The organism is Azorhizobium doebereinerae UFLA1-100 (genome assembly GCF_000473085.1).
Taxonomy (GTDB): domain Bacteria; phylum Pseudomonadota; class Alphaproteobacteria; order Rhizobiales; family Xanthobacteraceae; genus Azorhizobium; species Azorhizobium doebereinerae.
The window spans coordinates 56,185-99,870 of record NZ_AXBA01000026.1 but is presented as its reverse complement, the minus strand read 5'-3'; the positions used below and the strand labels follow the sequence as shown (position 1 = coordinate 99,870).

General features: G+C 68.2%; 43 protein-coding genes (1 of these 43 only partly in view). 20 read left to right on the top strand and 23 right to left on the bottom strand.

Features of this window, described 5'->3' with window-relative positions; translation table 11 throughout:
- Together YU1_RS0118295 and YU1_RS30090 are read left to right on the top strand one after the other, a co-directional pair.
- Positions 1 to 275 (top strand): IS5/IS1182 family transposase (locus tag YU1_RS0118295; protein ID WP_029004079.1); only part of this gene is annotated, 275 nt, incomplete at its 5' end.
- Positions 193 to 837 (top strand): DUF1028 domain-containing protein, encoded by a 645-nt coding sequence (locus tag YU1_RS30090; RefSeq protein ID WP_035715825.1) that lies wholly within the window; start codon positions 193 to 195, stop codon positions 835 to 837. The genes YU1_RS0118295 and YU1_RS30090, both read left to right, overlap by 83 nt.
- A 38-nt stretch (positions 838 to 875) precedes the next feature.
- Here the strand turns inward: YU1_RS30090 and YU1_RS0118285 are convergent, their stop codons facing one another.
- The 7 genes from YU1_RS0118285 to YU1_RS0118255 form a co-directional block, all read right to left on the bottom strand.
- Positions 876 to 2,009: an ABC transporter ATP-binding protein gene (locus YU1_RS0118285; protein WP_035715823.1), complete on the bottom strand. Its 1,134-nt coding sequence runs from the start codon at positions 2,007 to 2,009 to the stop codon at positions 876 to 878.
- Positions 1,999 to 2,817, bottom strand: a complete 819-nt coding sequence (locus YU1_RS0118280; protein WP_029005320.1) for an ABC transporter permease — start codon at positions 2,815 to 2,817, stop codon at positions 1,999 to 2,001. The genes YU1_RS0118285 and YU1_RS0118280 overlap by 11 nt, the downstream gene beginning before the upstream one ends.
- On the bottom strand, positions 2,817 to 3,668 hold the full coding sequence (locus tag YU1_RS0118275) for an ABC transporter permease (RefSeq protein WP_029005319.1): 852 nt from the start codon (positions 3,666 to 3,668) through the stop codon (positions 2,817 to 2,819). Before YU1_RS0118275 ends, YU1_RS0118280 begins: the two co-directional genes overlap by 1 nt.
- A gap of 164 nt (positions 3,669 to 3,832) precedes the next feature.
- Complete coding sequence (locus tag YU1_RS0118270; protein WP_029005318.1) at positions 3,833 to 4,861, bottom strand: ABC transporter substrate-binding protein; 1,029 nt, start codon at positions 4,859 to 4,861, stop codon at positions 3,833 to 3,835.
- 299 nt (positions 4,862 to 5,160) lie between these two features.
- Complete coding sequence (locus YU1_RS0118265; RefSeq protein WP_029005317.1) at positions 5,161 to 5,580, bottom strand: RidA family protein; 420 nt, start codon at positions 5,578 to 5,580, stop codon at positions 5,161 to 5,163.
- Between the two features lie 50 nt (positions 5,581 to 5,630).
- Positions 5,631 to 6,131: a flavin reductase family protein gene (locus YU1_RS0118260; protein ID WP_029005316.1), complete on the bottom strand. Its 501-nt coding sequence runs from the start codon at positions 6,129 to 6,131 to the stop codon at positions 5,631 to 5,633.
- A complete protein-coding gene (locus tag YU1_RS0118255) occupies positions 6,128 to 7,582 on the bottom strand; it encodes a 4-hydroxyphenylacetate 3-hydroxylase family protein (RefSeq protein WP_029005315.1) in 1,455 nt (484 codons plus the stop codon). Before YU1_RS0118255 ends, YU1_RS0118260 begins: the two co-directional genes overlap by 4 nt.
- A 208-nt stretch (positions 7,583 to 7,790) precedes the next feature.
- Here YU1_RS0118255 and YU1_RS0118250 point away from each other — a divergent pair, with 208 nt between their 5' ends.
- The gene (locus YU1_RS0118250; RefSeq protein ID WP_029005314.1) at positions 7,791 to 8,753 is read left to right on the top strand and encodes a LysR family transcriptional regulator; all 963 of its coding nucleotides are present in this window, start codon (positions 7,791 to 7,793) and stop codon (positions 8,751 to 8,753) included.
- Here the strand turns inward: YU1_RS0118250 and YU1_RS0118245 are convergent.
- Together YU1_RS0118245 and YU1_RS0118240 are read right to left on the bottom strand one after the other, a co-directional pair.
- On the bottom strand, positions 8,706 to 9,650 hold the full coding sequence (locus tag YU1_RS0118245) for a 2-hydroxyacid dehydrogenase (protein WP_245263374.1): 945 nt from the start codon (positions 9,648 to 9,650) through the stop codon (positions 8,706 to 8,708). The genes YU1_RS0118250 and YU1_RS0118245 overlap by 48 nt on opposite strands.
- Position 9,651: 1 nt before the next feature.
- Positions 9,652 to 10,101: a type II 3-dehydroquinate dehydratase gene (locus YU1_RS0118240; protein ID WP_029005312.1), complete on the bottom strand. Its 450-nt coding sequence runs from the start codon at positions 10,099 to 10,101 to the stop codon at positions 9,652 to 9,654.
- 214 nt (positions 10,102 to 10,315) lie between these two features.
- Here YU1_RS0118240 and YU1_RS30085 point away from each other — a divergent pair, with 214 nt between their 5' ends.
- Positions 10,316 to 12,541, top strand: a complete 2,226-nt coding sequence (locus YU1_RS30085) for an O-linked N-acetylglucosamine transferase family protein (RefSeq protein ID WP_051357008.1) — start codon at positions 10,316 to 10,318, stop codon at positions 12,539 to 12,541.
- Between the two features lie 77 nt (positions 12,542 to 12,618).
- Positions 12,619 to 12,897, top strand: coding sequence for a type II toxin-antitoxin system ParD family antitoxin (locus tag YU1_RS0118230; RefSeq protein WP_029005311.1), 279 nt, complete (start codon positions 12,619 to 12,621; stop codon positions 12,895 to 12,897).
- A 166-nt stretch (positions 12,898 to 13,063) separates the two neighbouring features.
- Here the strand turns inward: YU1_RS0118230 and YU1_RS33560 are convergent, their stop codons facing one another.
- Genes YU1_RS33560 through YU1_RS0118220 form a run of 3 tightly spaced genes read right to left on the bottom strand, consistent with a single transcriptional unit; the run spans position 13,064 to position 15,909 of the window.
- Positions 13,064 to 13,933, bottom strand: a complete 870-nt coding sequence (locus tag YU1_RS33560; protein WP_156922237.1) for an SMEK domain-containing protein — start codon at positions 13,931 to 13,933, stop codon at positions 13,064 to 13,066.
- Positions 13,934 to 13,957: 24 nt separating this feature from the next.
- The gene (locus YU1_RS0118225) at positions 13,958 to 14,683 is read right to left on the bottom strand and encodes an FkbM family methyltransferase (protein WP_029005310.1); all 726 of its coding nucleotides are present in this window, start codon (positions 14,681 to 14,683) and stop codon (positions 13,958 to 13,960) included.
- The gene (locus YU1_RS0118220) at positions 14,680 to 15,909 is read right to left on the bottom strand and encodes an FkbM family methyltransferase (protein ID WP_029005309.1); all 1,230 of its coding nucleotides are present in this window, start codon (positions 15,907 to 15,909) and stop codon (positions 14,680 to 14,682) included. Before YU1_RS0118220 ends, YU1_RS0118225 begins: the two co-directional genes overlap by 4 nt.
- Positions 15,910 to 16,308: 399 nt before the next feature.
- Between YU1_RS0118220 and YU1_RS0118215 the strand changes: the two genes are divergently transcribed.
- The 7 genes from YU1_RS0118215 (at position 16,309) to YU1_RS0118185 (ending at position 22,933) form a co-directional block, all read left to right on the top strand.
- Positions 16,309 to 17,580: a glycosyltransferase gene (locus YU1_RS0118215; RefSeq protein WP_029005308.1), complete on the top strand. Its 1,272-nt coding sequence runs from the start codon at positions 16,309 to 16,311 to the stop codon at positions 17,578 to 17,580.
- Between the two features lie 102 nt (positions 17,581 to 17,682).
- Positions 17,683 to 18,855, top strand: a complete 1,173-nt coding sequence (locus tag YU1_RS0118210; protein ID WP_051357007.1) for a DegT/DnrJ/EryC1/StrS family aminotransferase — start codon at positions 17,683 to 17,685, stop codon at positions 18,853 to 18,855.
- A 65-nt stretch (positions 18,856 to 18,920) separates the two neighbouring features.
- The gene (locus tag YU1_RS0118205; RefSeq protein WP_029005306.1) at positions 18,921 to 19,670 is read left to right on the top strand and encodes a cephalosporin hydroxylase family protein; all 750 of its coding nucleotides are present in this window, start codon (positions 18,921 to 18,923) and stop codon (positions 19,668 to 19,670) included.
- On the top strand, positions 19,655 to 20,212 hold the full coding sequence (locus YU1_RS0118200; RefSeq protein WP_029005305.1) for a GNAT family N-acetyltransferase: 558 nt from the start codon (positions 19,655 to 19,657) through the stop codon (positions 20,210 to 20,212). The genes YU1_RS0118205 and YU1_RS0118200 overlap by 16 nt, the downstream gene beginning before the upstream one ends.
- Positions 20,209 to 20,934 carry a WbqC family protein gene (locus tag YU1_RS0118195; RefSeq protein ID WP_029005304.1) on the top strand — a complete coding sequence of 242 codons (726 nt, stop codon included), beginning with the start codon at positions 20,209 to 20,211 and terminating at the stop codon, positions 20,932 to 20,934. Before YU1_RS0118200 ends, YU1_RS0118195 begins: the two co-directional genes overlap by 4 nt.
- Positions 20,931 to 21,788 (top strand): phytanoyl-CoA dioxygenase family protein, encoded by an 858-nt coding sequence (locus YU1_RS0118190; protein ID WP_029005303.1) that lies wholly within the window; start codon positions 20,931 to 20,933, stop codon positions 21,786 to 21,788. Before YU1_RS0118195 ends, YU1_RS0118190 begins: the two co-directional genes overlap by 4 nt.
- Positions 21,785 to 22,933, top strand: coding sequence for a class I SAM-dependent methyltransferase (locus YU1_RS0118185; protein WP_029005302.1), 1,149 nt, complete (start codon positions 21,785 to 21,787; stop codon positions 22,931 to 22,933). The genes YU1_RS0118190 and YU1_RS0118185 overlap by 4 nt, the downstream gene beginning before the upstream one ends.
- Before the next feature lie 279 nt (positions 22,934 to 23,212).
- Here the strand turns inward: YU1_RS0118185 and YU1_RS0118180 are convergent, their stop codons facing one another.
- Genes YU1_RS0118180 through rfbF form a run of 5 tightly spaced genes read right to left on the bottom strand, consistent with a single transcriptional unit; the run spans position 23,213 to position 28,115 of the window.
- Complete coding sequence (locus YU1_RS0118180) at positions 23,213 to 24,523, bottom strand: glycosyltransferase family A protein (protein ID WP_051357006.1); 1,311 nt, start codon at positions 24,521 to 24,523, stop codon at positions 23,213 to 23,215.
- The gene (gene rfbC / locus YU1_RS0118175; RefSeq protein WP_029005300.1) at positions 24,520 to 25,050 is read right to left on the bottom strand and encodes a dTDP-4-dehydrorhamnose 3,5-epimerase; all 531 of its coding nucleotides are present in this window, start codon (positions 25,048 to 25,050) and stop codon (positions 24,520 to 24,522) included. Before rfbC ends, YU1_RS0118180 begins: the two co-directional genes overlap by 4 nt.
- Positions 25,051 to 25,060: 10 nt before the next feature.
- The gene (locus YU1_RS0118170) at positions 25,061 to 26,293 is read right to left on the bottom strand and encodes a class I SAM-dependent methyltransferase (RefSeq protein ID WP_029005299.1); all 1,233 of its coding nucleotides are present in this window, start codon (positions 26,291 to 26,293) and stop codon (positions 25,061 to 25,063) included.
- The gene (rfbG, locus tag YU1_RS0118165) at positions 26,290 to 27,351 is read right to left on the bottom strand and encodes a CDP-glucose 4,6-dehydratase (protein WP_029005298.1); all 1,062 of its coding nucleotides are present in this window, start codon (positions 27,349 to 27,351) and stop codon (positions 26,290 to 26,292) included. The genes YU1_RS0118170 and rfbG overlap by 4 nt, the downstream gene beginning before the upstream one ends.
- Positions 27,342 to 28,115 (bottom strand): glucose-1-phosphate cytidylyltransferase, encoded by a 774-nt coding sequence (rfbF, locus tag YU1_RS0118160; protein ID WP_029005297.1) that lies wholly within the window; start codon positions 28,113 to 28,115, stop codon positions 27,342 to 27,344. Before rfbF ends, rfbG begins: the two co-directional genes overlap by 10 nt.
- A 287-nt stretch (positions 28,116 to 28,402) precedes the next feature.
- Between rfbF and YU1_RS0118155 the strand changes: the two genes are divergently transcribed.
- The 5 genes from YU1_RS0118155 (at position 28,403) to YU1_RS0118135 (ending at position 33,306) form a co-directional block, all read left to right on the top strand.
- The gene (locus YU1_RS0118155; RefSeq protein WP_029005296.1) at positions 28,403 to 28,801 is read left to right on the top strand and encodes a MarR family winged helix-turn-helix transcriptional regulator; all 399 of its coding nucleotides are present in this window, start codon (positions 28,403 to 28,405) and stop codon (positions 28,799 to 28,801) included.
- Positions 28,802 to 28,845: 44 nt separating this feature from the next.
- On the top strand, positions 28,846 to 30,144 hold the full coding sequence (locus tag YU1_RS0118150) for an MFS transporter (protein WP_035715819.1): 1,299 nt from the start codon (positions 28,846 to 28,848) through the stop codon (positions 30,142 to 30,144).
- A 48-nt stretch (positions 30,145 to 30,192) separates the two neighbouring features.
- Positions 30,193 to 31,377: a thiolase family protein gene (locus tag YU1_RS0118145; protein WP_029005294.1), complete on the top strand. Its 1,185-nt coding sequence runs from the start codon at positions 30,193 to 30,195 to the stop codon at positions 31,375 to 31,377.
- 19 nt (positions 31,378 to 31,396) lie between these two features.
- On the top strand, positions 31,397 to 32,785 hold the full coding sequence (locus tag YU1_RS0118140; RefSeq protein ID WP_051357005.1) for an MATE family efflux transporter: 1,389 nt from the start codon (positions 31,397 to 31,399) through the stop codon (positions 32,783 to 32,785).
- A 65-nt stretch (positions 32,786 to 32,850) separates the two neighbouring features.
- Positions 32,851 to 33,306, top strand: coding sequence for a MarR family winged helix-turn-helix transcriptional regulator (locus YU1_RS0118135; RefSeq protein ID WP_029005292.1), 456 nt, complete (start codon positions 32,851 to 32,853; stop codon positions 33,304 to 33,306).
- Positions 33,307 to 33,480: 174 nt separating this feature from the next.
- Here the strand turns inward: YU1_RS0118135 and YU1_RS0118130 are convergent, their stop codons facing one another.
- Positions 33,481 to 34,107, bottom strand: coding sequence for a TetR/AcrR family transcriptional regulator (locus YU1_RS0118130; protein ID WP_029005291.1), 627 nt, complete (start codon positions 34,105 to 34,107; stop codon positions 33,481 to 33,483).
- A gap of 177 nt (positions 34,108 to 34,284) precedes the next feature.
- On the opposite strand from YU1_RS0118130, the gene YU1_RS0118125 reads away from it, so the two are divergent.
- The 3 genes from YU1_RS0118125 to YU1_RS0118115 all read left to right on the top strand — a co-directional run bounded on the left by YU1_RS0118125 (position 34,285) and on the right by YU1_RS0118115 (position 40,134).
- Complete coding sequence (locus tag YU1_RS0118125) at positions 34,285 to 35,790, top strand: efflux transporter outer membrane subunit (protein WP_035715816.1); 1,506 nt, start codon at positions 34,285 to 34,287, stop codon at positions 35,788 to 35,790.
- Between the two features lie 111 nt (positions 35,791 to 35,901).
- Positions 35,902 to 37,023 carry an efflux RND transporter periplasmic adaptor subunit gene (locus tag YU1_RS0118120; protein WP_029005289.1) on the top strand — a complete coding sequence of 374 codons (1,122 nt, stop codon included), beginning with the start codon at positions 35,902 to 35,904 and terminating at the stop codon, positions 37,021 to 37,023.
- Between the two features lie 12 nt (positions 37,024 to 37,035).
- On the top strand, positions 37,036 to 40,134 hold the full coding sequence (locus YU1_RS0118115; RefSeq protein WP_029005288.1) for an efflux RND transporter permease subunit: 3,099 nt from the start codon (positions 37,036 to 37,038) through the stop codon (positions 40,132 to 40,134).
- Positions 40,135 to 40,251: 117 nt separating this feature from the next.
- On the opposite strand, the gene YU1_RS0118110 is transcribed toward YU1_RS0118115, so the two are convergent.
- The 5 genes in view from YU1_RS0118110 to YU1_RS0118090 are tightly spaced (at most 43 nt apart) and all read right to left on the bottom strand, a layout consistent with a single transcriptional unit that may run on beyond the window.
- On the bottom strand, positions 40,252 to 40,947 hold the full coding sequence (locus YU1_RS0118110; RefSeq protein WP_245263372.1) for an ABC transporter ATP-binding protein: 696 nt from the start codon (positions 40,945 to 40,947) through the stop codon (positions 40,252 to 40,254).
- Between the two features lie 25 nt (positions 40,948 to 40,972).
- The gene (locus YU1_RS0118105) at positions 40,973 to 41,773 is read right to left on the bottom strand and encodes an ABC transporter ATP-binding protein (RefSeq protein ID WP_051357003.1); all 801 of its coding nucleotides are present in this window, start codon (positions 41,771 to 41,773) and stop codon (positions 40,973 to 40,975) included.
- 1 nt (position 41,774) lies between these two features.
- The gene (locus tag YU1_RS30080) at positions 41,775 to 42,698 is read right to left on the bottom strand and encodes a branched-chain amino acid ABC transporter permease (RefSeq protein WP_245263371.1); all 924 of its coding nucleotides are present in this window, start codon (positions 42,696 to 42,698) and stop codon (positions 41,775 to 41,777) included.
- Positions 42,699 to 42,741: 43 nt separating this feature from the next.
- Complete coding sequence (locus YU1_RS0118095; protein ID WP_029005285.1) at positions 42,742 to 43,641, bottom strand: branched-chain amino acid ABC transporter permease; 900 nt, start codon at positions 43,639 to 43,641, stop codon at positions 42,742 to 42,744.
- Positions 43,638 to 43,686 carry the final stretch of an NAD(P)-dependent oxidoreductase gene (locus tag YU1_RS0118090; RefSeq protein ID WP_029005284.1) on the bottom strand. 863 nt of this gene lie beyond the right edge of the window, so the window shows 49 of its 912 coding nt (coding positions 864–912); its start codon lies beyond the right edge, outside the window; its stop codon occupies positions 43,638 to 43,640. Before YU1_RS0118090 ends, YU1_RS0118095 begins: the two co-directional genes overlap by 4 nt.

Genomic DNA, 43,686 nt, shown 5'->3' with positions numbered 1-43,686 from the left:
TGCCCGCCCAGGCCGTCATGGCCGATACCGCCTATGACAGCGACGCCCTGCGCGCCACAATCGCGGCAAGGAACGCGCAGGCGGTCATCCCGTCCAATCCATCCCGCGCCAGGAAGCATAGCCTCGACAGGCACCTCTACGCTCAGCGCCACCTGATCGAATGCTGCTTCTCCAAGCTCAAGCAGTTCAGGCGTGTCGCGACCCGCTTCGAGAAGACCGCGCGAAACTACCTCGCCATCGTCACAATCGCTGCCATCGTCCTGTGGATCAGGTAACTGTCCACACCACCTAGGCCTCGTGACCACACAGAACGTCACCGATCCTGCCCTGGGCCCCGCCGGGCAGGCCCTGTTGCGCCAGGGCCTCGGGGCGAAGGCGGTGCTCGACACCCTTCTCGCCGGCACGGCCGATCCCGCCTATCGCCAGGCCAGCGTGATCGACCGCTACGGCCAGGTGGCCTGGCACTCCGGAGCGCAGGCGCTGCCGCTGGCAGCGGTCGCCGCGGGTCCCGCCTGCCTCGCGCTCGGTAACCTGCTGGCCGACGAAGGCGTGCCGCAGGCCATGCTGGACGCCTTCCTGGGCGATGCCGCCCTGCCCCTCGCGGAGCGGCTGCTGCGCGGCCTGGAAGCCGGCCTTGCGGCGGGTGGCGAGACGGACGACGAGCACGCGGCGGGCCTCCATGTGGCGCAGACCTACGACTGGCCGGTGGTGGATCTCAGGGTGGACTGGCACGAGGCCCCCATCACCGAATTGCGCAGGCTATGGACCCTCTACGCCCCGCAGCAGGCGGCCTATGAGAGCCGTGCCCGCACCCCCGCCGAGGCGCCCGCCTTCTGAAGCCACCGAGGTCTGGCGGCCTTGCATTCCGAGGCCGCTCAAGCGGCCTCGGGGGGAAAGGCGACGCCGCCCGCCGTGGGGCCGATGCCCACAACGCGGCCCACGGGCCAAAGGCCTGGGGCCTCGGTGCCCGGCACCCGCACCAGCAGGCGGCCGCCCGCTGCGGCGGGGCAGTCCACCACCATGTCCACATGCGAGCCCTGGTAGACGTGCGCGGCGATGGTGCCCGGCACGCCGCCGCCGGCCTCGCCGATGGCCAGCGCGTCCGGCCGAACGAACAGGTCCACCGCTGCGCCCGGCGCCAGCCCCTCGATCGTCTCCGCCGGCACCTGAGCCCGCACGCCGCCCACCAGCACGCTGGCCTGATCGCCCTGGCGGCGCTCCAGCCGGGCCGGCAGCACGTTCACGTCGCCCACGAAGGCAGCGACGAAGCGGTCGGTCGGGCGGCGGTAGATCTCGTCCGGCGTGCCCACCTGGCGGATGCGCCCGGCCGACATCACCGCGATGCGGTCCGACATGGACAGCGCCTCGCTCTGGTCATGGGTAACGAAGATGGTGGTGACGCCCAGCCGGCGCTGGATCTCCTTGATCTCCACCTGCATAGAGCCGCGCAGGTTCTTGTCCAGCGCCGAGAACGGCTCGTCCAGCAGCAGCAGCTTCGGCCGGATGACGAGGGCGCGGGCCAGCGCCACCCGCTGCTGCTGCCCGCCGGACAATTCCTTCGGCTTGCGGTGGCCGAAATCCGCCAGCTTCACCAGCGCCAGCATCTCGTCGACCCGCTGGGCGATCTCCCGCTTCGGCACGCCCCGGGCCGCGAGGCCGTAGCCCACGTTCCTGGCGACATTCATGTGCGGGAACAACGCGTAGTTCTGAAAGACCACGCCGATTTCCCGCGCATAGGGCGGGGTCTCGGTCATCAGCTGGCCGTCGACGAAGATCTCGCCCCCGTCCGCCTCCAGGAAGCCGGCCAGCAGGTTGAGCAGCGTGGTCTTGCCGCAGCCGGAGGGGCCGAGCAGGGTCATGAAGGTGCCCTGCTCGATCTTGAGCCACGCCTCGTGCAGCGCGGTGAAGGCGCCGAAGCGCTTGGTCACGCCGTCGATCTGGACGCCGATGCGGCGGGCGGCAGCGGCGGCGGGAGCATCGCTCCCCGGGGGGATGCGTTCAGCGGGCATGCTCAACGTTCAGCACCTTTCCGAGGCCGAGGAAGCGGTTGGCGATGGTCAAAAGCGTCGCCGTCACAACGATGTAGACGACGGACAGCGCGGCCAGCGTGGGGTCGGCATATTCGCGGACGTAATTGTACATGGCCACCGGCAGGGTCTGGGTCGCCTGGGCGGTCACGAACAGCGAGGCGGTGAATTCGTTGAACGACAGGATGGCGGCGAACAGCCAGCCCGAGACGAGGCCCGGCAGGAGCAGCGGCAGCGTCACCGTCACCAGTGCCCGGCCGGGCCGCGCGCCGAGGCTGGCGGCGGCCTGCTCCAGCCTGGCATCGAGATTGCGCAGCGAGACGTAGACCGAGCGCATCACGAACGGCAGCACCAGCACCACATGGGTGGCGATCACCAGCGCAAAGGTCCGCGCCGCCTGGATTTGTGCCGCCAGGATGAGGAAGCCGAGGCCGATGGTGAAGTGCGGGATCACCAGGGGCGAGACCAGGATCGCCTCCAGGGTCCGCTTGCCGCGGAAGCTGTAGCGGTCGAGCGCGAAGGCGAAGCCGGTGCCGACCAGCAGCGCGAGGGTGGAGGCGAAGGCGGTGATGATCAGCCCGTTGCGGAAGCCGGTGGCGAAATCCTTGTAGGAGAAGGCCCGGGCGAACCAGCGCAGCGAATAGCCGGTGGGCGGGAAGCTCATGATCGCCTTGTCGTTGAAGGCGGAGAGGGTGACCACCACCGCCGGCAGCAGGATGAAGGCCACCACCAGCGCCACGGCGAGGCGGCCGGCGAGGCCCAGCAGGCGGTGGGAGAGCGGGCGGCGCATCAGTGGGCTCCCAGGCGTTCGAGCGGCGCCAGCGCGGCCTTCGCCAGCGCCAGCACGGCGACGGTGAGCGCGAGGCCGGTGACCGAGAGCGCCGCCGCGAACGGGAAGTTGAAGGACGAAAAGCCCAGTTGATAGATGAGGGTAGACACCATTGGCACACGCCCGCCGCCGATCATCTGCGGGGTGGCGAAGGCCGAGAAGGTCCAGGCGAAGGCGGTGGTGACGCCGGCCACGATGCCGGGCATGGACAGCGGCAGGGTCACGGTCAGGAAGGCGCGAACCGGCCCCGCGCCAAGGCTGGTGGCGGCCTTCTCATAGTCCAGGTCCACGTGGGACAGGGCGGCGGCAAGCATGATGACCATCACCGGGAGGGTCACATGCACCAAGGCCACCACCACGCCGAAGGTGGTGAACATGAGTTGCACCGGCCTGTTAACCACACCTATTGCGAGCAAAATGGAATTGATGAACCCGGAATTCCCCAAAACAATGATCCATGAGTAAGTCCGCACGACTTCGCCAAGGAACATTGGGGTCAATGCGGTAATGAGCAGGAAGGATTTCAAGGCGATAGAGCGGGATCGCACAATGGCGTAGGCGAGTGGATAGGCAACAATCAACGTTGCCAGCGCCGTCATGAGACATATTGCGACAGTCTGTAAGAAAACGTCCGCATAGAGCGGGCGCAGCAGAGCGGCGAAATTGGCGAGCGTCAGCCCGCCCGGCTCCATGGAACCCGGCACGAAGGCGCGGAAGGCGAACTGCAGGATGGCCGCCAGCGCCGCCACCAGCGCCAGCGCCGCCAGCGCCGCCGGGGAGACGAACAGGGCAAGGAAGGGGCGGGTCTTCATGGCTCGGCCTGCGGAGGAGAGAACCTGTGGGGAGAGAACCCGCGGGGAGCGGGCCTGTTGGGGAGCGGGCCTGCGGGGCCGCGCGGCCGGGGGAAGCCGGCCTGCGGCGCCGCGGGACTGCCCGGCCGGATCGCCGGCCGGGCCGGTCTGGGCTGTTCAACGGCTCACTTGCCCATCATGTTCTCGGCGAACCACTTGCGCCACTCGGCGGTCTTCTCGGCGCGCAGCTTGGGGTCGATGACGATCTGCTTCGACCACTGCTCGGCCGTGGTCAGCACGCCGGGCAGCTTGGCCACCTCCGGGTCCACCTTGGCGTTGGTCACCGTGGGGGAGCCCTTCTTCAACTTGGCGATCTCGCCCTGCACCGCCGGGTCGAGGGCCATGTTGATGAACTTGTAGGCCAGGTCCTGCTGCTTCGAGCCGGCCATGATGGCGACCGTGTCCACGCCCAGCACGCCGCCCTCCTTCGGAGTGGCCACCGTGATCGGAACGCCCTGCCCGATCATGTAATAGGCGTTCATGGACAGCATGATCTGCACCGGGGTCTCGCCGGTGGCGATCAGCTGCTGGGAGTTGGCGTCATTGGTGTAGAAGGCCTTGAAGTTGGGCTTCAGCTCCAGCAGCTTCTTCTCGCCCTTCTGCCAATCCGCCGGGCTGCCGCCGGAGAGCAGCGCCGCCACGCTGATGATGTGGCTGGGGTCGAAGTCGGGCGCCGCCAGCATGCCCTTCAGCTCGGGATTCCACAGGTCGGCCCAGCTGTCGAACTTGATGCCCTTCGGCGTCAGGTCGGCGCGGTAGCCGATGGTGTAGACATAGCCCCAGGTGCCCAAATGATAGGGGCTGACCTTGGCCTCGGCCACCAGATTGGCGGCGTTGGGGATCTTGGCGAGATCCAGCTTCTCGAACAGGCCGTCGCCGGAATACAGGAAGCCCACGTGCGAGGTGGTGAAGGTGATGTCGCTCTCCGGCGACCCCTTGGCCAGCTTCGCCTTGTTCAGGCGATCAATGGTACCGCCGGTGATGTACTCGACCTCGACGCCGGTCTCGGCGGTGAACTTCTTGCCGATGGTGTCGGCGATCAGGTCGCGGAAGCTGCCGCCCCACGTGCTCACCACCAGCTTGTCCGCCGCCTGGGCGGGCGCGGACAGCAGCGCCGCCATCACCGCGCCGACGGCTATCAAAGAGGTCTTCATGTCCCGTTCTCCTCTGGAACCGCCTTTTCGGCAGCATTGTATGGGATAGAGATAAGCAGAACGACATGCTGCGACGCAAGGTCACAATTGATGTATCGCAAATATTTTTCGTGTTTCGAGGCAATATGAACGCGGATAGTCTCCGGATCACGGATGATCCGGAGACTGATATATTTATGTGAGCAACAAAATTACGAATTAAGTCCCGTAATTACTTACACCTCGCGCTCAACAGGCTCCCTCTCCCGCTTGCGGGGGAGGGCTTTTCCCCGGCGCCCCGCGCACCTGCCCGCCTCGCCTCACGCGCGCTCGGCGGGGATCTCGGCGATGATGTCGATCTCCATCAGATATTCCGGCTTGGCGAGGCCCTGGACGATGATGCCGGTGGAGACCGGGAACACGCCCTTCAGCCATTTGCCCACCACCCGGTACACCGGCTCGCGATAGGCCCGGTCGGTGATGTAGATGACGATCTTGACGACGTCCTCCAGCCGGGCGCCGGCCTCCTCCAGCAGCACCTTGGCGCAGCTCATGGCGTTCTCGGCCTGGGCCGCCGCGTCGCCGACGCCGACGATGGAGCCGTCCAGCGCCATGGCGGTCTGGCCGCGCAGGTAGACGGTGTTGCCGGCGCGCACCGCCATGCACACGTCATTGTCGAGGCTCTGCTCGGGATAGGCCTGCTTGGTGTTGAACGGGCGGATGCGGGTATGTGTGGGCACGGCTGTCCTCAAGCAATTGCATTCAGGCGGTTGTCGTCAAGCGGCGGTCATCAAGCAACTTGGAGCCGCCGGTAGGCGCGGTTGGCATAGATCAGCGGCTCGGCGGCGCCCGTCCCGGCGGGAGCGAGCGCCAGCACCTCGCCGGCGACGATGTGATGGGTGCCGAAGGCGAAGGTCGCCGCCAGCTTGCAGTCGAAGGTGATGAGCGCGCCGCGCAGCGCCGGGGCGCCGGTGGCCAGCGCCTCCCATTCGGCGCAGGCGAACTTGTCCGCCTTGAAGGCCGGCACCTGCCCGGCGAAGGCATCGGCCACGCCCGACTGGTCGTGCGCCAGCACATTGGCGGTGAACACGCCATTGGCCAGCAGCGCCGGCAAGGCGGTGGAATTGGCGTGCACGCACAGCACCACCGATGGCGGCTCCATGGAGAGCGAGGAGAGCGAGGACACGGTGAGCCCGGCCCGGCCCGCCGGGCCGTCGGTGGCGATCACCGCCACGCTGGAGGCCATGTTGCGCATGGCCTCCTTGAACAGGGCCGGGTCCAGCGGGCTCATTTCAGGGCGCCCAGCACGGTGTCGGAGAGGCCGGCGGTCTTGCGCACGAAGTCGAGCGGGCCGGAAAAGTCGAAGTTCTTGTAGACCGCCGCCAGGTGGTTGAAGTGCGGCGCCTGCGCGAACTGCACGAAGGCGAGGCGGTGGCCCGCATAGTCCGACGAGACGAGGTCGCGGGCGAAGGCCAGCAGCTTGCGCCGGTCCTCGGACTGCCAGTTGTCGTTCAGCGTATAGAACTTCTTCAGCCAGTCCTTGCTGCCCGCCGCCTCGAACGCCTCGGCGTTCGGCGTCACGCAGATCTGGCCGCCGATCAGCTCGCGGGTGGCGTGCATCATGGCGGGCAGCTGCGAGCAGGCCAGCACCCGCCCCGCATAGAGGATGGACTGGTTGGGCATCAGCAGGCCGGCGGGGCTCTTCTCGGCCAGCGCGATGGAGGCGACGAGATGGGCGTTGATGCCCTCGCGATAGACCGCGAGGTCCGCCAGCTTCTCCTGCACCGATTGCAGCTTGTCGAGGCCGGTCTGCTTGGCGTTCCACAGCGCCGCGCCGATCATCATGTCGGCGTTGTAGAGCAGCCGCAGCACATAAGGGAAAGCCGAGTAGCGGTGCAGCGTGCCGCGCACGAACTGCGCCGCCTTGGTGTAGCGGTAGAAGAAGACATCCTCCCAGGGGATGAGCACGTCGTCGAACACCACCAGCGTGTCCACCTCGTCATAGCGGTTGGCGAGGGGGTAGTCGCGCGGGTCGGTGCGGCCGGCGAAGCCGGCGCGGCAGATGTGCTTCACGCCCGGCGCGCCCATCTTCACGATGCAGCCCAGCGCGTAGTCGCTTTCCTTCTCGTCCGTCCAGGCCCCGACCGTGGGCTTCAGATAGGCCTGGTCGGCATAGGCGGCGGCGGTCTCGTACTTGGCGCCGCGGATGATGATGCCGGCGTCGGTCTCCTTGGTGACATGCACCATCATGTCCGGGTCGCGCTCGGAGATGTGGCGGGAGCGGTCGCCCTTCGGGTCGGTGTTGGCGGAGACGTGGAACGGATCCTCCTCCACTACACGCCTGATGTGGTTGTCGATATTGGCGGCGAAGCGCGGGTCGATCTCCGCCAGCATGTCGCGGCCGTCCTGGAGCGACCACATCTCGCCGATGGTCTCGTCGCCGACGCGGGTGACGACGCCGCCCACGTCCTTCAAGAGGATGTCCACGCCCTTCCACTTGTCGTGCCAGTGCTGCTGGGTGCGCGGGGGCTGGTGGAAGATGGAATGGACCGCATTGTCCTCCACATAGGTCAGCGCGGCCTTGTGCGCTTCCTCGTGGTGCAGGTCGTACATGCACGCCTTGATGTCCACGATGGGCTTGAAGGCGGGATGGGTGGTCACGTCGGTGACGCGCTCGCCATCCATCCAGATCTCACGGCCATCGCGAATGCCGTCCTTGTAGGCGGCGCCGGTCCTGATCATGTCCCGCATGCTCCCAAACTGGTCATGCTCAATCTTGTGGCAGAACGATAAATCGGTAAAATACTTAAAACCGGGGGATAAGATCGGGTTTCTTGATGCAGATCAAAGCGGGCGACCGCCATATGTTCAGAATGGCAAATTCACCTTTGATTTCGGGCCGCTTCCGCCCTTGCCCCGCACCGCCGCGCACGCCGCCTGGAACCGGCCGGTGAACCTGTCCCTGCGCGCCCTGCGCTATGTCGTGGCCACCGCCGACAGCGGCAACGTCACCGAGGCAGCCCGGCGGCTCAACGTCTCCCAGCCCTCCGTCTCCGCCGCCATCGCCCAGAGCGAGGCGGCGGTCGGCACCGCCCTGTTCGTGCGCCACCATGCCCGCGGCATGACGCTGACCGCCGCCGGCCAGCGCTATGTGAACGAGGCGCGCCACCTGCTCGCCCATGCCCGCGACTTCTCCCAGAGCGCCCGGGCGCTGGGCGAGAGCCTGAAGGGGGAGATCGCGCTCGGCTGCTTCCTCACCCTCGCCCCGCGCTTCATGCCCGGCCTGCTCGCCGCCTTCGCCGAGGCGCAGCCCGGCATCACGGTGCGGCTGGAGGAAGGCGACCAGCAGGAGATCATCGAGGGCGTGCTGTCCGGGCGAATCGAGCTGGCCGTCTCCTATGGCTATGCGGTGCCGGAAGAAGTGGTGGGCGAGCGCCTGATCGACCTGCCGCCTTTGCTGGTGGTGAGCGCCGACCATCCGCTCGCCGGGCGCGCCTCCGCCTCGCTGGCGGAGATCGCCGACGAGCCGTTCCTGCTCTACGACCTGCCGCACTCGCGGGACTATTTCTTCTCGCTGTTCGCCCAGCTCGGGCTGGAGCCGCGCATCGCCTTCCGCTCCCGCTCCTATGAGCTGATCCGCGGGCTGGTAGGCCAGAAGCGCGGCTACACCATCCACAATGCGGCGCCGCGCACCACCATGGCCTATGACGGCTCGCAGGTGGCGGTGATCCCGCTCTCCGAGCCGCTGCCGCCGACGCGGGTGATGCGCCTCAGCCTGCGCCGCCAGGCGCTGCGCCCGGCGGTGGAGGTGTTCGCGGCCTTCCTGTCGGAGGCCTTCGCGGACGGGGGGCTGTTCGCGCCCGGCTCAATAGCCCCGGCCGGGATCGACCCGGTTCAGCACCGGCTCGCCTGAGCGGATGCGGCGGATGTTCTCCGCGATCTGCGCCGCCGCCGACTTCGGCAGGGCGATGGAGGCGAGGTGCGGGGTGATGAGCACGTTGTCCATGGCCCACAGCGGGCTGTCCGGCGACAGCGGCTCATGCTCGAACACGTCGAGGGACGCCTCGGAAATATGGCCGGACTGGAGCGCCGCGATCAGCGCCGGCTCGTCCACGATGGGCCCGCGCGCCACGTTGACGAACTTGGCGCCCTTGGGCAGCAGCGCGAGCCGCTCGGCGTTCAGCAGGTGCCGCGTCTCACCCGTCAGCGGCAGCATCACCACCAGGATGTCGCTCTCGGACAGGAATTGCGGCAGCGTCTCCAGGCCGTGGCGGCAGTCGATGCCCGGCAGGCTCTTGGGGCTGCGCGACCAGCCGTGCACCGGATAGCCGAAGCGGGCGATCTCATGCGCCGCCGTGGCGCCCAGTTCGCCGAGGCCGAGCACGCCGACGCGGACCTTGTCCGGCGTGGTGGGATGGATGTAGCGCCAGCGGCCCTCGCGCTGGGCGCGCTCGAAGGGGACGATGTCGCGCGCGTGGCGCAGCACGCACATCAGCACGAAGCCGGCCATCATCTTCGACATCTCGGGGTCCGAGAGGCGGGTGATGGGCACGTCCGGCAGGTCGTCGCGCGCCACCAGCGCATCGACGCCGGCGCCCAGGTTGACCACCAGCTTGAGGTTCACGAACGGCCTGAAGAAGCCGTGCGGCGCCTTCCAGACCACCGCATATTGCACGTCTTCCGGCGGGCAGGGCGGCGGCCCGTCGATGGCGGTGTGCATGGCGAGATCGGGCAGTTCCCGGCCCAATGCCGAGAGCCACGCCTCGGCCACGTCCGCCTTGCTGTAGAAAACCAGTGCCTCGCTCAACACGTCACCCCTTCGCCCGTTCGTCAGCCAGCGTCTTGGCCGCAGTGATGGCCAGTTCATAACCGAGCGCGCCCAGCCCCGCCACGATGCCGCTCGCCGCCTTGGACACGTAGGAGTGGTGGCGGAAGGGCTCGCGCTTGTAGATGTTGCTCATGTGGGTCTCGATGATCGGCCCCTCGAACGCCAGCAGCGCGTCGAGGATGGCGATCGAGGTGTAGGTAAGGCCCGCCGCGTTGATGACGATGGCGTCCGCCTTGCCCCGCGCCTCCTGGATCCAGTCCACGATCACGCCCTCATGGTTGGACTGGCGGAAATCCAGGCCGACGCCGAGCGTCTTGGCGTGCGCTTCGCAGCGCGCCTGGAGCTGCGGGAAGCTCTCGCGGCCATAGGTGCCGGAGGGGTCGAGGCCGTAGAGATTGGCGTTCGGCCCGTTGATGAAGAAGATCGTGGCCACGGGGCGCTCCGGAGGGGCGGTTCGGGAGGGGGAGCGCCAGAATGCGGTGCAGCACCGCCCTGTGCCAATCGGAAAGGGGGATCGACTGCATCGGCTTTTCCGATGCCGCGCCCGCCCCCGGCCCGGCCGCACAAGCCTCAAGCAAGTGAAGCCGCAGAAGGTGCCGGCTGAAACACTCCGGGTCGCGCCCGGGGCGGACGGCATGGAGGGGGTCATGAGCAAGCGGCATCCGGCGACGGCGGCCTTCGGCACGCCGGCAGGCGGGCAGATGAAGTCCGCGCAGGACGCGCTGCGCGCGGGCAGCCTGCACCAGGCCGGCGATCATGCCGGCGCCGCCAAGCTCTATGCCTCTTCGCTGAAGCGCGATCCCCGCAATGCCGGCGTCCAGCACATGCACGGCCTGTGCCTGCGCCAGCTCGGCCGCCTGCCCGAGGCGAAGGCCAGCCTGCGCGCCGCCGCGACCCTGCGCCCGCAGGACGCCGCCATCCAGGCCGACCTCGGCACCGTCCTGCTCCAGATGGGCGACACCGCCGCCGCCCAGGCCGCCTTCGAGCAGGCGCTGAAGCTCCAGCCCGGCCATGCCGCCGCCCAGGTGGGCCTCGCCCGCCTCGCCGCCCATGACGGTACGCTGGACGCCCTGCGCCTCGCCGTCGCCCAGCAGCCGGCCAATGGCGAGGCCGCGCTCGAACTCGGCTGCGCCATCCTCGCCAATGACGGCGATCCCGATGCCGCCGCCGAGGTCTGGGCCCAGGCCTTCCAGCGCGGCGCCCTCTCCGCCGAGCGCATGGGCCTTGCCGGCGTCAACGCCTATGAGCAGGGCCGCGACCGCGAATCCATGGCGCTGCTGAAGGTTGCCTCCTCGCTCCGCCCCGACATCGCCGCTTTGCACGCCAATCTCGGCCTGCTGCTGCTGGACAAGCGCCGCCACAAGGAGGCGGTCGAGGTGCTGGGCAAGGCGCTGGCCATCGACCCCAACCATGTGGGCGCGCTGCTCAACCTCGGCAGCGTGTTCGTGGACGGCAAGCGCTTTGCCGAGGCGCTGACCTATTATCGCCGCGCCATCGCGGCGGAGCCGGACAACGTGGTCGCCCGCCTCGGCGCCGCCAATGCCGGCCGCCAGATCTGCCAGTGGCGCAACGTGGAGGCCGACGAGGCCGAGCTCGGCCGCCTGCTGGCCGCCACCGACATGCGCATCGGCCCGTTCATCCTGCTGTCCTCGCACGTCTCCACCGCCGTGCACCTGCACGCCGCCCGCGTCTGGGCCAGGGGCGTGCGGCTGGAGCAGAAGGACAAGCTGCCCCCCGCCCCGCCGGCCGACCCCGCCCGGCGCATCCGCATCGGCTATCTCTCCAGCGACTTCCATCACCACGCCACGGCGTTCCTCGCCGTGGAGATGTTCGAGCGGCACGACCGGGCGAAATTCGAGGTGTTCGCCTATTCCCACAGCCCGGACGACAAGTCCGCCATGCGCCAGCGCGTGATCGAGGCCTTCGACCATTTCGTCGAGGTGGGCGACATGACCAATGCGGAGGCCGCCCGCCGCATCCGCGCCGACGGCATCGACATATTGGTGGACCTGAAGGGCTATACGCTCGGCTGCCGCACTGAGATCATGGCCCTGCGCCCGGCCCCGGTGCAGGTGAACTATCTCGGCTACCCCGGCACCATGGGCGCCGACTTCATCGATTATATCATCGGCGACCGGGTGGTGACGCCGCTCGACCATGCCGGCGACTATGACGAGAAGATCGTCCAGTTGCCCGGCGCCTACCAGCCCAACGACAGCCGCCGCGCCATCGCCGAGAGCGTGCCGGACCGCGCCGCCTGCGGCCTGCCGGAGAGCGGCTTCGTCTTCTGCTGCTTCAACAACACCTACAAGATCACTCCCGCCGTGTTCGCGGTGTGGATGCGCCTGCTGGAGGCCGTGCCCGGCTCCGTGCTGTGGCTGTTCGAGGCCAATGCCACCGCCCGCGACAACCTCGCCTATGAGGCGGCCAGCGCCGGGCTCGACCCCGAGCGCATCATCTTCGCGCCCAAGCTGGACCTGGCCGACCATCTGGCCCGCCACGCGCATGCCGACCTGTTCCTCGATACCCTGCCCTACAACGCCCACACCACCGCCAGCGACGCGCTGTGGGCGGGCGTGCCGGTGGTGACCTGCGCCGGCGAGAGTTTCGCCTCCCGCGTCGCTGCCAGCCTGCTCACCGCGGTGGGCCTGCCGGAGCTTGTGACCACCTCCCTCGCCGATTACGAGGCCCTCGCCCTCGCCCTCGCGCAGGACCCGGCGCGCCTCGCCGCGCTGAAGGCCCGCCTCGCCGCCGCCCGCGCCACCGCGCCGCTGTTCGATGCCGCCGCCTATACGGCCGGGATCGAGACTGCCTATGAGCGTATGCACGCGCTGCGCAGCGCCGGCAAGGCGCCGGAAGCCATCGTGGTGTGAGGCGCGGCCGGCGGACGGCTCTGTTGCCTCGGGTAAGCGAAGCGCATACCCCGAGACCGACATAGGAACGCATCCGCATGGCCGAGGTCGAGAAGATCACCGTTGCACTGACGCTGGAAATGGCCAGTTTCGTGCGCCGCGCCGTCGCTTCCGGCGCCTACGCCTCCACCAGCGAGGCGATCCGCGAAGCCGTGCGCGGATGGCAGGAACGGCGCGACCTGCTGGGGTTTACGGTGGATGACCTGCGCGCCTTGGCGCGGGAAGGCATCGACCGCGGCCCGAGTCCCCGCCCCGGCATGGCCGAGGTGAAGGCCGAGGCCCGTCGCCGCCTGGACACCTCTCGACGCGGCGGCTGAGCGTGCCGCCGATCCTTCGCACGGACCACGCCGACGAAGACCTGATCGACATCTGGCCCCGCATCGCCACCGACAGCCGGCTTAAAGCGCCATCGCTACAAAGCGAATAAATGAGCACAAATCTAAACATTGCACACGTAATGTAAATTTACATCAGATCGCAATTCTACATAGACTCACGAAACTCATTCATTTTATCATCAAGCTTTTTAAACTCACGATGAGCATCACCCCATACATGATAGTTTCTTTGCATATTAATTACCGGGGCCTCAGAAAATACCCTCAACCTATCGATAGCAAAATCCGCCTGTAATAAAAATTCTTGTATCAACTTTCGCTGAATTTGCGAAACAAAGAACTCTATATCACAAAACCCAGACCGCATTCGATCAAGGATATCATAAGACAAAATCAACTGCTGACACGGATCAAATTCACGAATTCCAATAGGATCTGGAACCACCCCACGATTCACATGCAAAACAAACTCCGACATATCTCTTAAAAAATCAAACTTGTCGGCATATTTTTTTTCATTGATATATGGTACATACTTATCAATGATAAGTGAAATAATCTTCAATCTATCTATCATCAAACTTCCAATCCAACTAGAAATATCGTATAAATTTATTATATAATTATTACAAAAATATATCTCACCTTTGCTATTCTTTATATTTACGTCTCTATTGTAATTTTTTCTAGCTGGATCAAGTATGAAAAAATAGCATTTCTTATACTTTAAATTGTCATTATTCTGTATTTTTGACACAAATGAATCTAATTTTGTCATTGAACCATCAAAAGTTACCTGTATTGCAATACAAGCCTCATCGTCCGCTAAATCAAATATCGGTCCCTGCTTTAAACTACGTAAATTACATTCGAACATAACATTCGCGATATCACAAATGAGCAACTCCGCATTTACGGCCCTATCCATTCGATTGGCTGCAGCTAACGTCTTAGTCGCATAACAATAACTGACCAATCTATCAACACACGACCTATACATCTCGTCATAATTCATAATTTATCCTATAAATTTAAGACATCACAGCTTCACCGCATGGATGTCCCACCAGTGGGTGCGCGGGGCGACGCGGGTGCCGGCGCGGTCGCGCACGGTGTGGGAATAGAGCTTCTCGAACTCCTTGCGGTCCAGCCAGTGGCCCGGCAGCGCCTCGCCGAACGGGCCGGACGAGCCCTCGGAGAAACGATAGGCCACCTTCGGGTCGCGCATGCTGGAAACCTGCGACTGGTCCACCAGCTTGAAGCCGTCATAGCCCGCATCCGCCAGCGCCGCGATGAACTCATAGCCGAAGCGGCAGTCCTCCACGCTCACGTAGAGCGGCTTGATGATCTGCGAGCGCAACTGCTTCAGCACCATCTCGTCCACGCCCTGCACGTCCACCTTGAGATAGAGCGGCGTGCCGAAGCGGTCGAACAGGTCGCCCAGCGTCACCGCCGTCACCTCCACCGCATGGGCGGGCGTGCCGTCGTGGCTGGCCCAGTTGAGATTGACGCTGCTGCGGTGGTTGTTCACCTCGTTCACATAGAACGGGACGGTGCCGGCCTTGGACCACACCGCCGCCTCCACGATGTTGAGGCGCTTGGCGGCGATCTCCTTGGCGAAGCGCGTGCGCGCCGCCTCCACCAGGGCCGGGTTGGCCTCCAGCGCCACCACGTCGAACCCCTTGGCGAGGTAATAGGCGGTGTCGTCGCCATTGTTCATGCCGAGATCCATGATGAAGCGGCTTGAATCGGCAAAAACGGTCATGGGGCAATCCGTTCCTTGGGGATGGCATAGAGCATCGCGCCCATGCCGCACCAGCCATGGGTGCGCATCAGCACGGTGTAATCGGGCAGGTTCTCGATCAGCCAGTGAGGCGTCTCCACGAGGCCCGTGGCATCGTGGGAGATGGCCAGCATGATTAGCGGCCGGCGGCGGCGCAGCGTCTCGCGCGCGCCTTGCAGGGCCGCCAGTTCCGCGCCCTCCAGATCGAGCGCCACCACGGTCGGATCGAGGCCGAGCGCATCCAGCGGCGCGCAGGCGCGCAGCACCCGGCCGGTGGGCGCGATCTGCGAGGCCGGGCCGAGCCCCTCGTGGAAGCGCGCCGCCTCGGTGCGGGCGCCGAGCACGGCGTCGAGCACCTGGATGCGCGCGCGCAGATGAAGGTCGAGCCCATCCACCCGGGCCTGGAGCACGGCGCGGTTGGCGCCGTCCGGCTCCGCCGCCCACACCACCGAGATGGCGCCCTTGACCGCCTCCAGCAGGCGCGCGGTGAGGTCGCCGTGATAGGCCCCGCCGTCGAGAATGCGCTCGTCGGCGCGCAGGGCGGCGGTGACCTCGGGAACGAGAAAGCGCTCAGGGCCCAGCACCGGCACGGTGGCGAACTCCCACTCCTGCCGGGCGAGGCGCCAGGCGGCGCAGCGCAGGTAATGCGCACGGGAGGCCTCGTCGCCGAAGCCGGACAGCACGGCGCCGGCCGCCTCCAACTCCTCTGCCGAGAGCGGCTCCGCGAACCAGCCGCCGCAGCCGGGCCGCTGCTTGCGGAACGCCTCGGCGACATCGGCGAAGGGCACGCAATTGGCCCAGCCCTCGGCGTTGAGGGCCGTGGCCAGCGGCACGTGCGGGCCGTCGGTCTCGGCCAGCGCCAGCACGCCCTTGGCCTTCGCCGCATCCGGCACGCGATCGGGCGCCAGCACCGGGATGCCCGCCCAGTCCGGATCCTCGGCACGGCGGGCCGCGTCGGCATCGACCACGCCGGCCAGCGGCTGGCCCACGGCGTCGAGATGCCGGCGGGCGCGCTTGCCGGCCTCGCCGGCGCCATGGAGCCAGAGCGGCTTGGAGCCGAGCTGGACCGGCTTGCCGGCGGGCGCGCGGGCATTGACGATGCGCAGGAGGTCGATCGCCGTCGCCGCATCCGGCAGCGCGTCGAAGCGGCGGGCGACCAGGGCATTGGACACGAGCTTCAGGCGGCGGGCGGCCGCGCGGCGGGACATTACACACCCTCTCCTGCAATCGACCGGGACTTCGGTCCGGCCCCTTCAGACTCCCGCATGACGCCTCTTGTTCCCGCGATCGACCGGCGCCGGATACGCGGCACCGTCTCTTGCGCTCACCATGGACACGGAGGCTGGCGCAAGCCTTGTGGCGCGCGCGGGGACGCGCCTCTGCCCCTCGTGCCGCCCGGGCATCAAGCCCCGACCTGCCGGCCCGGAGTGCGCGCCAAGTCAGCCCCACGCCATCCGCGACAGGCAGGATGGCGGTTAAATCGCACCTAAATAGGGCCGGCGAATGCTCCGATCCCTCATCCTCGATCCAGCCCGCGCGCCCCGCGCCGCGCACATGCCGGCGTCCGGCGGAACCGCGCACGCAGCCGCACGCCCCCGGAGCGCGGCATGAACATCCTGCACATCACCGCCCACCTGGGCGGCGGGGTGGGCAAGGCCCACGCCGCCCTCGCCGAGGCCGCCGCCGCAGGCCGCGGCCGGGTGCGGCGGACCCAGCACACCTACGCTCTGCTGGAGGCGCCCCGCGACACCGCCTATGCGGAGCGCATCGCCACGGCCGGCGGGCGCATCGTGGTGACGCCCAGCCCGGGCCAGTTGGCCGAACTGATCGAAGCCGCCGACGTGGTGCAGGTGGAATGGTGGAACCACCCCCGCCTCTATGCCCTGCTCGCCACCCTGCCCCTGCCCGCCATGCGCCTCGCGCTGTGGGTGCACATCTCCGGCCTTGCCCCGCCGCTGCTGCCCACCGGGCTGGTGGCGCTGGCGGACCAGACGCTGTTCACCTCCGCCTGCTCGCTCGCGGCGCCCAACCTGAAGCCCCTCATCGCCGAGCGGCCGGAGGCGTTCGAGGTGGCGAACTCCGGCTACGGCTTTCCGGCGCCGAACCGCAACGCCTGCCCCACGGGGCAACTGAAATACGGCTATCTGGGCACGCTCGACTTCATCAAGATGCACCCCGGCGTGTTCGACGTGATCGATGCGGTGGAGGGCGACATCCGCGTCTCCTTCTTCGGCCATCTCGACCCGACCGGCGAGGTCGCCGCGCGCGCGGCGGCCATGAAGCATCCCGGGCGCGTGCGCTTCGAGGGCTATGCGGCCGATCCGCAGGCGGTGCTCGGCAAGCTGGACGTCTTCCTCTACCTGCTGGCCCCCGGCCATTACGGCACGGCGGAGAACGCGCTGGTGGAGGCCATGTCGGTGGGCGCCGCGCCCATCGTGTGGAACAATCCCGCCGAGACCGGCATCGTGCGCGACGGCCGCAACGGCCTGGTGGTGGACGACCTCGCCACCTGCGCCGCGCTCATCGACTGGACCCGCCGCAACCCGCGCCGGGTGGCCAAGCTGGGCGCCAAGGGCATGTACGACATGGCCCAGACGCGCACCCCCGCCGCCGCGCTGCGGACCTTCGCCCGCGCCTATGCGGCGCTGGCCGGGCACCCCCGCCGCAACCGCGACTTCGCCGCCGCGCTCGGGCGCGATTCGCGCACCTGGTTCCTGTCCACGCTGCGCGCGGAGGACGGCACGCGGGCGGAGGATACGCCGGTGGAGGACACGCGAAGCGGGGATTGCCGCCTGTTCTCGGACATGGCCTCCAAGGGCAGCCTCGGCCATTTCCGCACCTGTTTTCCCGACGACGCCAGCCTTTCGGGCTTCTCCTGACCCCCGGCCCGGCCGCCGCCGCCGGGCGCCGCTAAGTCGGCTTCGGGCAAGCCTTTCGCTCTAACACACCTCCAGCACGTCGGTGCCAAGGCGGGGGAAAGCATGATTATTTCGCCGGAGCGGATTCCTGTCGCGGGTCCCTCGATCACCGAGCGGGAAGCCGAATTGGCCGCCGAGGCGGCCCGCACCGCCTGGTATGGCAACCATTACGCCTACAACGCCCGCTTCGAGGCGATGATGGCGGACTATGTGGGCGTGCGCCACGCCGTCAGCCTGCCCCACGCCACCTCCGCTCTGCACCTGATCTTCGCCGCCCTCGGCCTCCAGCCGGGCGACGAGGTCATCGTGCCAGACGTGACCTGGATCGCCTCGGTGGCGCCCATCGTCCAGCTCGGCGCCACGCCGGTGCTGGTGGACATCCGGCCGGACACCTGGTGCATCGACCCCGCCGCCGTGGAAGCGGCCATCGGGCCGCGCACCAAGGCGATCCTGGGCGTCGACCTCTACGGCTCCATGTGCGACTGGCCCGCGCTCCAGGCCATCGCGGACCGGCACGGCCTCCATCTGGTGGAGGACGCCGCCGAAGCCCTGGGCTCGACCCTGGACGGCCGCCGGGCGGGGGCCTTCGGCCGCGCCGCCGCCTTCAGTTTCCACGGCTCCAAGACGGTGGCCACCGGCGAGGGCGGCATGCTCGTCACCGACGACCCGGACCTCGCCGCCCGCGTGCTGGTGCTGCGCGACCACGGGCGCAACCCCGGCGACCGCTTCTTCCTCAACCACGAGATCGCGTTCAAATACCGCATGAACGCCGTCACCGCGGCGCTCGGCGTCGCCCAGATGGAGCGCATCGACGCGCTGATCGCCTACAAGCGGGCGATCTTCGGCTGGTATCGCGCGCGCCTGGAGGGCATCGACGGCCTCACCCTGAACGTGGAGCCGGCGGGGGTGGAGAACTCCTACTGGATGGTCACGGTGGTGCCGGACGAGCGCTACGGCCTCGACAAGTTCGCCCTGATGGCCGAGATGGAGCGCCGCAACATCGACACCCGGCCGTTCTTCTCCCCGCTCTCCACTTTGCCCGCCTTCGACGCCTTGCCCGAGGCCAAGCGCCGCGTGACCGCGAACGACCATGGGCAGAGGATCGCCCGCGTGGGCGTCAACCTGCCGTCGGGCTATAATATGACCGAAGCGAAGGTGGACGTGGTGTGCGCCGCCTTGAACGAGATCCTGCTGGATCACGGCCGGAGCGCCTATCGCTTCGCAGCCTCCGCGTGACAACCGCCTCCGGGCGACAACGATCCCGCGTGCCAGGCACCGGGGCGGGAATGGACATGAGCCAGATGAGCAAGGACGACCGGATCGAATTCGAGGCGCACAAGCGCGAGATGTGCCTGGCCCTCGGCCGGGACGAGGCGACGTTCAACACCATAACGTCGGCGCTCTATACGCTGGATACCTACGACTACTCCTACCTCTGGAGCTTCATGGGCGTGCCCATCATCCAGATGCCCGCCGACGTGATGGCGACGCAGGAGGTGATCTGGGCCACCAAGCCGGACGTGATCATCGAGACCGGCGTCGCCCGCGGCGGCTCGGTCATCTTCATGGCCGCCATGCTCCAGCTGATCGGCAAGGGCAAGGTGGTCGGCGTGGACATCGACATCCGCGCGCACAATCGCGAGGCCATCGAGAGCCACCCCATGGCCGGGCGCATCGAGCTGATCGAGGGGCCGTCCACGGCGCCGGAGACCATGGCCCGGGTGCGCGCGGCGATCCCGCCCGGCGCCACGGTCATGGTGATCCTCGACAGCGACCACAGCCGCGACCACGTGCTCGACGAGCTGCGCACCTATGGCCCGCTGGTCACCGCCGGCCAGTACATGGTGGTGGCCGACACCCTGCTCGGGCGCGTGCCCGCCACCCAGACCCCCACCAAGCGCTCCAAGATCTGGCATCCCGGCGACGAGCCGCTGGCCGCGCTCACCGCCTATCTGGCCGAGACCGACCGCTTCGAGGTCGATCCGGTGATCAACGGCAAGCTGGTGCTGTCCAGCTCCCCGGGGGGATATGTGCGATGCATCCGGGCGTGACGCCCGACGCGCCGGCCCGGGTGGCCGACGCCGGGGTGATCCTGCGCGAGGTGCGCGAGACCGATTTCGACGCCCTCGCCGCCATGCGGCGGGACACGGAGATGCAGTCGCTGCTGCTGACCATCCCCGAGGCCACCGACGACGACGCCGTCCGGGCCTGGATCGAGCGGCGCCGCACGGATGCCGGCGGCGGCTTCCGCGTCATCGCCGAGGCGGACACCTCCGCGCCCGTCGGCTATGCCCAGGTGAGCCAGGTGCACCGCCGCAACCGCTGCGGCTACGGCGGCATTGCCTTGTCGCGCGCCGCGCGCGGGCGCGGCTTCGGCCGGGCCGCGCTCTGGCTGCTGGTGGACTATGCCGGCCGCGAGCTGGGCCTCGCCAAGATGCTGTCGGAGATCCGCGCCGACAACGCGGCCGCGCTGAAGATGAACTATGCCGTCGGCTTCAAGCCGGTGGGCCTGATCGAAGCGCATTTCCGCGACACGGACGCGGTCCACGACGTGATGCTGCTGCAGCGCCATCTCACGGAGACGGGGTCATGACGGCGGTCGTCATCTCCCAGCCCATGCTGTTCCCCTGGCCGGGGTTCTTCGAGCAGCTGATGCTGGCGGATGTCTATCTCTATCTCGACGACACCCAGTTCTCCAAGGGCAGCTTCACCAACCGCATCCAGGTCAAATACGGCGACGACCGCCGCTGGATGACCGTTCCGCTCGCCGGCAAGGGCAGCTTCCAGAGCATCGCCGACCTCAAGGCCACGGACGGCGACTGGAAGGCGGCGCACCGCGCCCTGCTGGCCCAATCGCTGGCCGAGGCGCCGCACAGCGCCGACGCGCTGGCCATCCTCGACGCCGTCTACGCCCATGACAATCTCTGCGACCTGCTGGTCGCCAGCATCGAGGCGCCGGCGCGCTACCTCGGCATCGGCGCCGGCCGCACCATCGCCCGCACCACCGGGCTCGGCGTGGAGGGCCGCTCCTGGCAGCGGGTGCTGGACCTGGTGCGCCACTTCGACGGCACGCGATATCTCACCGGCCACGGCGCCGCCGACTATCTGGACCACGCGGCGTTCGAGGCGGCCGGCGTCGGCGTGGAATACATGGCCTACAGCCGCACGCCCTGGCCGCAGGGCAGCGGCGCCTTCACCCCCTACGTCTCGATTCTCGACCTCATCGCACACACCGGGCGCGATGCCATAACCCATCTCAGGCCCGCCACCCAGCCGTGGCGCCAGTTCCTGGAGCAAAGGAAGGAAACCCCATGAGCCAGACGCCTTTCTCCGTTGCGTCCGAGGCGCAGCCGACGTTCGCCGACAAGGGCTATGCGGTGCTCCGCCAGTTCTACGATGCCGAGGCCGACGTGGCGCCGATCCACGAGGGCATCCGCGTCATCGTCGAAGGGGTGTGCCGCAAATACGGCGTCGTGGCCCCCACCGCCACGCCGCACGAGGCCATGACGCTGGCCTATCCGCAGCTCATCGCCACCAACAGGACCTGGGGCGGCGAGATCTATGACGCGGTCAAGCAGATCCCGGCCTTCATGCGCTTGGTGACCAACCGCGCGAACGACGAGGTGTTCCGCGCGCTCCGGCCGGGCAGCGTTCCCGGCATCGCGGCGGGCGGCTACGGCATCCGCATCGACAATCCCGGCGAGGAGAAGTTCCGCGCCCACTGGCACCAGGAATTCCCCTCGCAGTTGCGCAGTCTCGACGGCATCGTGTTCTGGACGCCCCTGCTGCCGCTGACCGCCGACATGGGCCCGGTGGAGATCGCCGAGGGCTCGCAGGCCGAAGGCATCGTGCCGGTCTATGAGGACGACAAGGGCGTCGGGGCCTCCGGCGCCTATGCGCTGCACCTCGACCGCGAGCAGGAGCGCCTCGCCAAGTACAAGGTGGTGGCGCCGCTGACCACGCCGGGTGATCTGGTGCTCATGGACTTCCTCACCCTGCACCAAGGCGGGCACAACCGTTCGCGGACGCCGCGCTGGACCATCCAGTTCCGCTATTTCAATTTCGCCGAGCCGCTCGGCGTGCGCATCGGCTGGCGCGGCTCGTTCGCCGCCGGCACGAAGTTCGCCGACGTGCTGCCCGAACTCGCCGTGGAACGGGGCGCGGCATGATCGCCTGTCGCGTCTGCGGGGCGCCCCTCGGCGCCCCCGCCTATGAGGCCGCCGGGCCGTCCATGACCTCGATCATGACCCTGATCGAGGGGCCGATGCAGGTGTTCGTCTGCGAGGGCTGCGGCCATGCCCAGAGCCCGGACCTGCCGGACATCCGCGCCTTCTACGACACCGGCTACCGGATCTCGCTCGCCTCCGAGGATCACGACCAGATCTTCGCCGTGGGCGCCGACGGCCAGCCGATCTATCGCACCGCCCACCAGGCGGGCATCGCGCTGCGGCTGCTCGATCCGCCACAGGGCGCGCGCGTGCTCGACTATGGCGCCGCCAAGGCCACCACGCTGCGCACCATGATGCGCAGCCGCCCCGACCTCAAACCCGCCGTGTTCGACGTGAGCACGGACTATGCGGCCGCGTGGGAGGGATGGGTGGCGGTGGAGGACCGCGCCACCTACGAGGCCCCGCTCTGCTGGACCGGCCGCTTCGACACCGTGATGAGCCATTTCGTGCTGGAGCACGTGGCCGAGCCGGTGCCGTTCCTCAAGGAGATCTGGCGCCTCCTGAAGCCCGAGGGCCGGGTGCTGATCTCGGTGCCGGACGCCGTCGCCAACCCCGGCGACATGATGGTGGCCGACCATCTGAACCATTTCAGCGCGGCCTCGCTGGCCCGTGCGCTGGAAGTGGCGGGTTTCCGGATGGAGGCCTGCGACGCGACGGCCTTCCCCGGCGCCTTCTTCGTGACCGCGCGCAAGAGCGCGGGCGTCGTGCCCACAGCCGGGGACGCGGCCGAGGCGGCGCGGGCCGCACGCGCGGCCTGCGGTTTCTGGGGTGGGGCGGCAGAGCGCCTCGCGGCCGCCGCGCGGCGGCTGTCCGGCCAGACCTGCGCCATCTACGGCGCCGGCTTCTACGGCGCCTGGATCGCCAGCCGGGTGGCGCAGCACGTGACGCTCTCGGGCTTCCTCGACCAGAATCCGAACCTTGCCGGCTCCACCCTGTTCGAGCGGCCGGTCATGCCCCCGGCGGATCTGCCGGCGGATGTCACGGCGGTCTTCATCGGCCTCAATCCGAAGAAGGCGCGCGCCATCATCGCCCAGGTGCCGGCGCTTCAGCGCGACGGCCTCGAACGGGTCTGGCTGGACGACTGAGAGCGGCCCGGCGAGCCCGTTTCGGGCTCGTTCGGGCTGATGGACGCGATGCCGGTGGGAGGGCGCGGCCCTCCGGCCGGCACGTTCCAGGCCTTCCCGCCTCAGGGGCGCCCGGGCGGCGCCACCGCCTTTGCATCCAGGCCACGCGCCGCGCGAACCGGCGCCCCACGCACACGAGGCGCGCGCCGGCTCCCGGCAGCATGCCGGGCCGACGCGCGCCCGATCGGTTCGGGACGGGTTCGCGCCGGCCGCCCGCGGAGGGGCGCCGGCGCCCCCGGCCTACAACAGGATGGTCGCGCGGATGTCCCGCTCGCTGATGATGAGGCCGGGCTCGTAGCCCTGGTCCAGAAACTCCTGGCGGAGGTCGTCGCGGGCGATGAAGACGACGCTGGTGCGCAGGTTCTTCTCGGACGGCGCCTTGGGCGGCGGCATCGCCAGGATGCGCCGCTCCAGCCCGGTATCGCGCAGCAGGTTGCCCAGCGCCTGGCCGTCGTCCGCGCCGGCGATCACCAGCCGCTCGATCTCGGCGATGCCGTTGGCGAGGCGCGCCAGCGTCTGCGCCAGGGCGAGCAGGGGCAGGTTCTCCAGGCCCTGCATGTCGGCCATCGCCGACGGCGCCAGGTGGTTGAGGCGCGCGATGAGCTCATAGGCGCGGATATAATCCTTGCGCTCCAGCCACAGGCGCAGCGCCACCCGCATGCGAGTGGCCACGAAGTGATCGATCAGCTGGCGCACGCCTTCGGTCATCTGCGGGGTGGCGGACAGATTGCCCCGCCGCAGCAGGCTGAAGATCATGTATTCCAGGCCGCCGCGATAATCGTCCCAGCTGGTCATGGCGCCCTCCACGCCCTGCTGCCCGCGATTGGGCGCCACCGGGGTGAGGGTCACCGAGCGATAGAAGGGCACGTTGCGCAGCGCCACCGGCCCCTCCGCCACGGTCTGGGCCAGATAGGTGAAGGCCCAGTAGCAGAAGCGCGGGGCCGACACGATGGCGCGCGCGGCATCCGCCCGGTAGATGACCGTCTCGGGGAAAATGTGGTCCTTCACCAGCGTGGTGAACAGGTCGGTCTCCTGGCCCGGCCCGAACACCATCAGGTCCTCCTCCTGGCTGTAGAAGGCGCCGCCGGAGACCTTGTTGAGGTCGTCATAGATCTCCCAGGGCGTGTAGACGGCGCGGATCTCGGGATTGGCCAGCATGTAGCGGATGTTGTCCGCCAGCGCCTCGGGAATGATGAGATCGTCGTCGGCCAGATAGACCAGATACTTGCCGCGCGCCCGGTGATAGACGCTGAGCAGGTTGGAGAGCAGCTTGTTCTCCTCCTGGCGATAGTAGCGGATCGGCATGCCCTCGGCGCGGAAGCGCTCCACCACCTCGGGCGTGTTGTCCGGCGAGCAATTGTCCGAGACCACGATCTCGTAGCTGAAGTCGAACGCCTTGGAGGCCTCCTTCAGGTGCGGGAAGAGATGCTCCAGGAAGGGCGCGCGATTGTAGGTGGGAATGCAGATGCTGAGCGTGACGTCAGCAGGCACCTCGGGCCGGATCGCTGGCGCGTCGCCGGGCACCGCGGCAGTGTCGAAGGGCGCGTTCATGGCTTGTAGTCCTCTGCGGCGGCGTCTCGGGCCGAAATGAGAATGGGGTCCGCCGGCCAGGCCACGCCGAACGCCGGATCGTTCCAGCGATAGGTGCGGGCGAGCTCGGGCACATAGGTCCGCGACATGAGGTAGAAGACCTCGCTGTCGTCTTCGAGGGTGAGGAAGCCGTGGGCGCAGCCGCCCGGAATGTAGAGGGCGTTGCGGCGCGCCGCGTCCAGCTCCACCGCCGTCCAGGCGCGATAGGTGGGAGATGCGGGCCGCAGGTCCACGGCCACGTCATAGATGCGGCCGCGGGTGGCGCGCACCAGCTTGGCTTCCGCATTCGGCTCGGCCTGCATATGCAGCCCGCGCAGCGTGCCGGCGCGCGGGTTGAACGAGGTGTTCTGTTGCGGGAAGACCTCGGCCATGCCGTGGGCGGCGAAGGTCTCGGCGCAGAAGGTGCGGGCGAACAGCCCCCGCTCGTCGCTGAACGGGGTCACCTCCACCGCCATCACGCCGTCCACGGAGGTCGGGCTGATCTTCATGGCAGCACCGTCATGGCAGCACCGTCAGAGCGGGCACGGCGATGACGAAGCGCCCGCCCCACTCGCGCACGGCGGCGTTGGCGGCCACCACCTCGTCCTTGATGTTCCAGGGCAGGATCAGCACATAGTCCGGCCGGGTCTCGGCGAGCTTCTCGGGGGCATGCACCGGCAGATGGCTGCCCGGCAGCAGATGGCCCTGCTTGTGCGGATTGCGGTCCACCACATAGGCGATGAGGTCGGTGGTGACGCCGGAGAAGTTGAGCAGCGTGTTGCCCTTGGCCGCCGCGCCATAGGCGGCGACGCTCTTGCCCTCCGCCTTGGCCTGTCTCAGGAAGGCCAGCAGGCCGTCGCGGATCGGCGTCACGCGGCGCTGGAAATCGGCATAGATGGCATCCTGGTCGAGCCCGGCCGCCGCCTCGTCGGCGCGCACCTTGGCGACGCCCGGCCCTTCCGTGTGGGACGCGCCCTTCAGGCAGGCAAAGACGCGCAGGCTGCCGCCATGGGTCGGCCATTCCTCCACGTCGAACACCCTGAGGCCGTGGGCGGCGAGCACCTGTTCCACCGCCAGCAGCGAGAGATAATAGAAGTGCTCGTGATAGACGGTGTCGAACTGCACCTGCTCGATCAGCCGCAGCAGGTGCGGGAACTCGATGCTGATGACGCCCTCGGGCTTCAGCACACGGGCGAAGCCCTCGACGAAATCATTGATGTCCGGCACGTGGGCCAGCACGTTGTTGGCGACCACCAGATCCGCGCCGCCCTCGCGGGCGACGATGTCGTCCGCCGTCGCGGCGCCGAAGAAGCGCGCCTCGCTGCGCACGCCGATGGCCCGCGCCGCTTCCGCCACATTGGCGGCGGGCTCGATGCCCAGCACCGGCACGCCGGCCTCGACGAAATGGCGCAGCAGGTAGCCGTCATTGCTGGCGACCTCCACCACCAGAGATTTCGGGCCGATGCCGAAGCGCGCGATGGCCATGTGGGCGAAGCGCTTCGCATGCGCCACCCAGCTGTCGCTGAAGGAGGAGAAATAGGCGTAGTGGCCGAAGATCTCCTCCGGCGGCACGAAGGCGTCCGCCTGCACCAGGCGGCACTTTTCGCACACGCTGGCGCGCAGCGGGAAGCTCGGCTCGGGCTCCCCCGCGCGCTCGGGCGGCACGTAGGAATTGGCCAGCGGCATGGCGCCGAGGTCCACGAAGGAGAGCCGGAGCGGGGTGTTGCAGAAACGGCAGTGTCCGGCCTTCACGACGCAAGCTCCTCGTATCGGGCGATCTGCTCCAGGCAGACCGCGCGCATGTCGGCGCCCGCGCGGTAGGCGCGGTACCAGTCGGCGGTCCAGGAAATGGTGTCCGCCATGGACAGGCGGGGCCGCCAGCCCAGCGCCTCCGCCGCGCGATCCGAGCGCAGCAGCAGGGCCTTGGCCTCCGGCGGATGGGTGCCGCCGGCCGGCAGCCAAGGCGTCGTCATGCCGAACGCCCGGCCGAGCCCCTCGGCCACCTGCGCCACCGAGGCGAAGCTGTCCGGGTCGGGGCCGAAATTGATCGCCGTGGGGGCGGCGTCGGGGCGGCTCACCAGCACCTCGGCGAGGGTTAGATAGCCCGACAACGGCTCCAGCACGTGCTGCCACGGCCGCACGCTGTCGGGATAGCGCAGCCGCACCGGCGCGCCGGCGGAAAGCGCGCGGACGAAATCCGGCACCAGCCGGTCCGCCGACCAGTCGCCGCCACCGATGACGTTGCCGGCGCGCGCGGTGGCGATCTTCGGCCCGACGGTGCTGAAGAAGCTGTCGCGGAAGCACTGGGTGGCCAGCTCCGCGCAGGCCTTGGAACTGCTGTAGGGGTCCTTGCCGCCGAGCGCGTCGTCCTCGCCGAACGGGCGGCCGGCATTGTCGTTGGCATAGACCTTGTCGGTGGTGACCACGACCACCGCCTCGATGCCCGGCACGCCGCGCACGGCGGAGAGCAGGTTCACCGTGCCCAGGACATTGGTGGCGAAGGTCTCCACCGGGTCCGCATAGGAGCGGCGCACCAGCGCCTGGGCGGCCATGTGGATGACGATCTCCGGCTCGGCGGCCGCCACCCCGGCGCTGAGCGCGGCGAGATCGCGGATGTCCGCCTCGTGGTGCGACTGGCCGGTCCAGGGCTTCAGCACGTCATAGAGCGCCGGCTCGGTGTCCGGCGCCAGCGCGAGCGCGCTCACCTGCGCGCCCAGCCGCTCCAGCCACAGGCAGAGCCACGCGCCCTTGAAGCCGGTATGCCCGGTGACGAGGACGCGGCGGCCGCGCCAGAAGGTGCTCACGCCCACACCTTCCAGGGGGCGCGGCCGGAATTCCACATTTCCTCCAGCTGGATGCGCTCGCGCAGCGTGTCCATGGGGCGCCAGAAGCCGTCGTGCGGATAGGCGGCGAGCTGGCCCTGCGCCACCAGCGCCTCCAGCGGCCCGCCCTCCCACACCGTGTCGTCATTCTCGATCAGGTCGAGCACTTCCGGCTGCAACACGAAGAAGCCGGCGTTGATGCGCTGGTTGCCAGCGATCGGCTTCTCCACGAAGGCGGAGACCTTGTTGCCCTCGATATTGGCGCTGCCGAAGCGGCCGGGCGGGGCCACGGCGCACATGGTCGCCTGGAGGCCGTGCGCCTTGTGGAACGCCACCTCCTTGGTCACGTCCACGTCGGCGACGCCGTCGCCATAGGTCATCAGGAAGGTCTCGCCCGGCGTCAGATAGGGCTTCACGCGCTTCAGGCGGCCGCCGGTCATGGTGTCGAGGCCGGTATCCACGATGGAAACCCGCCAGTTCGGCTTGTCCGACTGGTGGTAGTGGACGAGGTTGCGGCCGAGATCCACCGTCACGTCGGAATGGTGGAGCACCAGGTTGGCGAAGTATTCCTTGATCTGGTAGCCCTTGTAGCCGGCGCAGACGATGAATTCGTTGAAGCCGTGATGGGCATAGATGCTCATGATGTGCCAGAGGATCGGCTTGTCGCCGATCTCCACCAGCGGCTTCGGCCGCACGCTGGTTTCCTCCGCGAGGCGCGAGCCGCGCCCGCCGGCCAGAATGACGACCTTCATCCCCGTTCTCCCCCCGTGGCGGCCTGCGGCCCGCACCCGCCGGCCATCACGCTGAGGCCGGGCGGCATGGCGATTCCGTGGTCGCCCAATGAACCATTGCCCCCACTTAAGGACCCCTTGCTTGTGCGAGGCTTGGGCTAGCATGGAGATACCATTTCGCCGCCGCGCCGCCTGTTTCGTCAAGGCCTTACATGGCGCCCGCCCCCTCGCCGGACGCCCGCCCGGCCGGCGGCCGCGGTGGGGCGGCCGGGGTGGACAGCCCGCATAACCGGGTATATACACGTAATATGAATTCGCCCTGCTACTGCAACAAGCTGAGGACGGCGGCGCGCAAGGTCGCCACCGTCTATGACGAGGCCTTGGCGCCGCTGGGCATCAACATCGCGCAATATTCCCTGCTGCGGATCATCGAGCGGCGCCAGCCGGCCAGCCTGACGGACGTCGGCCGGCTCGCCGCGCTGGAGCGCTCCACGGTGGGGCGGAACGTGCGCGTGCTGGAACGCATGAAGCTGGTGGCCATGGGGCGCGGCGCGGACCAGCGGGAAGCCGTGGTACGGCTCACCCCGCAGGGGGAAGAGGTGCTGCGCGCGGCGGCCCCCGTCTGGCAGAGCTGCCAGCGCGGGCTGGAGGACCGGCTCGGCACGGCGCATATCGAGACGCTCACGCGCCTGCTCGAAAGTCTGTGATTTTCGGCGTTTTCACGGGTATATACCCGTAAATAGGTGACTGAATGACCGCGCTTCCCGTCCCCGAGACCGCCGCCTTGCCCACCTTCCTGGCCCGCCGCGGCATCCATTACGGATGGGTGGTCGTCGGCGTCACCTTCCTGACCATGCTGGTCACCGCCGGCGCCGTGGGCGCGCCCGGCGTGCTCATCGCCCCGCTCCAGAAGGAGTTCGGCTGGGCGACGGCGGACATTTCCTCCAGCCTCGCCGTCCGCCTCGTGCTCTACGGCGTGCTCGGCCCGTTCGCGGCCGCCTTCATCAACCGCTTCGGCCTGCGCCGCGTGGCCACCGTGGCGCTCTCTCTCATCGCGGCGGGCATCCTCGGCTCGTTCGCCATGACCAGGGTCTGGCACCTCGTGCTGCTCTGGGGCGTCGTGGTGGGCATGGGCACCGGGCTCACCGCCATGGTGCTCGGCGCCACCGTGGCGCAGCGCTGGTTCGCGCATCGGCGCGGGCTGGTCATGGGCCTGCTCACCGCCAGCAGCGCCACCGGCCAGCTCGCCTTCCTGCCGCTGCTGGCGCAACTGACCGAGACCATGGGGTGGCGCAGCGCCCTCGCCGTGATGCTGGCCCTGCTGCTGGTGGCGGCGGTCGCCGTGCTGGCGCTGATGCGCGACCGGCCGTCGGACATCGGCCTTGCTCCCTATGGCGCCGCAGCGCCGGTGCCCGCGCCCGCGCCGTCCAGCTTCGGCGCCATGCTGGCCTCGCCGCTGCTGGTGCTGCGCGAGGTCTCCGGGTCGCGCACCTTCTGGGTGCTGTTCGGCACCTTCTTCATCTGCGGCGCCAGCACCAACGGCCTGATCCAGACCCATTTCGTCTCGCTGTGCGGCGACTTCGGCATGGCCTCGGTGACCGCCGCCTCCATGCTGGCGCTGATCGGCTTCTTCGATTTCTTCGGCACCATCGGCTCGGGTTGGCTCTCCGACCGCTTCGACAGCCGCAAGCTGCTGTTCTGGTATTACGGCCTGCGCGGCCTCTCGCTGCTCTATCTGCCGTTCACCGACTTCAGCTTCTACGGCCTGTCCCTGTTCGCCGTCTTCTATGGGCTGGACTGGATCGCCACCGTTCCGCCCACCGTGAAGCTGATCGCGGACCGCTATGGCGAGCGGGCCAACCTGGTGTTCGGCTGGGTGTTCGCCGGCCACCAGATCGGCGCGGCCTGCGCCGCCTACGGCGCCGGCTTCAGCCGCACGGTCTACCAGACCTACCTCCCCGCCTTCTTCGTCGCCGGCCTGCTCTGCCTCGTCGCCGCGCTCGCCGTGCTCGCGGTCCGCGCGCCGACCCGCGCCGGCACGCCGGCCTGACCATTCCGCGGCAGGCCACGGCCTGAACCTGCAACAGGAGACCTTCCCATGAGCCAGCCCGACATCATCCTCGCCCATCCCGTGCGCACGGCCATCGGCGCCTATAACGGCGCGCTCAAGGCCACGCCGGCCACCGAGCTGGGCGCCATCGCCGTGCGCGAGACACTGCGCCGCTCGGGCCTCGAACCCGGCGAAATCGGCACCGTGGTGATGGGAAACGTCGTCCAGGCGGGCAACCGCATGAACCCCGCCCGCCAGGCCAGCATCGGCGGCGGCCTGCCGGTGGACGTGCCGGCCATGACCGTCAACCGGGTCTGCGGCTCCGGCGCCCAGGCCATCGTGACCTCGGCGCAGGAGATCGCCGCCGGCGCGGCCGAAGCGGCGGTGGCCGGCGGCATGGAGAACATGGACCGCGCGCCCTACCTCATGGATGGCGGCCGTTGGGGCTATCGCATGGGCCCGGCGCAGATCCTCGACAGCATGCTCACCGACGGGCTCAACGATGCCTTCTCCGGCCAGCACTCGGGCTGGCACACGGAGGATCTCGTCACCAAGCTCCAGATCACCCGCGCCGAGCAGGATGCCTTCGCCGCCCGCTCCCAGCAGCGCTTCGCCGCGGCCCGTGACGCCGGCCTGTTCATGCCCGAGATCGTCGCTGTGGAGCTGAAGGGCCGCAAGGGTACCGAGCTGTTCGCCACCGACGAGGCTCCCCGGCCCGAGACCACGCTGGAGACCCTCGCCAAGCTGAAGCCCGCCTTCCGCCCGGAGGGCAGCATCACCGCCGGCAATGCGCCGGGGCTGAACAGCGGGGCCGCGGCGATGATCGTCGCCGACCGCGCCTTCGCCGAGCGCAAGGGCGTCGTCCCCATGGCCCGGCTGGCCGGCTATGGCGTGGCGGCGGTGGAGCCGGGGCTGTTCGGCCTCGGCCCCGTGCCCGCGGTGCGCAAGGCGCTGGCCCGCGCCGGCTGGACGCTCGGCGACATCGAGCGGGTGGAGATCAACGAGGCGTTCGCCGCCGTGCCCCTCGCCGTCGCCCGCGAACTCGGCCTGCCGGAGGACATCGTGAACGTGGAGGGCGGCGCGGTGGCGCACGGCCACCCGATCGGCGCCACCGGCGCCATCCTTGTTACCCGCCTGCTGCATTCCATGGCGCGCGACGGCCTGTCCCGGGGTATCGTCACCCTGTGCATCGGCGGCGGCCAGGGGATCGCGCTCGCCCTTGAGACCCTTTGAGCGCCGGAGCAGCAGCCCCATGGCCGACATCGCCGCCACGTCCCTGCCCCGCGCCCCGGCGGCAGCCGCCATCGACCATCGCACGGTGCGCCTGCTCGAGGCGCCGATCCTGCCGCTGCTCGTCCGCCTCGCCTGGCCGAACGTGCTCATCATGCTCGCCCAGGCCTCCACCGGGCTGATCGAGACCTGGTGGGTGGCCAAGCTCGGCACCGACGCGCTGGCCGGCATGGCGCTGGTGTTTCCCGCCGTCATGCTCATGACCACCATTTCCGCCGGCGCCATCGGCGGCGCCGTCTCCTCCGCCATCGCCCGCGCCCTCGGCGCGGGCCGGCGGGAGGACGCCAACGCGCTGGTGCTGCACGCGGTGGTCATCAACCTGATCCTCGGCCTCGGCTTCTCCGCCCTGTTCCTGCTCGCCGGCCGGCCGATCTACCGCCTCCTCGGCGGATCGGCGGGCGACCTGGAGGCCGCTCTCATCTATTCCAACGTCGCCTTCGCCGGCACCGTCTTCGTCTGGCTGATGAACGGCCTGGCGAGCGTGATCCGCGGCACCGGCAACATGCTCTATCCGGCGGTCGTGACCTGCGTGGGCGTGGTCTTCCTGGTGCCGGTGTCGCCGGTGCTGATCTTCGGCCTCGGCCCCATCCCACCGCTGGGGATCGCCGGCGGCGGCGCCGCGCTCGTCGCCTATTACGCCGCCGGCACGCTGGCCATGGCCTGGCACATCCAGGCCGGGCGGAACCCGGTGCGCTTCCAGCGCGCGCGGATGCGCTGGCGCCTGTTCGCCGGCATCCTGCGCGTGGGCGGCCTGTCGGCCATCAATTCCATCCAGACCAACCTGATCATCGCCGGCTCGACCGCCCTGGTGGCCGCCCATGCGGGCATCGGCGCCGTCGCGGGCTTCGGCACCGGGGTGCGGCTTGAATACCTGCTCATTCCGCTGGTGTTCGGCATCGGCGCGCCGATGGTGGCCATGGTCGGCACCAATATGGGCGCCGGCCGGTTCGACCGCGCGCTGACGATCACCCTCACCGGCGCGGGCCTCGCCTTCGCCATCACCGAGGCGATCGGCCTCGCGGCCGCCGCCTTCCCCGGCGCGTGGCTGGCGCTGTTCAGCGCCGAGCCGGACATGATCGAGGCCGGCTCGGCCTATCTGCGCATCGTCGGCCCGACCTACGGCTTCTTCGGGCTCGGCCTGTCGCTCTATTTCGCCGCGCAGGGCGCGGGGCGCCTGTTCTGGCCGCTGGCCGGCGGCTTCCTGCGCGTGCTGATCGCGCTCGGCGGAGGTTGGCTGGCGCTGACGCTCACCGGCGCCCTGCCCGCCTTGTTCGCGGCCCTCGCCCTGGCGCTCGTCGTCTATGGGGCGACGGTGTTCGCCGCCGTGCGCACCGGTGCCTTCCTGCGATGAGCCGGGACATGGCACGTGAGCAGAGAGCCCGTTGACAGATACGTGTATATGCACATACATGACGCATGGAACCCGCGCCGCTCGATGCATCCGTTGTCTCCCTGGTCGCCGGCTCGTGCCTGTGCCGGCGCATCCAGCAGGCGAGCCGGACCGTGGGCAAGCGTTTCGACGAGGCCTTCCGCCCCGTCGGTCTCAGCAATTGGCAGTTCACCCTGCTGATGGCGCTGGCAGCGCCGAAGCCGCGCACGGTGAGCCAGGTGGCGGCCGATCTGGGGATGGACCGCACCACCGCCACCAAGAACCTGCAACCGCTGGAGCGCCGCGGACTGGTCGAGATCCGTGCCGATGTGAAGGACAGGCGGGTCCGCCGGATCACGCTGACGCGCGAGGGGCAGGCGCTCCTGGGCGAAGCCATCGCGCGCTGGCGCACCGTCAACGAAGCCGTCGCCGCGCCCCTCAGCCGGGGTGATCTGGCGGCACTGATGTCCGGCCTTGAGGCCATCAGCGCCGAACAGGACTGACCTCGCCCCGAGTGAGCACGCGATCAGTACCCGACGCCCAAATATGTGCATATGCATTAATATACGCTCGAACGACGACGCCGGGTCTTCAAGTCCCGCCCGGAGGCGTCCGCGGGCGGCCGATACCGCCCCCCGGCCGCCCGCCCCCTCCGCCGACCCCGCCGAACAGCGTCCTCAGGCCTCGTAATAGTCCAGGAACATGGTGATGCCGCCGCGGATCAGCGCTTCCACCGCCTCCGGCGGGCGCGGCGGCAAGGCCAGCGCGCCGCTGAGATCCATCTCGCCGCGGATCAGCGACATGAACTGCTCGGCGGCGAGATCGACGTCCGGGATCTGCAGACGCCCCTGATCGCAGAGCGCGCGCAGGAAGGTCGAGAACTGTCGGAGGCACACGCCGGGCCCCTCGTCAAAGAAGGCCCGCGCCAGGCGGGGGAAGCGCGGGGCCACGGGGACGAGAACCCGGTACAGGTCCAGCCCGTCGTGCGCGGTGAAGATGGCGCTGATGTTGCGCGCCATCTCCAGCAGCTCGTGCCTGATGTCGCGCCGGGTGGCGTCCGGCTTGTAGATCCGCCCGCCGATGGCACGGCATTCCTGCCGGATCATCGCCTCGAACAGATCCTCCTTGTTGGCGAAATGCGCGTAAAGCGTGGCCTTGGAAACCCCTGCCTCGCGCGCGATGGCGTCCATGGTGGAAGCGTCGTAGCCGCTGTCCAGAAACACCGCCCTGGCCCCGGCAAAGATCTGCAACCCTTTTTTGCTCAACGGCTTTTCGGCCTGATCGGCGTCCGCAACCCCCACCATCCTCGCCACCCTTTTTTCGCCATTTCATCGAACTAAACGGTTCGGTAGGCATTGACTCCCGGCTGCCCCGATCTTAACACACTATCGCAGAACTGAACGGTTCGGTTCATTTTTTCGGGTGCCCCCGTGTCGCAGTCCGCTCTGAACGAGAATAGCCTCCGCCCGTCCGCCGCCCGCATGAAGATCGCCGCCGCGGGGGTGTCCCTGCTGGTTCTGCACGGCTGCATGGTCGGTCCGGATTCCGTTCCGCCGCAGGCCCCACTGGTGAACAGCTACGGCCCCGAGGGTACCCCCAAGCCGACCACCTCCGCCGACGTCCATGGCGGCGGCACGCAGGTGTTCCGCCCCGGCCGCGACCTGCCGGGCGACTGGTGGAAGGTGTTCCGCAACAAGCAGATCGATGCCTTCGTGCAGGAGGCCATCGCCAACCATCCCGACATCGCCTCCGCCCAGGCGGCGCTTCGGGCCGCCCGCGAGAACGTGCTGGCCGAGCAAGGCAGCCTGTTCCCGCAGGTGTCGGCCAATGGCTCGGTCACCCGCGAGCAGGCGGCACCGGCGACCTCGGGCCTGCCCAGCAGCACGTCGGGCTATTCGCCCTACACGCTCTACAATTCCGGGGTGAGCGTATCCTATGCGCTCGACGTCTGGGGCGGCACCCGCCGCCAGGTGGAAGCGCTCCAGGCCCAGGCGGATTACCAGCAGTACCAGTTGGAGGCGACCTATCTCTCGCTGACCGCCAACGTGGTCACGGCGGCCATCACCGACGCCTCGCTGCGGGCGCAGATCGACGCCACCAACGACATCATCAAGTCGGAGCAGGAACAGCTCACCCTGATCCAGCGCCAGTTCGAGCTGGGCGCCGTGGCCCAGTCCGACGTGCTGTCGCAGCAGTCGAACCTCGCGCAGACCCAGGCCACGCTGCCGCCTCTGCAGAAGCAGCTCGCCCAGCAGCGCAACCAGCTGATGGCCTATCTCGGCCGCCTGCCGAGCGAGGATCGCGGTGAGCATGTCACCCTGTCGAGCCTCACCTTGCCGCGCGACCTGCCGGTCAGCGTGCCGTCCGCCCTGGTCCGCCAGCGGCCCGACATCGCCTCGGCGGAAGCCAGCCTGCACAAGGCCACCGCGACGGTGGGCGTGAACGTCGCCAACATGCTGCCGCAGGTGACGCTGAGCGGCAGCTACGCCCGCAACAGCCTGACCGCGGGCAGCCTGTTCTCGCCGGGCAATGCGGCCTGGAGCGTGGCCTCCAGCGTGTCGCAGACGGTGTTCGACGGCGGCACGCTGTTCCACGACAAGGAAGCCGCCATCGCCAGCCGCGACCAGGCCTTCGCCACCTACAAGAGCACGGTGATCACCGCCTTCAAGGACGTGGCGGATTCGCTGCGCGCCATCGAGGCCGACGCCAGCACGCTCAAGGCCCAGCTCGCCTACGAGCGGGCCGCGCAGGACAGCGTGAAGATCTCCCGCACCCAGTATCTGGCGGGCGCGGTGACCTATCCCTCGGTGCTCACCGCCGAGCAGAACTACCAGCAGGCCGTCATCGCCCGCGTCAAGGCCCAGGCCTCGCGCTTCAGCGACACCGCCGCCCTGTTCCAGGCCCTCGGCGGGGGCTGGTGGAACCGGGTGGACCAGACGGCGCAGGCCTTCCCGCGCACCGACGCGGGCTATTTCCAGGACCACTGACCGGACCGCCACTGACCGGGCCACCACTGACCGGGCCTGAGCGCACCACGCGCCGCGCCCCACACAGCTTGCAGGCATTGCCGGCCCCGCACGGGCCAGGAGAGACCACACATGAAAAAGCGCATGATCATCATGCTCGTCGCCGTCGGCCTCGTCTTCGGCGCGCTCTACGGCTTCCAGGCATTCAAGGCGACCATGATCAAGCAGGCCCTGGCCTCGCTGCGCGACCCGCCGCAGACCGTCGCCACCATGGAGGCCTCGGTCACGCCCTGGCAGACCTCGGTCAAGGCGGTCGGCAGCGTCCGCGCGGAGGAAGGCGCGGACCTCGCGCTGGAGAGCTCCGGCATCGTCTCGCAGCTCACCTTCAAGTCCGGCGACGAGGTGAAGGAAGGCCAGCTCCTGCTTCAACTGCGCGCCGACCAGGAGACCGCGAACCTGGAGGCGCTGAAGGCGACGGCCGACATCAACGCCATCACCCTCAAGCGTGACCAGGAGCAGCTCAAGATCCACGCCGTCAGCCAGGCGACCGTGGACAGCGACACCGCCAACCTGAAGAAGGCGCTGGCCCAGGTGGCCGAGCAGCAGGCAGTGGTGGACAAGAAGGCCCTGCGGGCCCCCTTCTCCGGGCGCCTCGGCATCCGCTCCGTCGACCTCGGCCAGTATGTGAGCGCCGGCACGTCGGTGGTGACGCTCCAGTCGCTGGACCCGATCTTCATCGACTTCTACCTGCCGCAGCAGGCCCTCGCCGACATCAGGGCCGGCCAGAAGGTGAAGGCGAAGGTGGACACCTATCCGGGCGACGCGTTCGAGGGCACCATCACGGCCATCAGCCCCAAGGTGGATTCGTCCTCGCGCAACGTGCAGGTGCGTGCCGAGTTCGCCAACGCCGACCACCGCCTCGTGCCCGGCATGTTCGCCACGGTGGACATCCAGGTGGGCTCCCCCGCCGATCTGGTGACGCTGCCGCAGACCGCCATCACCGCCAACCCCTATGGCGACATCGTCTTCGTGGTGGAGAAGAAGGAGGGCTCGGCCACCGGGCTCGCCGTCAGGCAGGTGTTCGTGAAGACCGGCGAGGCGCGCGGCGACCAGATCGCCATCACGTCCGGCGTGAAGGCCGGCGAGCAGGTGGTGGTGGCCGGCCAGATGAAGCTGCATAACGGCTCGCAGGTAAGCGTGAACAACGCCGTCCTGCCAGCCGACAACCCCGCTCCCACCATCGTCGATCGCTGAGCGGAGGCCGCCATGTCATCCTTCACCGACATCTTCATCCGCCGGCCGGTCCTGGCCATCGTCGTCAGCCTGATGATCCTCGTGCTCGGCCTCAGGGCCATGAGCTCGATGCCCATCCTGCAATATCCGCGGACCCAGAACGCCATCGTCACGGTGACGACCACCTATCCGGGCGCCGACCCGGAGGTGGTGGCGGGCTTCATCACCACGCCGCTGGAAAATGCCGTCGCCCAGGCGAACGGCATCGACTACATGACCTCCACCAGCACCACCGGCACCAGCACCATCACGGTCAATCTGCGCCTCAACTACGATACCGGAAAGGCGCTCACCGAGATCAACACCAAGGTCAATTCGGTGCTCAACCAATTGCCCTCCGGGTCGCAGCAGCCGGTGCTGACGGTGAAGGTCGGCCAGACCATCGATTCCATGTATATCGGCTTCCGCAGCGAGGTCATCGCGCCCAACCAGATCACCGACTATCTGATCCGCGTAGTGCAGCCGAAGCTCCAGGCGGTTGAAGGCGTGCAGACCGCGGAGCTGCTGGGCAGCAAGACCTTCGCCATGCGCGCCTGGCTCGACCCGATCCGGCTCGCCGCCTATGGCGTCACCGCCTCCGAGGTTTCCACCGCGCTTGCCAACAACGACTATATCGCCAGCCTCGGCAACACCAAGGGGCAGATGGTGCAGGTGAACCTCACCGCCTCCACCAGCCTGCACAATGTGGACGAGTTCAAGAACCTCATCGTCAAGTCGGCCAACGGCGCCATCGTCCGGCTCAAGGACGTGGCCAACGTTACGCTGGGCGCGGACGACTACGACAGCGCCACCATGTTCAACGGCCGCCAGTCGGTCTACATCGGCATCCAGATCGCCCCGACCGCCAACCTGCTCGACGTCATCAAGGGCGTGCGCGCGGCGCTGCCCGACATCGAGAAGCAGTTGCCCAACGGGCTGACCATGGGCGTGATCTATGACAGCTCCGACTTCGTGAACAGCTCCATCGAGGAGGTGATCCATACGCTGGTCGAGGCCCTGGTCATCGTCACGCTGGTGGTGTTCGCCTTCCTGGGCTCCTGGCGCTCGGTGCTGATCCCGGTCATCGCCATCCCGCTGTCGCTCATCGGCACCTTCCTGATGATGCTGGCGTTCGGCTTCAGCATCAACCTGCTCACGCTGCTGGCCCTGGTGCTCGCCATCGGCCTGGTGGTGGACGACGCCATCATCGTGGTGGAAAGCGTCAACCACCACATGGAGGAAGGCATGAAGCCGCTCCAGGCGGCGTTCACCGCCGCCCGGCAGTTGGCCAACCCGATCATCGCCATGACGGTGGTGCTGATCGCGGTCTATGTGCCGATCGGCTTCCAGGGCGGCCTCACCGGCGCGCTGTTCACCGAGTTCGCCTTCACGCTGGTGGGCGCGGTGACCATTTCCGCCGTGGTGGCCCTGACCCTGACGCCGATGATGTCGGCCTACATGCTCAAGCCCGTGGACCATGCCGGCGGCGACCTGGAATCCCGCATGGTGATGGCCGTGGACCGGGTGATGGGAGCCGTGACCGGCGCCTATTCCCGCTCGCTCGCCGGCGCCCTGAACTATCTCCCGGTCATCGCCGTGTTCGCCGGCCTCGTGCTGTGCAGCGTCTACTGGCTGTACGGCTCCTCGCAAAGCGAGCTTGCCCCGGAGGAAGACCAGGGCATCATCCTCGCCCAGACCATCTCCGCGCCCGACGCGACGCTGGAGCAGAAGCTGCTCTACGGCAAGCAGACCTACGAGACCTTCGCCAAGCACCCGGAGACCGACACGGTGTTCCAGGTGGAGGCCCCCGGCACCAGCATCGCCGGCTGGGTGCTGAAGCCCTGGGACCAGCGCAAGCAGACGACGAAGACCCTCCAGCCGATGATCCAGCAGGAGCTGAACCAGGTGGCTGGGCAGAACATCGTGGCCTTCCAGCAATCGCCCCTGCCGGGATCGAACGGCCTGCCCATGCAGATCGTGATCGGCACCACCGATGGCTTCGACAAGCTGAACGCGGTGGCGGCCAAGTTCCTCCAGGATGCGCTCGAGACCGGCCTGTTCATCTTCCTCAACAACGACCTGAAGATCGACCAGCCGCAGGCCTCCGTCACCATCGACCGCGAGAAGACCTCGCTGCTCGGCCTGAAGATGAGCGACGTGGGCGGCGCCCTGTCCAGCCTGCTGGGCGGCGGCTATGTCAACTACTTCAGCCTCGACGGGCGCTCCTACAAGGTGATCCCCCAAGTGAAGCAGGAGGCCCGCCTCAACACCGCTCAGGTGCTGGATTATTACATCCGCACCGGGGACGGCACCATGGTTCCGCTCTCCACCGTGGCCCGCATCGAGACCAAGACGGTGCCGGAATCGCTCAACCACTTCCAGCAGGTGAACGCCGCCACCATCGCCGGCGTGGTGGCGCCGGGCGTCACCACGGGCGACGCCATCACCGCGCTGAAGGACCTCGCCCAGCGCACCCTGCCCACCGGCTACACCCTCGATTTCGGTGGCGCCTCGCGTCAGTATGTGCAGGAAAGCGGCGGCTTCGTCACCACCTTCGCCTTCGCCCTGATCGTGATCTTCCTGTCGCTGGCGGCGCTGTTCAACAGCTTCCGCGACCCGGTGGTGATCCTGCTCTCGGTGCCCATGTCGCTGGCCGGCGCGCTGATCTTCATCAGCATCGGCATCGGCGGCGCCAGCATCAACATCTACACCCAGGTGGGCCTGACCACGCTGATGGGCCTCATCAGCAAGCACGGCATCCTGATGTTGGAGGTGGCCAACGAGCTGCAGATCGCCGGCAAGTCGAAGCGCGAGGCGATCATCGGCGCCGCGACGCTGCGGCTGCGGCCGATCCTGATGACCACGGCGGCCATGGTGCTCGGCGTGCTACCGCTGATCTTCGCCTCAGGCGCGGGCGCCGCCTCGCGCTACAACCTCGGCCTCGTCATCGCCACCGGCCTCGCCATCGGCACGCTGTTCACGCTCTACGTCGTGCCCGCCGCCTATGTGCTGATCGCCAAGGCCCACACCCACGCGGAAGTGGAACCCGAGACGGAAGCTGACGGCGCCGCTCCCGCGCCGCATCAGGCCTGATCCAGCACGGCCCACTTGGGCGTGCGGGTGGCTGGACGTGCCGGTGGCGATGACGCCGCCGGCACCGGCCTGCCAAGGGGGGTGCGGTGCGGCCTCCCCGACACGGTCTGCGGATGTTCAGTGCCGGGCGCCGAGATAGGATTCGAGAAGCTCCCGGCGCCCCTCCTCCGACACGTCGATCTCGCTTGCCAGCCGGTGACCGGATATCTGGCCGCTGCGCACGAAATAGAGAATGTCCGAGAAGCGCGAGACCATCGCGTAATTCTGCTCGACGAGCAGGATCGAGAGGCCGGTCTCCGAGCGGATTTGCCCGAGCCGCTCGAACACGCGCCGGATGAGCAGGGGCGCCAGGCCCAGGGACGGCTCGTCCAGCAGCAGCAGCCGGGGCGCGCTCATGAGGGCCCGGCCGATCGCGAGCATCTGCTGTTCGCCCCCGCTCAGCATCCAGGCCGGCGCCCGCGTTCTGTTGGAGATTTCCGGGAAGAGATCCAGGATCGTGCTGCGCCGCGCGGCACGCGTTCTGCCGTCGAGCATGAAGCCGCCCAGGGTGAGGTTCTCGTCCACGGTCAGCGCCGCGACAATCTCGCGCCCCTCCGGCACATAGACTATGCCGCTCCTGACCCGCTCGCGCGCGGAGGCCCGGCTGAGGTCCCGCCCCGCGAAGATCACCTCGCCCTCGGCCTCGGCCAATCCGGCCACCCCCTTCAGGATCGAGGACTTGCCGGCGCCGTTCGCGCCGAGCAACGAGACGACCGCGCCGGATGGCACGGCAAGCTCCACATCGGCAACGCCGCAGGTGGCGCCGTAGCGCACGCGCAGGCCCCGGACTTTCAGAAGATCATTCATCGCCAGCCCCGAGATAGACCCGCAGGACCTCCGGATCGGCCTGGACCGCCTCCGGCGAACCGCAGGCGATGACCTTGCCGAAGTTGAGCACGTAGATCTGGTCGCACAGCTGCATGATCAGGTCCATGTCATGCTCCACCACCACCATGATGAGCGCGGGATGCATGACCCGCCGCAAAGCGCGCGTCAGGTCGCGCGTTTCCACGGCGTTCAAGCCGGCGGCGGGCTCGTCCAGCAGGAGCACCTTCGGCCCCCCGACGAGGGCACGGGCGATTTCCCCCAGGCGCTGCGTGCCGGGCGGCAGTTCCGGAGGGGCAAGATCCGCCGCTCCGGCGATGCCGAGCTCATCGAGCGCCGCCATCGCCCTGCGCCGGGCATCCTGCGTCTCCGCGCGGCCGCGCGGCATGGGCAGGAAGGCACTGCCCCATCCGCTGCGGCGAGACAGCGTCAGGCCGGTCATGACGTTTTCCAGCAGGGTGAGATCGGGGCTCAGCGCCATGTGCTGAAACGAACGCACCATGCCCAGGCCAGCCCTGCGCGCCGGAGACAGCACATCAAGCGCCGTATCGCCGAGCGCGATCCGTCCCCGGTTCGGATGATACAGGCCCGTCAGGCAGTTGAAGAGGCTGGTCTTGCCAGCCCCGTTCGGCCCGATCAGACCCGTGACCAATCCGGGCCGGAGGTCCAGGTCGACGCCCTTGAGCACATCGATGCCGCCGAACGACAGGTTTATGCCGCTCGCGACGAGCGCCCCCCGCGTCTCGGGCGCCGCTTCCGCATGGATGATCGCCATATCAGGCTCCCTTGCCGGGCAGGAGGCGGCGCAGGCCGGAGCCGCTGTTGGCGAGCAGGGTCACGATCAGCAGCGCGGAGCCGTACAGGATGGGCACATAGTCTCCCGCGCCAGCCAGATACTGCGGAACCAGGGTAATGATCCCGCCCCCGACCAGCGCCGCGAGGAGCGATGTGCCCTGCAGGCTGACCACCGAGCCCACCAGGTAGAAGATTCCGCTCCAGAGCGTGAAGCTGTTGGGCGACACGGTGGAGCTCGCAAACGCCACCACCGCGCCGGAGAGCGATGCCAGCGTGGCGCTCAAGGCAAAGACGCTGATGCGCGCCCAGCTCCGGGTGATTCCGAAGGCCTCCGCGGCGCGGGGATGGGCGCGCGCCAGAAGCAGCGCCATGCCCTGGCGGGAGCCGCGGAAATGCGCCATGGCCAGACAGACCAGGATGAGGGCGGCCAAGGCGAAATAGTATCGCTGACCGGCCTTCGCGACGCCGGGCAGAAGGTCGCGGGAGATATACAGGCCCTCGAATCCCCCGGTCCACCGCTCCATATGGATCAGCAGCTCAGGAAGGCTGAGAGCCAGAGCCATGCTGGCGACGGCGAGATATATGCCGGACATGCGGCGGGAAGGGACCGCGAACAGCAACCCGGCCGCGAAGCCCATGAGCAGGGCGACCGGCAGGCTGATCCACAGCCCCAGGCCGAGATGCTTCTCCATGACGGCCACGGTGTACGCGCCCAGCGCGACGAAGAAGCTGTGCCCGATGGACACCTCGCCGCCATATCGCACCAGAACGCTGACCGAGAGCACGGCGATCGCATTGGCGAAGCAGAGCGACAGGCTGTAGAGCAGGAACGAGCCCGACAGCATCGGCAGCACCGCCAGGACGGCCACGACCAGCGCGGCGAGCCATTTGCGCAGATCGGGCACGGCGCGGGCCGGGCTCCGGATGGCCCCTTCGGGATGCACAAGCTCAGACACGGCCACCTACCGCCTTTTCGAGGAGACCGTCGGGAAAGAAGTTCAAGGTGAGCATGATGACCCCAAGCAGGAAGGTGTTCATGAACTCGGGCGAGACGTAGAAGGAGAACAGGTTCATCGCGACACCCACCAGGATGCCGCCGACCGCGGCGCCCGGAAGGCTCGAAAATCCCCCGACCACCGCGGCCGTGAAGGCGGTCAGCATGAACGAGGCGACCGTCGTCGAGCTCAGGAAGGTGGTGGGAACGATGAGCAGCGCGGCCACCAGCCCCAGGACCGCCCCGGACACCCACGAGAACAGGTGGACCAGGCGCAGGTTCAAGCCGCAGACGCGGCTGGCGAAGGGGTTCGAGCAGACCGCGCGGAAGGCGATGCCGAGCTTGGTGCGCTCGATGACGAAGAACAGCGAACCGATCATCAGGATCGTGACCGCCAGGACGGTCAGGTCGTAGGCCGTGATCCGCAGCCCCCCCACGCCGAACCCGAACGACGGGATGGGCAGTTCCAAGCTGACGATCTCCGCCCCGAACACGATCTGGATCGTGCCCTGGAGGATGAGGCCTATGCCCAGCGTGGCGATGGTGCTGGTGAGATCGGACTTGAACACCAGCGGGGCGATCACCGCATAGGCGAGCACGCCGACAAGGCAGGTGAGGCCGAGGGACAGCGCGACGGCGCTGCCCCAGGACAGGTTGAGCAGGACGCCGGACGAGAAGCCGTAGACCAGGAAGGCGGCCAGTCCCGCCAGATTGCCGTGCGCGAAATTGACCACCCGCGAGCTCTTGAAGACCATCACCAGGCCGAGCGCGCCGAGGCCATACAGGCAGCCTGAAACGAGGCCGGACCAGAGCAGGGTCGGCAAGTCCTGGAAAAGGGCGAAAAGCCCGCTCACGACGCGACCTGCAGGTCGCGCGCGGCGCCGGCCTCGATCACCTCG

Bases quoted from the DNA above. Each gene is read 5' to 3' on its own strand.
- YU1_RS0118285 (WP_035715823.1), bottom strand. From the start codon at position 2,009: ATGCCCGCTGAACGCATCCCCCCGGGGAGCGATGCTCCCGCCGCCGCT.
- YU1_RS0118280 (WP_029005320.1), bottom strand. From the start codon at position 2,817: ATGCGCCGCCCGCTCTCCCACCGCCTGCTGGGCCTCGCCGGCCGCCTC.
- YU1_RS0118275 (WP_029005319.1), bottom strand. From the start codon at position 3,668: ATGAAGACCCGCCCCTTCCTTGCCCTGTTCGTCTCCCCGGCGGCGCTG.
- YU1_RS0118270 (WP_029005318.1), bottom strand. From the start codon at position 4,861: ATGAAGACCTCTTTGATAGCCGTCGGCGCGGTGATGGCGGCGCTGCTG.
- YU1_RS0118260 (WP_029005316.1), bottom strand. From the start codon at position 6,131: ATGAGCCCGCTGGACCCGGCCCTGTTCAAGGAGGCCATGCGCAACATG.
- YU1_RS0118255 (WP_029005315.1), bottom strand. From the start codon at position 7,582: ATGATCAGGACCGGCGCCGCCTACAAGGACGGCATTCGCGATGGCCGT.
- YU1_RS30085 (WP_051357008.1), top strand. From the start codon at position 10,316: ATGAGCAAGCGGCATCCGGCGACGGCGGCCTTCGGCACGCCGGCAGGC.
- YU1_RS0118230 (WP_029005311.1), top strand. From the start codon at position 12,619: ATGGCCGAGGTCGAGAAGATCACCGTTGCACTGACGCTGGAAATGGCC.
- YU1_RS33560 (WP_156922237.1), bottom strand. From the start codon at position 13,933: ATGAATTATGACGAGATGTATAGGTCGTGTGTTGATAGATTGGTCAGT.
- YU1_RS0118225 (WP_029005310.1), bottom strand. From the start codon at position 14,683: ATGACCGTTTTTGCCGATTCAAGCCGCTTCATCATGGATCTCGGCATG.
- YU1_RS0118220 (WP_029005309.1), bottom strand. From the start codon at position 15,909: ATGTCCCGCCGCGCGGCCGCCCGCCGCCTGAAGCTCGTGTCCAATGCC.
- YU1_RS0118215 (WP_029005308.1), top strand. From the start codon at position 16,309: ATGAACATCCTGCACATCACCGCCCACCTGGGCGGCGGGGTGGGCAAG.
- YU1_RS0118210 (WP_051357007.1), top strand. From the start codon at position 17,683: ATGATTATTTCGCCGGAGCGGATTCCTGTCGCGGGTCCCTCGATCACC.
- YU1_RS0118205 (WP_029005306.1), top strand. From the start codon at position 18,921: ATGAGCAAGGACGACCGGATCGAATTCGAGGCGCACAAGCGCGAGATG.
- YU1_RS0118200 (WP_029005305.1), top strand. From the start codon at position 19,655: ATGCATCCGGGCGTGACGCCCGACGCGCCGGCCCGGGTGGCCGACGCC.
- YU1_RS0118195 (WP_029005304.1), top strand. From the start codon at position 20,209: ATGACGGCGGTCGTCATCTCCCAGCCCATGCTGTTCCCCTGGCCGGGG.
- YU1_RS0118190 (WP_029005303.1), top strand. From the start codon at position 20,931: ATGAGCCAGACGCCTTTCTCCGTTGCGTCCGAGGCGCAGCCGACGTTC.
- YU1_RS0118185 (WP_029005302.1), top strand. From the start codon at position 21,785: ATGATCGCCTGTCGCGTCTGCGGGGCGCCCCTCGGCGCCCCCGCCTAT.
- YU1_RS0118180 (WP_051357006.1), bottom strand. From the start codon at position 24,523: ATGAACGCGCCCTTCGACACTGCCGCGGTGCCCGGCGACGCGCCAGCG.
- rfbC (WP_029005300.1), bottom strand. From the start codon at position 25,050: ATGAAGATCAGCCCGACCTCCGTGGACGGCGTGATGGCGGTGGAGGTG.
- rfbF (WP_029005297.1), bottom strand. From the start codon at position 28,115: ATGAAGGTCGTCATTCTGGCCGGCGGGCGCGGCTCGCGCCTCGCGGAG.
- YU1_RS0118155 (WP_029005296.1), top strand. From the start codon at position 28,403: ATGAATTCGCCCTGCTACTGCAACAAGCTGAGGACGGCGGCGCGCAAG.
- YU1_RS0118150 (WP_035715819.1), top strand. From the start codon at position 28,846: ATGACCGCGCTTCCCGTCCCCGAGACCGCCGCCTTGCCCACCTTCCTG.
- YU1_RS0118145 (WP_029005294.1), top strand. From the start codon at position 30,193: ATGAGCCAGCCCGACATCATCCTCGCCCATCCCGTGCGCACGGCCATC.
- YU1_RS0118140 (WP_051357005.1), top strand. From the start codon at position 31,397: ATGGCCGACATCGCCGCCACGTCCCTGCCCCGCGCCCCGGCGGCAGCC.
- YU1_RS0118135 (WP_029005292.1), top strand. From the start codon at position 32,851: ATGGAACCCGCGCCGCTCGATGCATCCGTTGTCTCCCTGGTCGCCGGC.
- YU1_RS0118130 (WP_029005291.1), bottom strand. From the start codon at position 34,107: ATGGTGGGGGTTGCGGACGCCGATCAGGCCGAAAAGCCGTTGAGCAAA.
- YU1_RS0118125 (WP_035715816.1), top strand. From the start codon at position 34,285: ATGAAGATCGCCGCCGCGGGGGTGTCCCTGCTGGTTCTGCACGGCTGC.
- YU1_RS0118120 (WP_029005289.1), top strand. From the start codon at position 35,902: ATGAAAAAGCGCATGATCATCATGCTCGTCGCCGTCGGCCTCGTCTTC.
- YU1_RS0118115 (WP_029005288.1), top strand. From the start codon at position 37,036: ATGTCATCCTTCACCGACATCTTCATCCGCCGGCCGGTCCTGGCCATC.
- YU1_RS0118105 (WP_051357003.1), bottom strand. From the start codon at position 41,773: ATGGCGATCATCCATGCGGAAGCGGCGCCCGAGACGCGGGGGGCGCTC.